Origin of the sequence: Methylobacterium sp. UNC378MF, assembly GCF_900103195.1 — a bacterium.
Classification (GTDB): Bacteria; Pseudomonadota; Alphaproteobacteria; order Rhizobiales; family Beijerinckiaceae; genus Methylobacterium.
Map to the genome: position 1 here is coordinate 221,556 of NZ_FMWU01000002.1, position 55,329 is coordinate 276,884.

At 68.5% G+C, this 55,329-nt stretch carries 59 protein-coding genes (2 of these 59 running past the window's edge); 42 read left to right on the plus strand and 17 right to left on the minus strand.

The features are described 5' to 3' along the window. Positions 1–303, minus strand: the 5' end (the start) of a protein-coding gene (locus BLT59_RS02925; protein ID WP_091776317.1) for a flagellar motor switch protein FliM. Its footprint begins 627 nt before the window's first position; the window shows 303 of its 930 coding nt (coding positions 1–303); it begins with the start codon at positions 301–303; the stop codon falls past the left edge of the window. A 2-nt stretch (positions 304–305) separates the two neighbouring features. Beyond that, a complete protein-coding gene (gene motA / locus BLT59_RS02930) occupies positions 306–1,193 on the minus strand; it encodes a flagellar motor stator protein MotA (RefSeq protein WP_091776319.1) in 888 nt (295 codons plus the stop codon). 174 nt (positions 1,194–1,367) lie between these two features. Here motA and BLT59_RS02935 point away from each other — a divergent pair, with 174 nt between their 5' ends. From BLT59_RS02935 to BLT59_RS03010, 16 genes are all read left to right on the plus strand, one after another. Then, positions 1,368–2,789, plus strand: coding sequence for a DUF1217 domain-containing protein (locus tag BLT59_RS02935; RefSeq protein ID WP_091776321.1), 1,422 nt, complete (start codon positions 1,368–1,370; stop codon positions 2,787–2,789). Between the two features lies 1 nt (position 2,790). Beyond that, positions 2,791–3,531: a flagellar basal-body rod protein FlgF gene (gene flgF / locus BLT59_RS02940; RefSeq protein WP_091776324.1), complete on the plus strand. Its 741-nt coding sequence runs from the start codon at positions 2,791–2,793 to the stop codon at positions 3,529–3,531. Positions 3,532–3,564: 33 nt separating this feature from the next. Beyond that, complete coding sequence (gene fliI, locus BLT59_RS02945) at positions 3,565–4,884, plus strand: flagellar protein export ATPase FliI (RefSeq protein WP_091776562.1); 1,320 nt, start codon at positions 3,565–3,567, stop codon at positions 4,882–4,884. A 141-nt stretch (positions 4,885–5,025) separates the two neighbouring features. Beyond that, positions 5,026–6,249, plus strand: coding sequence for a flagellar hook protein FlgE (locus BLT59_RS02950; protein WP_091776327.1), 1,224 nt, complete (start codon positions 5,026–5,028; stop codon positions 6,247–6,249). Positions 6,250–6,272: 23 nt separating this feature from the next. Continuing rightward, entirely contained in the window at positions 6,273–7,727 is a 1,455-nt protein-coding gene (flgK, locus tag BLT59_RS02955) for a flagellar hook-associated protein FlgK (RefSeq protein WP_091776330.1), read from the plus strand. A 4-nt stretch (positions 7,728–7,731) separates the two neighbouring features. Next, complete coding sequence (locus BLT59_RS02960; protein ID WP_091776333.1) at positions 7,732–8,784, plus strand: flagellar hook-associated family protein; 1,053 nt, start codon at positions 7,732–7,734, stop codon at positions 8,782–8,784. Between the two features lie 91 nt (positions 8,785–8,875). After that, the gene (gene flaF, locus BLT59_RS02965) at positions 8,876–9,223 is read left to right on the plus strand and encodes a flagellar biosynthesis regulator FlaF (RefSeq protein ID WP_091776336.1); all 348 of its coding nucleotides are present in this window, start codon (positions 8,876–8,878) and stop codon (positions 9,221–9,223) included. A gap of 8 nt (positions 9,224–9,231) precedes the next feature. Continuing rightward, a complete protein-coding gene (gene flbT, locus BLT59_RS02970; RefSeq protein WP_244513802.1) occupies positions 9,232–9,636 on the plus strand; it encodes a flagellar biosynthesis repressor FlbT in 405 nt (134 codons plus the stop codon). A gap of 45 nt (positions 9,637–9,681) precedes the next feature. After that, positions 9,682–10,098: a flagellar hook assembly protein FlgD gene (flgD, locus tag BLT59_RS02975; RefSeq protein ID WP_091776342.1), complete on the plus strand. Its 417-nt coding sequence runs from the start codon at positions 9,682–9,684 to the stop codon at positions 10,096–10,098. A gap of 347 nt (positions 10,099–10,445) precedes the next feature. Further along, the gene (fliQ, locus tag BLT59_RS02980; protein ID WP_091776564.1) at positions 10,446–10,712 is read left to right on the plus strand and encodes a flagellar biosynthesis protein FliQ; all 267 of its coding nucleotides are present in this window, start codon (positions 10,446–10,448) and stop codon (positions 10,710–10,712) included. 90 nt (positions 10,713–10,802) lie between these two features. Next, the gene (gene flhA, locus BLT59_RS02985) at positions 10,803–12,893 is read left to right on the plus strand and encodes a flagellar biosynthesis protein FlhA (RefSeq protein ID WP_091776345.1); all 2,091 of its coding nucleotides are present in this window, start codon (positions 10,803–10,805) and stop codon (positions 12,891–12,893) included. A 5-nt stretch (positions 12,894–12,898) separates the two neighbouring features. Further along, positions 12,899–13,645, plus strand: a complete 747-nt coding sequence (gene fliR / locus BLT59_RS02990) for a flagellar biosynthesis protein FliR (RefSeq protein WP_091776348.1) — start codon at positions 12,899–12,901, stop codon at positions 13,643–13,645. A gap of 1 nt (position 13,646) precedes the next feature. Next, positions 13,647–14,141, plus strand: a complete 495-nt coding sequence (locus BLT59_RS02995; protein WP_091776351.1) for a hypothetical protein — start codon at positions 13,647–13,649, stop codon at positions 14,139–14,141. Further along, complete coding sequence (locus BLT59_RS03000; protein ID WP_091776354.1) at positions 14,138–14,614, plus strand: rod-binding protein; 477 nt, start codon at positions 14,138–14,140, stop codon at positions 14,612–14,614. The genes BLT59_RS02995 and BLT59_RS03000 overlap by 4 nt, the downstream gene beginning before the upstream one ends. A gap of 44 nt (positions 14,615–14,658) precedes the next feature. Continuing rightward, on the plus strand, positions 14,659–14,994 hold the full coding sequence (locus tag BLT59_RS03005; RefSeq protein WP_091776357.1) for a flagellar protein FlgN: 336 nt from the start codon (positions 14,659–14,661) through the stop codon (positions 14,992–14,994). A 6-nt stretch (positions 14,995–15,000) separates the two neighbouring features. Continuing rightward, complete coding sequence (locus BLT59_RS03010; protein ID WP_091776360.1) at positions 15,001–15,450, plus strand: hypothetical protein; 450 nt, start codon at positions 15,001–15,003, stop codon at positions 15,448–15,450. Between the two features lie 143 nt (positions 15,451–15,593). Here BLT59_RS03010 and BLT59_RS03015 read toward each other — a convergent pair whose 3' ends face one another. Further along, positions 15,594–18,260, minus strand: a complete 2,667-nt coding sequence (locus BLT59_RS03015; protein WP_139173897.1) for a heparinase II/III family protein — start codon at positions 18,258–18,260, stop codon at positions 15,594–15,596. Between the two features lie 308 nt (positions 18,261–18,568). Here BLT59_RS03015 and BLT59_RS03020 point away from each other — a divergent pair, with 308 nt between their 5' ends. The 18 genes from BLT59_RS03020 to BLT59_RS03105 all read left to right on the plus strand — a co-directional run bounded on the left by BLT59_RS03020 (position 18,569) and on the right by BLT59_RS03105 (position 34,109). Beyond that, positions 18,569–19,252 (plus strand): response regulator transcription factor, encoded by a 684-nt coding sequence (locus BLT59_RS03020; protein ID WP_091776365.1) that lies wholly within the window; start codon positions 18,569–18,571, stop codon positions 19,250–19,252. Between the two features lie 275 nt (positions 19,253–19,527). Beyond that, complete coding sequence (gene flgB / locus BLT59_RS03025) at positions 19,528–19,914, plus strand: flagellar basal body rod protein FlgB (protein WP_091776367.1); 387 nt, start codon at positions 19,528–19,530, stop codon at positions 19,912–19,914. Further along, positions 19,911–20,327 carry a flagellar basal body rod protein FlgC gene (gene flgC / locus BLT59_RS03030; protein ID WP_091776370.1) on the plus strand — a complete coding sequence of 139 codons (417 nt, stop codon included), beginning with the start codon at positions 19,911–19,913 and terminating at the stop codon, positions 20,325–20,327. Before flgB ends, flgC begins: the two co-directional genes overlap by 4 nt. Then, the gene (locus BLT59_RS03035; protein ID WP_091776373.1) at positions 20,327–20,659 is read left to right on the plus strand and encodes a flagellar hook-basal body complex protein FliE; all 333 of its coding nucleotides are present in this window, start codon (positions 20,327–20,329) and stop codon (positions 20,657–20,659) included. Before flgC ends, BLT59_RS03035 begins: the two co-directional genes overlap by 1 nt. Positions 20,660–20,781: 122 nt before the next feature. Next, positions 20,782–21,570, plus strand: coding sequence for a flagellar basal-body rod protein FlgG (gene flgG, locus BLT59_RS03040; RefSeq protein WP_091776376.1), 789 nt, complete (start codon positions 20,782–20,784; stop codon positions 21,568–21,570). 52 nt (positions 21,571–21,622) lie between these two features. Further along, positions 21,623–22,066, plus strand: coding sequence for a flagellar basal body P-ring formation chaperone FlgA (gene flgA, locus BLT59_RS03045; RefSeq protein WP_244513803.1), 444 nt, complete (start codon positions 21,623–21,625; stop codon positions 22,064–22,066). Continuing rightward, on the plus strand, positions 22,063–23,166 hold the full coding sequence (gene flgI / locus BLT59_RS03050) for a flagellar basal body P-ring protein FlgI (RefSeq protein ID WP_091776381.1): 1,104 nt from the start codon (positions 22,063–22,065) through the stop codon (positions 23,164–23,166). Before flgA ends, flgI begins: the two co-directional genes overlap by 4 nt. Further along, complete coding sequence (locus BLT59_RS03055) at positions 23,163–23,786, plus strand: MotE family protein (protein WP_175543913.1); 624 nt, start codon at positions 23,163–23,165, stop codon at positions 23,784–23,786. The genes flgI and BLT59_RS03055 overlap by 4 nt, the downstream gene beginning before the upstream one ends. After that, entirely contained in the window at positions 23,783–24,481 is a 699-nt protein-coding gene (gene flgH, locus BLT59_RS03060; protein WP_091776385.1) for a flagellar basal body L-ring protein FlgH, read from the plus strand. Before BLT59_RS03055 ends, flgH begins: the two co-directional genes overlap by 4 nt. Positions 24,482–24,500: 19 nt before the next feature. Next, positions 24,501–24,983 carry a flagellar basal body-associated FliL family protein gene (locus BLT59_RS03065; protein ID WP_091776389.1) on the plus strand — a complete coding sequence of 161 codons (483 nt, stop codon included), beginning with the start codon at positions 24,501–24,503 and terminating at the stop codon, positions 24,981–24,983. A gap of 58 nt (positions 24,984–25,041) precedes the next feature. After that, entirely contained in the window at positions 25,042–25,779 is a 738-nt protein-coding gene (fliP, locus tag BLT59_RS03070) for a flagellar type III secretion system pore protein FliP (RefSeq protein WP_091776392.1), read from the plus strand. 279 nt (positions 25,780–26,058) lie between these two features. Further along, positions 26,059–27,252: a flagellin N-terminal helical domain-containing protein gene (locus tag BLT59_RS03075; RefSeq protein ID WP_175543914.1), complete on the plus strand. Its 1,194-nt coding sequence runs from the start codon at positions 26,059–26,061 to the stop codon at positions 27,250–27,252. Positions 27,253–27,422: 170 nt separating this feature from the next. Then, positions 27,423–29,072 (plus strand): flagellar basal-body MS-ring/collar protein FliF, encoded by a 1,650-nt coding sequence (gene fliF, locus BLT59_RS03080; protein ID WP_091776397.1) that lies wholly within the window; start codon positions 27,423–27,425, stop codon positions 29,070–29,072. Further along, positions 29,072–29,704 (plus strand): hypothetical protein, encoded by a 633-nt coding sequence (locus tag BLT59_RS03085; protein WP_091776401.1) that lies wholly within the window; start codon positions 29,072–29,074, stop codon positions 29,702–29,704. Before fliF ends, BLT59_RS03085 begins: the two co-directional genes overlap by 1 nt. 2 nt (positions 29,705–29,706) lie before the next feature. After that, a complete protein-coding gene (locus BLT59_RS03090) occupies positions 29,707–30,903 on the plus strand; it encodes a MotB family protein (protein WP_091776404.1) in 1,197 nt (398 codons plus the stop codon). Then, positions 30,900–32,177, plus strand: a complete 1,278-nt coding sequence (locus BLT59_RS03095) for a chemotaxis protein (RefSeq protein ID WP_091776407.1) — start codon at positions 30,900–30,902, stop codon at positions 32,175–32,177. Before BLT59_RS03090 ends, BLT59_RS03095 begins: the two co-directional genes overlap by 4 nt. Further along, on the plus strand, positions 32,174–33,604 hold the full coding sequence (locus BLT59_RS03100) for a flagellar hook-length control protein FliK (RefSeq protein WP_091776410.1): 1,431 nt from the start codon (positions 32,174–32,176) through the stop codon (positions 33,602–33,604). Before BLT59_RS03095 ends, BLT59_RS03100 begins: the two co-directional genes overlap by 4 nt. Then, entirely contained in the window at positions 33,564–34,109 is a 546-nt protein-coding gene (locus tag BLT59_RS03105; RefSeq protein ID WP_091776413.1) for a transglycosylase SLT domain-containing protein, read from the plus strand. Before BLT59_RS03100 ends, BLT59_RS03105 begins: the two co-directional genes overlap by 41 nt. A 329-nt stretch (positions 34,110–34,438) precedes the next feature. On the opposite strand, the gene BLT59_RS03110 is transcribed toward BLT59_RS03105, so the two are convergent. After that, positions 34,439–34,846 carry a hypothetical protein gene (locus BLT59_RS03110; RefSeq protein ID WP_091776416.1) on the minus strand — a complete coding sequence of 136 codons (408 nt, stop codon included), beginning with the start codon at positions 34,844–34,846 and terminating at the stop codon, positions 34,439–34,441. Between the two features lie 197 nt (positions 34,847–35,043). Next, on the minus strand, positions 35,044–35,235 hold the full coding sequence (locus BLT59_RS03115; protein WP_091776566.1) for a hypothetical protein: 192 nt from the start codon (positions 35,233–35,235) through the stop codon (positions 35,044–35,046). Between the two features lie 87 nt (positions 35,236–35,322). Here BLT59_RS03115 and BLT59_RS03120 point away from each other — a divergent pair, with 87 nt between their 5' ends. Continuing rightward, on the plus strand, positions 35,323–35,583 hold the full coding sequence (locus tag BLT59_RS03120; protein WP_091776419.1) for a hypothetical protein: 261 nt from the start codon (positions 35,323–35,325) through the stop codon (positions 35,581–35,583). A 58-nt stretch (positions 35,584–35,641) separates the two neighbouring features. Here BLT59_RS03120 and BLT59_RS03125 read toward each other — a convergent pair whose 3' ends face one another. Together BLT59_RS03125 and BLT59_RS03130 are read right to left on the minus strand one after the other, a co-directional pair. Further along, positions 35,642–36,268, minus strand: coding sequence for a cell wall hydrolase (locus BLT59_RS03125; protein ID WP_091776422.1), 627 nt, complete (start codon positions 36,266–36,268; stop codon positions 35,642–35,644). 142 nt (positions 36,269–36,410) lie between these two features. Continuing rightward, complete coding sequence (locus BLT59_RS03130) at positions 36,411–36,737, minus strand: DMT family transporter (protein WP_091776424.1); 327 nt, start codon at positions 36,735–36,737, stop codon at positions 36,411–36,413. 348 nt (positions 36,738–37,085) lie between these two features. On the opposite strand from BLT59_RS03130, the gene BLT59_RS03135 reads away from it, so the two are divergent. Beyond that, the gene (locus tag BLT59_RS03135; RefSeq protein ID WP_091776426.1) at positions 37,086–38,312 is read left to right on the plus strand and encodes a serine hydrolase domain-containing protein; all 1,227 of its coding nucleotides are present in this window, start codon (positions 37,086–37,088) and stop codon (positions 38,310–38,312) included. A gap of 25 nt (positions 38,313–38,337) precedes the next feature. Here the strand turns inward: BLT59_RS03135 and BLT59_RS03140 are convergent, their stop codons facing one another. After that, a complete protein-coding gene (locus tag BLT59_RS03140) occupies positions 38,338–39,750 on the minus strand; it encodes an HdeD family acid-resistance protein (protein ID WP_091776428.1) in 1,413 nt (470 codons plus the stop codon). Between the two features lie 627 nt (positions 39,751–40,377). Here BLT59_RS03140 and BLT59_RS03145 point away from each other — a divergent pair. Beyond that, a complete protein-coding gene (locus BLT59_RS03145; protein WP_091776430.1) occupies positions 40,378–40,806 on the plus strand; it encodes a Ros/MucR family transcriptional regulator in 429 nt (142 codons plus the stop codon). A gap of 215 nt (positions 40,807–41,021) precedes the next feature. Here the strand turns inward: BLT59_RS03145 and BLT59_RS03150 are convergent, their stop codons facing one another. Then, positions 41,022–41,975 (minus strand): PAS domain-containing protein, encoded by a 954-nt coding sequence (locus BLT59_RS03150; protein WP_244513804.1) that lies wholly within the window; start codon positions 41,973–41,975, stop codon positions 41,022–41,024. A gap of 795 nt (positions 41,976–42,770) precedes the next feature. Between BLT59_RS03150 and BLT59_RS03155 the strand changes: the two genes are divergently transcribed. Then, positions 42,771–43,706, plus strand: a complete 936-nt coding sequence (locus tag BLT59_RS03155) for a sugar kinase (RefSeq protein WP_091776434.1) — start codon at positions 42,771–42,773, stop codon at positions 43,704–43,706. Positions 43,707–43,824: 118 nt separating this feature from the next. Next, positions 43,825–44,619: a DUF502 domain-containing protein gene (locus BLT59_RS03160; RefSeq protein ID WP_173009277.1), complete on the plus strand. Its 795-nt coding sequence runs from the start codon at positions 43,825–43,827 to the stop codon at positions 44,617–44,619. Positions 44,620–44,832: 213 nt separating this feature from the next. On the opposite strand, the gene BLT59_RS03165 is transcribed toward BLT59_RS03160, so the two are convergent. Beyond that, positions 44,833–45,156 (minus strand): hypothetical protein, encoded by a 324-nt coding sequence (locus BLT59_RS03165; RefSeq protein WP_091776438.1) that lies wholly within the window; start codon positions 45,154–45,156, stop codon positions 44,833–44,835. A gap of 285 nt (positions 45,157–45,441) precedes the next feature. Continuing rightward, positions 45,442–47,649, minus strand: coding sequence for an ATP-dependent DNA helicase RecG (recG, locus tag BLT59_RS03170; RefSeq protein WP_244513805.1), 2,208 nt, complete (start codon positions 47,647–47,649; stop codon positions 45,442–45,444). Positions 47,650–47,747: 98 nt separating this feature from the next. On the opposite strand from recG, the gene BLT59_RS03175 reads away from it, so the two are divergent. Both BLT59_RS03175 and BLT59_RS03180 read left to right on the plus strand, forming a co-directional pair. After that, complete coding sequence (locus BLT59_RS03175; RefSeq protein WP_091776442.1) at positions 47,748–48,632, plus strand: alpha/beta fold hydrolase; 885 nt, start codon at positions 47,748–47,750, stop codon at positions 48,630–48,632. A 329-nt stretch (positions 48,633–48,961) separates the two neighbouring features. Beyond that, entirely contained in the window at positions 48,962–50,215 is a 1,254-nt protein-coding gene (locus BLT59_RS03180) for a UbiH/UbiF family hydroxylase (protein WP_091776568.1), read from the plus strand. Positions 50,216–50,373: 158 nt separating this feature from the next. On the opposite strand, the gene BLT59_RS03185 is transcribed toward BLT59_RS03180, so the two are convergent. Both BLT59_RS03185 and BLT59_RS03190 read right to left on the minus strand, forming a co-directional pair. Continuing rightward, positions 50,374–50,718, minus strand: coding sequence for a hypothetical protein (locus BLT59_RS03185; RefSeq protein WP_091776444.1), 345 nt, complete (start codon positions 50,716–50,718; stop codon positions 50,374–50,376). A gap of 161 nt (positions 50,719–50,879) precedes the next feature. After that, positions 50,880–52,166, minus strand: a complete 1,287-nt coding sequence (locus BLT59_RS03190; RefSeq protein WP_244513806.1) for a class I adenylate-forming enzyme family protein — start codon at positions 52,164–52,166, stop codon at positions 50,880–50,882. Between the two features lie 439 nt (positions 52,167–52,605). Here BLT59_RS03190 and BLT59_RS03195 point away from each other — a divergent pair, with 439 nt between their 5' ends. Further along, positions 52,606–53,391, plus strand: a complete 786-nt coding sequence (locus BLT59_RS03195) for an invasion associated locus B family protein (RefSeq protein WP_091776445.1) — start codon at positions 52,606–52,608, stop codon at positions 53,389–53,391. A 121-nt stretch (positions 53,392–53,512) separates the two neighbouring features. On the opposite strand, the gene BLT59_RS03200 is transcribed toward BLT59_RS03195, so the two are convergent. The 4 genes from BLT59_RS03200 to BLT59_RS03215 all read right to left on the minus strand — a co-directional run. Beyond that, complete coding sequence (locus tag BLT59_RS03200; protein WP_244513807.1) at positions 53,513–53,989, minus strand: DUF4424 family protein; 477 nt, start codon at positions 53,987–53,989, stop codon at positions 53,513–53,515. A 79-nt stretch (positions 53,990–54,068) separates the two neighbouring features. Beyond that, on the minus strand, positions 54,069–54,407 hold the full coding sequence (hspQ, locus tag BLT59_RS03205; RefSeq protein ID WP_091776447.1) for a heat shock protein HspQ: 339 nt from the start codon (positions 54,405–54,407) through the stop codon (positions 54,069–54,071). Positions 54,408–54,454: 47 nt separating this feature from the next. Beyond that, complete coding sequence (locus BLT59_RS03210; RefSeq protein WP_091776449.1) at positions 54,455–54,853, minus strand: nuclear transport factor 2 family protein; 399 nt, start codon at positions 54,851–54,853, stop codon at positions 54,455–54,457. A 10-nt stretch (positions 54,854–54,863) separates the two neighbouring features. After that, positions 54,864–55,329 carry the 3' portion of a DJ-1/PfpI family protein gene (locus BLT59_RS03215; RefSeq protein WP_091776451.1) on the minus strand. It continues 257 nt past the right edge of the window, so 466 of the gene's 723 nt are visible here — the last part of the coding sequence; its start codon lies off the right edge, out of view; its stop codon occupies positions 54,864–54,866.

The following is a 55,329-nucleotide window of genomic DNA, read 5'->3' on the forward strand; positions in this document are numbered from 1 at the left end:
CACCATGGTGAAGATGAAGTCCCGGTCGAAGCCGACCAGGATATGGCTGTCCCATTCCGGCGCCTGGAAGATGCCGGCGATCGCGTTCGACTCGTACGGTTCGAGGATGTCGCCGAAGCGCTGGCTCTCGACGTTGCTCAGGGAGAAGTAGACCGGGGAAGCCGCGAAGTGCCGGAGCTGATCGGCGCAGAAGGTCGCGACCCGGTCGAGGATCACGTGCAGCATCGGGAGACGATCGAGCGAGAGGCCCGCCGCGTCCAGCAGCCGGTCCCGGATATCGTTGACGACCTGTTGCCGATCCATGATCAGGCGGCCTCGCGCAGGGTGCTGTCGCCGCGGGGCGCGTTCACGGTCGTCGCGTCCTCGACTTCGTCGATCGTCGGCCGGTACGCCGCCGTGATCGCCTTGCGGCCGTGCTCAATGGCGATCTGCGGCAGCGCGCCGTTCATGTAGGCCAGGAGGGTCTGCTTCACGATGACGAAGACCCGGGCCTGCGCGTCGCGGGTTGCCCTGACCTTGTTGGCCAGGGGCGCGACCACCGTGTAGGAGGCGAAGATGCCCGTGAATGTGCCCACCAGGGCCGAGCCGATCAGGCTGCCCAGGAGGGCCGGCGACTGGTCGAGGGCGCCCATCGCCTTCACGATGCCGAGGATCGCCGCCACGATGCCGAGGGCGGGCAGCCCGTCGGCCATGTTCATCAGCGCGCTGTAGACCTTGAGCTTGTCGCCGCGATGGGTGGCGATCTCTTCCTCCATCAGCGCTTCGATCTCGTAGGACCGCGCGTTGCCGATCAGGATGAGACGCACGTAGTCGCAGATGAACAGAGTCAGCTCCGCGTTGCGCGCCACCCGCGGGTAGGCCCTGAAGATCTCGGACTGACCCGGATTGTCGAGGTGGCCCTCCACCTCGTTGCGCGGCTTGGAGCGCAGCTCCCGCGTCAGCGCGAACAAGAGGCCAAGCAGGGCGAGGTAATCGTCCCGCTGAGGCACTCGGGCGAGGGCGGCGTCCACGATCGCGCGGCCCGTGTCCAGAACCACCTTGGTCGAGTTGGCCACCACGTAGGCGCCGACGGCGGCGCCGCCGACGATGATGAATTCGAAGGGCTGCCAGATCACCGTGAGATGGCCGCCCATGGCCGAAAAGCCGCCCCCTATGCAGGCGACCGCAATCAACAAGCCGATGACAACACCCACGCGCGGCGTCCTTAACCCAAGCGATCTGCTCGACCGGCCTAGAGCGCCATGCTTGCGCCGAGCTTGAGACCTCTGAGAGAAAGACCAGACCCCGATCGCTGCTCGAGTCGACAAGATCCAGGCAAGTTTGACGCCGTATAGGTCGGATAAATTGGCCGATGAGGGATGCGCCCCATGATCTCGACCTTAGCGGATTACCGCTCGATCACCGCGAATATGGCCAAATCCCTCGGTCGCCAGGCCTCAAGCACCGATTCAAAGAAGGAAATAGAATATTTCGAGACTCACATCGGGCAGATCAACACGGTCGACGACTTCCTGAAGGACAACCGCCTGTACACATTCGCCATGAAGGCCTACGGCCTCGACGACATGATCTACGCGAAGGGCTTCATGAAGAAGATCCTGCTCGGCGAGCCCGACGCCTCGGGCCATGTTCTCGTCGACCGCGTGCAGGATTCCCGGTACCGGGACTTCGCCGCCGCCTTCAACTTCAAGGCGTTCGGCGATGATCCGAGCAAGCCGAAGCATTCGGACAATGCCGAGGTTCAGGACCTCCTCGACGCGCTGGCCTCCATCAAGAAGACGTCCCAGGAGCAGAAGGCCGATTACGACGATGAGACGGATCGAGGCATTCTGTATCTTCGCGATATATCCCAGTACATCACATCGACGGTCGACATCGAGAAGGATTCCAAGCTCTCGTCCATCGTCCGGCAGGCGGTCGGCCTTCCGCAGGCCTCGCCGGACGACGACGTCGACGTGCGTGCCATGCAGCTCGACGGCAAGGTGGATGCCGGGGCGTTCCAAGATCCGGAACGCCTGCGCCAGCTGATCGACCAGTACTTCGCAGCACGGCAGGAGGGGCGGAAGGCCATCGTCGACCCCTATTTCCGCCCCGCCGGAACCTATGCCGATTCCGACACCGAGATCGCGAAGCTGACGCAATATTTCAGGGCCAAGATCAAGAGTGTCACCTCCGCGAAGGACGTCGTCGCCGATCCGATCCTGAACGACGTCGTCCGGAGCACCCTGGGTCTTTCCGCGAGCGCGCAGCTCACGAACTGGGACGCACAGGCCAAGCAGATCGCGGACAAGCTCGACGTTACGACCCTGCGGAATCCGAAGACCCTCGATCAGTTCGTCGCCCGGTTCGAGGCGCGGCACGCCGCCGCCCGCACGGCGACGGTCGACGCGTATCTCCGGCAGAGGCTGGAGACGGAGGCCGGCACCGAGAACCCGGGTGTCAGGCTCGCCCTCTACTTCCGCCGCATGGCTCCGGGGGTGCGGTCCGCCTACGGGATCCTGGCTGACCCGGCCCTGACGCAGGTCGTCCGTACCGCACTCGGATTGCCGACCGAAGCCGCCAAGATCAGTGTCGAGGGCCAGGCCAAGCTGATCCAACGCAAGCTCGACATTGCGAGCCTCAGGGACCCCGACAAGCTCGACCAGTTCATCAAGCGCTTCTCGATCCTGTGGGATTCCCAGAACGGCGCCGCCTCGTCACCGGCGCTGTCGCTGCTCAGCGGCGGCGCCTCCAGCCTGGATCCGGACCTCCTGCTCAAGCTCCAGACGATCCGGCAGGGAGGCCACTGACATGCAGGCGTCACTCTACGTCACCCTGTCGGCCCAGATGGCCCTCGAGCAGCGCCTGAACACGGTGGCGACCAACGTCGCCAATCTCGGGACGGCGGGCTACCGGGCGGAAGAGGTCAAGTTCGCGACGATCCTGTCGCAGGCGGGCAGCCGCGAGGTCGCCTTCGCCACGCCGGGCGAGACGTTCCTGTCGCGCAAGGCCGGCCCGCTGACCAAGACCGATTCCCCCCTCGATGTCGGCGTCCAGGGCGACGGCTGGCTGGCGGTGCGGGGACCGCGCGGTCCGGTCTACACCCGGGACGGCCGGATGCAGATCACGGCGGCGGGCGATCTCCAGGATCTGAACGGACGTCCGGTCCTGGATCCCGGCGGATCGCCTCTGACGGTGGATCCCGAAGGGCCGCCGATCACCATCGGCCAGGACGGAATCATCAGCCAGGGTGTCAACCAGATCGGGGCGCTCGGCGTGTTCCGCCTCGATCCCGCAGCAACACTGACCCGGACCGCAGGCGGCGCGGTGGCGTCGGACATTCCGGGTCGCCCGATCCTCGATTTCAACCAGCGCGACGAGACGACGGTCCGGGTCCAGCAGGGATTCCAGGAAGGTGCCAACGTCAATCCGATCCTGGAGATGGCGCGGCTCATCGAGATCACGCGGACATTCCAGAGTGCGGCGGCCGCGGTGGCGGAATCTGAATCGTCGCTGCAGGACGCGATCCGCGGCCTCGGCCCGGCCAGCTAGGCGATGGCCGAACCCGAAGCACGGGCGATCCGCATGAACGCGCTCGACCGCCTCGCCGAAGGACTTCAGGACCGGGAGGATCAGCCACTGGTCCGGGTCGGCGGCTCCGTCCGGGAGATCGGATTCGGCCATTGCCGCATCCGCATCGCCACGCCCCTGCTGAGGCTCGGCGACCGGATGCGGGTGGAGACGACGGGCCGCCCCCTGGAGGGCGAGGTGGTGCGGATCGACGAGGCGGGGGTGATCCTCAAGCCGTTCGACGGCCGGATCGAGGCCGGCCTCGGCGCGCCCGCCTACCGTGTGCCCGCGGCCGCCCCGCGACCTTGCGAGGGCTGGAAGAACCGCGTCGTCAACGCCCTCGGCCAGCCCATTGACGGGAAGGGGGATCTACCCCGGGGCGACCGCGCCATGCCGCTGGATGCCGATCCGCCGCCGGCGATGCGCCGGTCGCGGGTGGAGCGCCCACTTCAGACCGGCGTGCGGGCGATGGACCTGTTCACCCCCCTCTGCGCCGCGCAGCGCATCGGCATCTTCGCGGGATCCGGCGTGGGCAAGACGACGCTGCTGTCGATGCTCGCGCGCTGCAGGGGCTTCGACGCCGTGGTCGTCGCCCTGGTGGGGGAACGCGGGCGCGAGGTGCGCGAGTTCCTGGAGGGACCGATCCAGGAGAGCCGATCCCGCGCCGTGGTGGTGGTCGCCACCGGCGACGAGAGCCCGATGATGCGCCGGCAGGCACCGAAGCTCGCCATGGCGATCGCCGAATCCTTCCGAGATCGGGGTCAGTCGGTCCTGCTGGTCCTCGATTCGGTCACCCGCTTCGCCCATGCGGCCCGGGAGGTGGCGCTGGCGGCGGGTGAGCCGCCGGTGGCGCGGGGTTACCCGCCGAGCGTGTTCGGCGACCTCCCGCGCCTTCTGGAGCGTGCCGGCCCGGGGCTGGAGGACGGGGGTACGATCACCGGGATCTTCTCGGTCCTGATCGACGGCGACGACCACAACGATCCCGTGGCCGACAGCATCCGCGGCACCCTCGACGGGCACATCGTCCTCGACCGGGCGATCGCCGACCAGGGCCGCTATCCGGCGATCAACCTGCTCGGCTCGATCTCACGCTTGGCCGATCTGGTCTGGAGCCCGCAGCAGCGGGAGCTGGTGCGCACGCTCAAGAGCATGATCGCCCGTTACGAGGATTCCCGCGACCTGCGGCTGATGGGTGGCTACCACGCGGGAACCGATCCCGAGCTGGATCAGGCGGTGGCTCTGGTCCCGAAGATCTACGCCGCCCTGCGGCAGGATCCGACGGAGCCGCAGAGTCAGGACGCCTTCCTGGATCTCGCCAACGCGCTGCGCGGCTGAGCCAGGCCGGGACGGCCCGATGCGGCCGCCCGGTTCACGCTTCCGGGGCCGGCGGACGAGCCGGCACCGATGTCGAAAGCCTCGCGCAAGCGAAGGCTGATCTGAGTAACGCAACGGTATTATCCAACAGGGAATCTCGCCATGGGTCTGTACGGCGTGCTGAACAGCGGCGTGTCCGGAATGAACGCGCAGTCGAACCGGCTTGGTACGGTGGCCGACAACATCCAGAACCAGAACACGACCGGCTACAAGCGCGCGGAGACCCAGTTCTCGTCGCTCCTGATCGATTCGAGCCCCGGCTCGTACAATGCGGGCTCGGTCGATACCGTGGTCCGGCACATGATCAGCGCCGAGGGCACCGGCACCGCCACCTCCTCGCCCACCGACCTCACCATCAAGGGCAACGGGTTCTTCGTCGTGCGGGACGCATCCGGGCGGTCCGCGCTCACCCGGGCCGGAAACTTCGTGGTCGACGGGCCGACGGGTGATCTCGTCAACGCCGCCGGCATGCGCCTCCAGGGCTACAGCCTCGCCTCCGGCGAGCCGAGCGTGTCGCTGAACAGCCTCGACGGGATGGTGAACGTCAACGTGGCGAAGCTGGCGATGAAGACCAGCCCGTCCACCGCCGGCACGATCGAGGGCAACCTCTACAGCGACACCCCGAACGTCACGACGCCTCCGGGTTACTCGGTGAAGACTTCGGCCACGACCTACGACAACCTAGGTCACGCTGTGAAAGTCGATCTGTACTTCTCCAAGACGGCCAACAACACGTGGCAGGCCTCGGCCTACGATTCCAGCGTGCCAGGCAACTATCCCGGCACGCCGCTCGCAGGCCCGACGACGCTGACATTCGACTCGTTCGGCCAGATCGTCGGTTCTCCGAAGCTCAACTTCACCGTGCCGAATGGCCAGCCCTTCACCCTGGATCTGTCCCCGATCTCGCAGGTGGCGGATGTCGCGAAGGTCACCGACCTCAAGGCGCGCTCCGTCAACGGCAATGCGCCGAGCGCGGTGGAGGGGGCCAAAGTCGGCGAGGACGGCACGGTCTACGCGATCTACAAGGACGGCTCGATGCGCGCGGCCTACCGGATCCCCGTGGCCAGCGTGGCGAGCCCGGACAATCTGACGCCTCGGTCCGGCAACGTCTTCGACGTGAGCCCCACGTCGGGACCGGCCCAGATCGGTTTCGCCAATGTCGGCGGCCGCGGCCACATCCAGTCGAACATGCTGGAGAACTCGAACGTCGATCTTGGCAATGAACTCGCCACGATGATCGAGTCGCAGACGAGCTACGGCGCGAACTCCAAGGTCTTCCAGACCGGCGCCGAGATGCTCGAACTGCTCGTCAACCTGAAGCGCTGATCGCGGATTAGAGGACGCTTGCCATGGGCCTCTCCGTTGCCCTGAACGCCGCGCGCGGATCGCTCCAGGCGAATGCGGTTCAGACGGATGTTGTGTCCCGCAACATCGCGGGTGTCGACGATTCTGCCTATTCGCGGAAGATCGCGTCGCTGGTCACCACCGAAGGGCCGGTCCGGGTCGTGGTCAACCGTGCCAGCGACACGGCCCTGTTCGACAAGATGATCGGCAGTACCTCGGAGCTGGCCGGCCGTGAGGCGATCCTGGACGGTCTCAAGCGCCTCGAAGAGACGGTCGGCGACACACAGGCCGATCAATCGATCGCGGCGAAGATCAGCGCGCTCAATGTGGCCCTCGGCAACGCCGCGAACCTGCCCAACGACAACAACCTGGCCAAGGCCGCCGTCGTGGCGGCGCAGGATCTGGCACGATCACTGAACCATGCCAGCGACACGGTCCAGTCGACCCGTGCGAACGCGGACGCGGAGATCGACAACTCCGTCAAGACGATCAACGACCTGCTCGCCCAGTTCGACACGGCCAACAAGGCCGTCGTGCTCGGAACCGCGCGTGGGGCCGACATCAGTGACGCCCTCGACACGCGCGACAAAATCCTCGCCCAGCTGTCCCGGGAGGTCGGCATCAGCACGATCGTCAGGGCCGGCAACGACATGGCGGTCTATGCCGATAACGGCTCGCCGCTCTACGAACGGGGCGCCCGCACGGTGACCTTCGAGACCACGCCGGATTTCGGGGCGGGGACGAGCGGCCACGCGGTCTTCATCGACGGCGTCAGTGTCACCGGCAAGGGCTCGGTGATGCCGCTTCAGGCCGGGCGGATCGTCGGGCAGATGACGGTGCGCGACGAGATCGGGGTCACCTACCAGAAGCAGTTCGACGCGATCGCCGGCGGCCTGATCAATGCCCTGGCCGAAACGGATCAGACCGCGTCGACCGGGCCTGCGCTGACGGGGCTGCTCACCTATCCTGGCGGTCCGGCGCTCCCGACGGCGACCACCGGGCTGGCGAGCGTGATCCGCATCAACCCTGCCGCCGACTTAGCGCAGGGCGGAAATCCGTTCACCCTGCGCGACGGCGGGATGAACACGGGCGCGCAGTACACCTACAACACCACCCACGCCGCCGCCTTCGCCGACCGCTTGCGTGCGCTGCGGTCCGCGCTCGGCACGGACCGCACCTTCGCGGCCGACTCGGAATTGCCGCTCTCGGCGTCACTGCAGGCGGCAGCGGAATCGTCGGCGAGCTGGCTGGAGGCGACCCGGAAGGTCGCTTCGGTGCAGGTCGACAGTGAATCGGCCCTGCTCAACCGGGCTTCGACGGCCCTCTCGAACGCCACGAGCGTCAATCGCGACGACGAGGTGGCAGCGATGCTTGAGCTTGAGAAATCCTACGCTGCCTCCGCCAAGCTCATCGCGACAATCCACGCGATGCTCCAATCCCTGCTCGACGCCGTGAGGTAGCCCGATGAAGACAAGTTTCATCTCGACGGCAACTCTGTTGAACGGTCCGCGCGCGACGATCGGGCGCCTCCAGGCGCAGATCGACAAAGCCGCGATCGAGACGGAGGGCCGCTACGCCGATGTCGGCCTGGAACTGGGTTACAAGACCGGGATCAGCCTCGATCTCCGACAGCATGTCGCCGCCATCGACGCCCAGCAGCAGCGGAATGGCCTGACCACTGTGCGGCTCGCCACCGCGCAGGGTGCGCTCAGCCGGATCCGCTCAGACGGAGAGGCCTTCCTCGCGCTCTTGGCGCCGGGGAAGCTGAGCGACAACAGCTCGACGGCCGTCGCGCAGACGGCCGCCTCCAATCTCTCGACCTTCATCGGGCAGATGAACGCCACCTCGGGCGGCCAATATCTGTTCGCCGGGATCAACACGGCACAGACGCCGCTCACCGATTATCAGGCGTCACCGCCCTCCGCCGCCAAGCAGGCGTTCACGCAGGCGTTCCGGACGGCCTTCGGGTTCGATCCCGGCACCCAGCCGGATTCCGGCAACATCACCGCGACGCAGATGCAGGCGTTCCTCGACGGTCCGTTCGCGGCCCTGTTCGCCGACCCGCAATGGGGGGCGAACTGGTCATCGGCGTCAAACGTGAACGTGCGCAGCGAGATTACGGACAATGAAACGGCTGAGACGTCCGTCAACGCCAATGTCCAGGCGGCCCGGGACATGGCGATGCTGTACACGCTCGCGACCGATATCGGGCTTTCCAGCCTGACCGGAACGACCCAGACGGCGGTCTACGACCGGCTCCGCAGCCTGGCCAGCAGCGCGACCCTGGGCTTCACGGCGATCCAGGCGGATCTGGGTGTCGTCCAGGCGCGCCTCGGGATCGTCGACCGGCAGCATGATGCGCAGAAGAACATCCTGAAGACTGGTTTCGGCTCCCTCGAGAATACCGACGAGGCCGAAGCCGCGGCGCGGGTCACCAAGCTCTCGAAGCAACTGGACATCGCGTATGCTCTGACCAATCAAGTCAGCAAGCTCAGCCTCATCGACTACGTCCGCTAAAATCGGCGCCCGGCCGATCTAGTCGGCGTCAGAGTCTTTTAAAAAATCGAATTCAGACACTTTACGGACCCACGGAAGAGGCACTTCTGCGATGTATGGCGCGTCTTACGCAGAAATCATGGACGAGTCGCCCGCCCTCGCCCGGGAACGGGAGCGGGCGGCCTTCGATCGCGCGATCGACCTCATGAAGCGCGCGGAGGCCGCCGATGCGCCGATCGCGCTGCGCCAGGAAGCGACAAGCTTCCTTCAGCGTCTCTGGAGCCTGCTTATCGACGATCTCTCCAATCCCCAGAACGGCCTCCCCACGCAGCTGCGCGCGGACCTGATCTCGATCGGCCTGTGGAACATGAGCCAGTCGGATCAGGTCCTCCGCGGCGACGTGCCCGGCTTCGACTCCCTGATCTACGTCAACACGCTGATCCGCGACGGTCTCCAATGAGCCGCTCGATGCATCTCTGCCTCCGGGGTCACGAGCGGATCTTCATCAACGGCGCGGTCCTCCGGGTCGACCGCAAGGTCACGATCGAGCTGCTCAACGACGCCACCTTTCTCTTGGAAGCGCATGTGCTGCAGGCGGAGCAGGCGACCACGCCGATCCGCCAGCTCTACTTCATCGCCCAGGCCATGCTGATCGATCCAGGCAACGCGGATCAGGTGCGATTGGCCTATGACGAGGTCGATGCCGCGATTTGCGCGCAGGATCCCGACCGCCGCATCGCCTCGGCCCTCGAGACCGCGCGGGGCCTCCTCGATGGCGGCCGGCCCTTCGAGGTTCTGCGGATCCTGCGCGGCCTGTTCGAGCCGACGGAACCGCGCTCCCAGCAACCCGCGCTCACCCCCCAGGTCGCCTGAAGGCCACGCGCGGAACGAACATCCGAACCGGATTGAGGCTGAACCATGTCCGTACCCGGCACCAACACGACGTATCAGAACCAGACGACACCCAATGCGTCGACGCGGAGTGCCACGGCCGCGAAGCAGACGACGCTCAATTACGACAATTTCCTCAAGCTCCTTCTGGCTCAGATGAAGAACCAGAACCCGACTGATCCCATGAAATCGACAGAGTATATGGGCCAGCTCGCGACGTTCTCGCAGGTCGAGCAGAGCGTCAACATGAACAGCAAGCTCGACGCGCTGCTCACAACTTCGACCCTGTCGCAGGCGGGAAGCCTGGTCGGCCACACCGTCACCTCGGCAGACAACACCGTCAGCGGGCGGGTGACTTCGGTTCAGGTGACCAGTGACGGCCCGGTCGCGCATCTTGAGAACGGCAAGGACCTCCCCTACGGCCCCGGTCTGACCATCTCGTAGGACCTTGCAGGTTTGGGGCAGTGCGGGCGCGGCCGGGAACGGTCACCCGCTCCCTCTCGGTCAGGTCGGCCCGCTGCGATGCGCCCGAGGGAGGAAGGCGGCGGGACCACCGGGATCGCGGGCATCGCGGTCACGGCGAAGGCGCCGGCAGAACGGTCTCCGGGATCCGGGTCTCGCCCGCATCTCGCGGGACCGGCTCCCAGGCGCCGTCCGGACCACACAGAGACCACGACCCCCCCTATCCGTCCGCCCGGGCGCCCCCGAGCGGACGATTCCCGGCGGCTCGGGAGGGCGACGGACGAATCCACCCGTGCCGCCACATGCTTCTCCCGCCTCTGGGCCGCCCCATGAACGAGATCGATGCCCTTGAACTGGTCCGCTCCGCCATCTGGACGATCATCGTCGCCTCCGGGCCTGCGGTCGGGGCCGCGATGGTGGTGGGGATCCTGATCGCGCTGTTCCAAGCGCTGACCCAGATCCAGGAAGTCACCCTGACCTTCGTCCCGAAGATCGTGGTCGTGTTGCTCGTGATGATCGTGACCGGCTCCTTCGTGGGCGGCCAGATCTACGCCTTCACCGAGATGGTCTACGGCCGGATCGTATCCGGGTTCTGAAGCGCTCCGATGGTGGGGCAGGGCGCCCACGCAATCCAGGCGCAAGCTTGGTGATCCAGAAGCAGCAGCGAGACGGAGAGGGTTGAGAGCGTGGCAGCGGCCGTACAAGCCCTCGCGTCGGACGGCAGAGTCCGGCGGGATGTCTGGTTTGCCATCGGGATCATCGCGATCCTGGCGGTGCTGTTCCTGCCAGTTCCCGCAGTTCTGATCGATATCGGGCTGGCGCTGTCGATCGCCCTGTCGGTGCTGATCCTGATGGTGGCGCTCTGGATCCAGAAGCCGCTCGAATTCTCGTCCTTTCCGACGATCCTGCTGATCGCGACGCTCCTGCGCCTCGCCCTCGGGATCGCGACGACGCGCCTCATCCTGTCCAATGGGGATGCGGGCATCGACGCCGCCGGCCACGTCATCCAGGGCTTCTCGCAATTCGTCATGAGCGGCGACTTCGTGATCGGCCTGGTGGTCTTCGCCATCCTGATCACGGTGAACTTCCTGGTGATCACCAAGGGCGCGACCCGCATCGCCGAGGTCGGCGCGCGCTTCACCCTGGACGCGATCCCCGGCAAGCAGATGGCCATCGATGCCGATCTCTCGGCAGGCCTGATCGACGACAAGGAGGCGCAGCGGCGTCGGCGCGAACTCGAGGAGGAGAGCGCCTTCTTCGGCTCGATGGACGGCGCTTCCAAATTCGTACGCGGCGAGGCGGTCGCCAGCCTGATCGTCATCGCGGTCAACATTTTCGGTGGGATCATCATCGGCGTGACGCGCCACAGCCTGCCGCTCGCCAAGGCGGCCGATGTCTTCACCAAACTGTCGGTGGGCGACGGCCTCGTCTCGCAGATTCCGGCCCTGATCGTCTCCTTGGCCGCCGGCCTCCTCGTCTCCAAGGGCGGGACGCGCGGTACGGCCGAGCAGGCGGTGCTCGGCCAGCTCGGCGCCTATCCGCGGGCGCTGTTCGTCGCCGCCGGGCTGATGCTGGTCTTCGCGGTCATGCCTGGGATGCCGTTCGTGCCCTTCGCGATCCTGAGCGCCCTGATGGGCGCGATCGCCTACCTGATCCCGCGCCGCATCGCCGAGGCCCAATCGAAGGTCGAAGCCGAGACCAAGGCCAAGGAGCGGCAGCTCCTCCTGGAGCGCCAGGAGAGCGAGGCCGTGAAGGAATCGCTGCGGACAGCCGAGATCGAGCTGCGCCTCGGCAAGCACCTCGCGGTGCAGATGCAGCCCGCGCAGCAGGAGCTGGCCCACCGGGTCGGCCGGATGCGCCGGAAGTTCGCGCAGCAATACGGGTTCGTGGTCCCCGAGATCCGGCTTGTCGAGGCGGCGGCCGTCCCGAGCAAGAGCTACGAGATCGCGATCCACGGGACCGTCCTCGCGGCGCAGCAGGTCCGCCCCGGCGAGATGATGATCGTCGTGGGCGACGGACCGCTACCGGGGATCTCCGGCGAGGAGGTGCGCGAGCCGGCCTTCGGCATGCGGGCCATCTGGGTCCCGGAGGCCTATGGGCCGGAAGCCCGCCGCGAGGGCTTCAGCCCCATCGACTGGCCCTCCGTGATGCTGACCCATGTCAGCGAGGTCATCCGCAATAACCTGCCCCAGCTCCTGTCCTACAAGGACATGAGGATGCTGATCGACCGCCTGGATGCGGAGTACAAGCGCCTGGTCGACGAGATCTGCCCGTCGCAGATCTCGTATTCGGGCCTGCAGGCCGTGCTCAAGCTGCTGCTCGCCGAACGGGTCTCGATCCGGAATCTGCACCTGATCATCGAGGCCATCGCCGAGATCGTCCCCCATGCCCGCCGGGCGGAGCAGATCGCCGAACATGTCCGGCTGCGGATCGCGCAGCAGATCTGCGGCGATCTCGCCGAGAACGGCGTCCTCAGCGTCCTGCGCCTCGGCAGCCGCTGGGACCTCACCTTCCATCAGGGACTCAAGCGCGACTCCAAGGGCGACGTGGTCGAGGTCGACGTCGATCCGCGGCTGATCGAGCAGTTCGGCGTCGAGGCCTCGGAGGCGATCCGCGCCCAGATGAAGACGGCCCACAAATTCGCCCTGGTCACCGCCCCGGAGGTCCGCAGCTACGTGCGGATGATCATCGAGCGGCTCTTCCCGACGGTCGCCGTGCTGTCGCATGTCGAGATCGCCCGGGGCGTAGAGATCAGATCCCTCGGCACGATCTCCTGACGCCGATGATTCCGGAGGCGATCCTCGGCGTGTTCGTGATCTTCTGCCGGGTCGGCGGCTGCCTGCTCGCCGCTCCGGGCCTGTCGAGCACGCGGGTGGCGCCGCGCATCCGCCTGTTCATCGCCGTGACGGTGACACTCGCCGTGGCGCCGCTGCTCCTGCCGAAATTCCAGGGCGCCCTGCGGGACGCCGCGCCCGCCGACACCCTGTGGTGGATCCTTTGCGAGACGCTCACCGGGCTCGCCATCGGCTTCTTCGGTCGGGCGTTCTTCTTCGCCCTCGAAACGATGGCCGGCGGTGTGGCAACGATGATCGGTCTCGGCGGTATCCCGGGCAACCCTGTCGCCGATACCGAGGCGGCCTCTCTGGTGGGCTCGGTGATCATGATGGCGGCGACCGTCCTGATCTTCACCCTGGATCTGCACTGGGAGCTGGTCCGCGGGCTGGTCGCCTCCTACGACCGCATCCCGGCCGGGACGCCATTCGGAGCGCGGCCGATGCTGGCGGGCTTGGTCGACCGGATGACCGCATCCTTCGCCATGGCCGTGCGGGTGACGAGCCCGTTCATCATCTATTCGGTGATAGTGAACCTCGCCCTGGGGCTCGCCAACAAGCTCACGCCGCAGATCCCGGTGTTCTTCATCGCGACGCCGTTCATCCTTCTGGGCGGGCTCCTCCTGCTGATGATCCTGTCCGGCGACATGCTCGGTCAGTTCATGCTCGCCTACGCCGATTGGCTCCGGAGAGGCTGACATGCGGACGCGGCTCAGCCGAGCGACGCGGCTCCTCAAGCTGCAGGAACGGCTGCATCAGCGCGCCGAGCAGGAACACGCCCTCCTCGAGCGCCGGGTCCAGATGGCCGATACGGCTCGGGAAGATCTGATCCGCGCGCTCAACGAAGCGTCGGCGTTTCACGAGCCGCTGCGTGCGACGGCAGTCCATCGCCTGAAGACCCTTGCGGTCGCGGCCCAGGAGCTGCGGGCGGAGCGAGACGCCTCCACGCAGCAGCTGCGCGCCCGGGCCACGCAGCACAGGCGGACCGAACTCTGGGTTGATCGCCTCGGAGCCGAGGTCCGGCACTGGGCGGAGAAGCGGGACTGGGCCGAACGTCTCGATCGCCTCACCGGCGCTACCGAGGAGGCAAGCCTCCGGTCAGCCAGGCCGGCTAACCCTGCATCGGAGCCCCGACTTCCCACGGCGGCGGCCGGGCCGGCCGGTCCCGTCCCTCCGGATACGAGCGCACAGTGAGCGTCCAACTCCCCTCCGATATCGTCCTCGACGTGGCGCGCGCCGCCGATCCGAGTCGCTATCAGGCGGCCGTCACGAAGCTGACGCAGGCTATGCCCGGGAGCTTCGCGGACGCCCTGGGCGCCGTCGCGGGAGCGCGAATGGGCGTGGCTGCGTCGCCGCAGCCGGATCCCCACGCTGTGCTGACGCGCTTCCGGACGGCTGCGACTCTTCCGGCCCCGCGGGCGAAGGGAACGGCGGCTCAGCAATTCGAAGCCTTCGCCCTGCAGACCTTCGTCGAATCGATGCTGCCCCGGGATGCCGGGGCCGTCTTCGGCAAGGGCAATGCCGGATCCATCTGGAAATCGATGCTGGCCGAGCAGCTCGGGGCCCAGCTCGCCGCTGCCGGTGGAATCGGCATCGCCCGGATGATCGACGCCGCGCACCCGGAGGCAACCTCCAAGACGCGGGACGCCCGGACGCCGACGGCCTGAGGCGCGGCCCGACACGGCGCGCCCCTCTATAACGGACATCGACCATGCTGCTGTCATCCTTGAGCCGCCTCGAAGCCACCATCGACGCGGAGACCGCCGCGCTCGCGGTGCACGACCTGCACGATCAGGACGACTTCAACCGCCGCAAGAGCCAGAGCCTCGTCGAACTCGCGCGGCTCGGCCGGACCATCGACGCGTCCCGGCTGAGCCCGCCGGAGATCGCCGGGCTGGAGCGTGTCCGCGCCAAGCTCCGGCGCAACCACGAATTACTGGGCATCCACCTGCGCGCCATGCAGGAGGTTTCCGACATCGTCGCGACCATGATCCAGAGCGCGGAATCGGACGGGACCTACTCGGCCACCTTGCGCCATCCGGAGTAAGAGCCCGTGACCCGAATCGTCATCACCGGTCTCTGGATCTGCGCCATCACGGTCCTGTCCAGCTACGCGGTGAGCGTCTGGATGCCGGCCCTGCCGAAGCCCAAGGCCGAGGAGTATCTGGACACGCTGACCTACCAGAAGCTGCGCCCGCTCAATATTCCAATTATCGCGGACGGCAGCGTCCAGGGCTACATCATCGCGACGATCGTCTTCACGGCCGATTCGCGGCTGATCAAGGGCATGGGCGTCACCCCGGCGCCATTCGTCATGGACGAGTCCTTCCGTCAGATCTACACCGACAGCGAACTCGATTTCCGCAAAATCAAGAAATACGACATCAACAAGCGCCTGGACGAGATCAAGCGGCGCGTCAACGAGCGGCTCGGTTCCGAGGTCGTCCGGGACGTCATGGTCGAGAACTTCAACTTCGTGACCAAGAAAGATATCCGGAGCTGAGGCCATCCGGAGCCAGAGGGGCCTCGACCGCGCGACGGCCGTTCGACGCAAGGCCGACGGCGTGGCGGAGAGCGCCCGCCGCCTATCCCTATCGCCGAGGCACCCGCAAGCGAGGCACCCGCAGGTCGAATGTGCGAGCCGGCTCACTCCGTGAGCCGTTGGCGGAACGCCTCGCCTTCGACCGTGCGCAGGAGCCGCCCGACGCCCTCCGCGGACGCGGCGATCAGCAGGCCGCCTGCCACGTGCTCCCGGCCCGACAGATCGTAGGTCAGGACCGTTCCGGCGGCAGGCTCCCGATCGGCGGCCTGCGGTGCGGCCCAGGCGCGGCTCACTCCGACATCGTTGACTCGGCCGGCGATCGCGACCGGTACGATGTGGAGCTGCCGCGCACCACGAAGGCCGAACACCCGCCGGGATGAGTCCAGGGCGACCGTTACCGCCGGATCGAGATGCAGGAAGCCCTGCACCGAGAGGGGGCGGCTCTCCGTCAGGAACCGGTCGAGGACGGCCACGCCGGATAAGTCCTCCAGCAGGACGAAGGCCCGGAGGTGCCGGTAATTGGGCCCGTGCACGGTCGTCGCGATGAGGTGGACGGTGGCATCGCCGAGGCCGAAGGAGGCTTGCGGGACGCCTGTTCCCGCCCCCGGCTCGCGCCCGTCCGGGATGGCGACGTTGTGAGCCCGTGCCGCTGGCTGCCGGCCGCCGCCTTCCGTGATCCACCGGAGGCCGCCGGTGCCGAAGGTGAACGACGTACAGTCGCGGTGGTCCTGGGGGTGAAGTTGAGGGCCGTAATCCGCCGTGAAGGCGGACCATCCCGTACCCGCGTCCTGCCGGCGGGCGAGCAGGGTTCCGGGCCGGGCCGCCGCCGGAAAAGCGGGGCCTGCATGCACGGCTCCGGGCCCCGGGGGCGGACCGGCTATCCAGGGCCGGATCCGAGAGGCCGCCAGCCGGTCCAGCCAGCGATTGCGGCCGCCGGGATCGGGTGCGTCGTCGAACGGCGGCAGGACACCGTCCGGCTCGAACAGGTCGACAAGGCTGACCCACGCGTTCGCGAGGCGCGGCTCGAGACTCGCGGCCAGGGAGGCCAGATCCGGCCTGGCTTCCAGAATCGGCAGCAGAGCCAGGGCGAGGGTGAGGATCTCGAGGCGGCGGTGATAGGAGGGCTCCGCGATGACGCCGTCGGGATCGATCAGCGCCTCGAAGCCGCTCTGGAGGGCGGCCAGCGCAAGGCCGGTCCAGTGTGGCGCCAGCGGGAAGGCGGGGAGGGCAAGACCCGTGGTCAGCAGCGCGGCCGCCACCTGAAGCTCCAGCATTGAGCCCGCCAGCGTGTTCTGGGCGAGGATCTCCGCCAGGGCGATGGCGTGCCGCACGATCTCGCCCCCCAGAATTGCCACGGCGCGCTCATCCGCGTCCCGCGCAGCGGCACCCAGGAGGGCCAGCATCGCCTCCAGGCGCTGGGCCATGCAGGTGGGATGCAGGTTCAGCACATCCGCCGGCTGCCCCCACGGATTCGCATCGGACCAGGACAGGGCGACGGCAACCGCGCGGCCTCGCATCGTCCGGTCCGGGCTCTCGGCCGCGCCCCAAATCCAGGCCAGGCTGTGAAATGCCAAGCGCCATGCATGCGACCGGAACGGATCGGCCGCCCAGTCGGGCGCCTCCGGGAGCGCCCAGGCCGGCTGGGACGCGAGACGCACGTTCCCCTCCGCCCAGCCGCAGGCATCAGGACCTTCCCGCAGGAGCGCGCAGCGACGCAGCGGCGCGGGCTGCCCCGACAGGCGGGCGGGATCGAGATAGGGATGGATCGTCTCCGCGGCGGCGCCCTCGGCCGCGGCGGCCGGAATTCGAGCGCCCCCGAGCCGACCGAGGAGCCGCGCCAGGAAAGCCGCGGCGCCCGGCATCGCATCATCCGCCAGGTTTGCCAGCCGCAGGTCATCGTCGAGGAACACGTCCGGCTCGGCCACGAGGGCGACCTCCGGATCCGATTCCCAGGTGGCGAACCCGATTTCCAGCGTCGCCGCACGTGCCGGCGGTGAGATCTTCAGGGTGAAACGGTAGGCCTGCCGGTGCACCGGGATATCCAGGAAGGCCGGAACCGCCAGCGTGGCCAGGGTATCGGGGTAGGGGGGCGGAATCAGGTCGCCGCCCACATCGTGGAAGGCCAAGCGGGCCAGCACGCCCTCCGTCGCCCCCTGGGCGATCACCTGTCCCTTGACGACGAGTCCGCGTCCCGGCACCAGCCCGTGCCGGAACCAAATGGGCTGCGGGCCGAGGCGGATCCGGCCATCCCGCGAGAGGCCGCTCCGGAGCAGGTCGATGCCATCGGCGCTCGCCGCATCGGGCTGGGCTGGGCGGATCGCGGGATCGAGGATGCGGAACGGTTGGTCGTTGCGCCAGCTGCGGATGATCACGGTTACTGCCGCGGCGGGCGTCGGCAGGTAGAAGCGGCGGCGGATGCGGATCGCCCGGGCCTCGCCGCCCTCCGCCGCCGGGCCGGCCAGCCAGTCCCCGTGCGCATCGATCGATGTCCGCCCCAGTCCGGCGACACGCGCGAAGTCGATCTCGGAGCGATCCTGCGCCCGGAAGGCAAATCCGAGCGCGGCGAAATCCTGAGCCGTCGACGCCGTCTCGTCCGCGGAACAGACCATGTATGCGTCGAACTCATACCAGCGCTCCGCCTCCAGCCCCTCGAATGTGAGACTCACCCGTGACCAGCGGTTGCGGTTGTCGACGACGTGATCCGCCCCGGGCGCGGAGACGGCCGCACCTTGCTGGGCCGGAACGGCGGAGCGGAGGGATCGATCGCTCATCGGCCCGGACGCGAGGCGCTGCAGCACGAGGGAACACGGTGAGCCGTCATCGGAGCGCGCGGCCTGGAGCCGCACAGACCCCGTCTTCCACGATAAAGGGACATATTTTCCGGTTCCGATTGGATAAAATTTTCGACAAGATTGTCTTTTTCAGATGCATTCAAGCATTTTTCTAGCGCGACCACTCCTTACGGCAGAGTTGACCGGCAACATCTCTTACGGCATGGAACAGAAGTCAGACAAAGATTTCTCGTCTTTGGTGAGAAAGACGTTTACTCGTGTTTATATAACGACGGAGTCTTGTGACAATGTACGTCATTGTCGATGAGCGACCGATGGTTACAGACGGATACGTTGCAAACTTTAGTAGAGAAGGCGTAACGTCCGTCGGATTATTGGCAAGCGATTTCGAGGACTGGCTTCAAACGGCCCCGGGAACGGATCTCGACGCCGTCCAGGGCTTCCTGCTGGGCGATTGTGAGCAGCGCTCTGATCTGCCGGAAATGATCCAGAGGCGCTCACCCGCACCGATCATCGCGATGATCGAGACGCGCTGCCTGACCGAAACCCTCGACCTCTTCGGGGCCGGCATCGACGACGTCGTCCGGAAGCCGGTTCATGTCCGGGAAATCCTGGCCCGGACCGAGGCCGTGTGGCGGCGTGCGCAGCGCGCATCAGCCAGGGACCCGGCGGTGTCGGACCGGACCGCGCGGATCAGAGTGTATTTCGACGGCCGTGATCCCGATATCGACGGGGAGAAGATGGCGCTGCCGCGCCGCGAGCGTCAGATCCTCGAGTTCCTTGTCCGCAACCGCGGCCGCCGGATGACCAAGGAGCAGGTCTTCAACGCGGTGTACGGCGCCTTCACGAGCGACGTGGACGAGAGCGTGATCGAGGGGCACATCAGCAAGCTTCGCAAGAAGCTCCGGAACAGGCTGAGCTTCGACCCGATCGAGGTTCGACGCTACCTGGGATACGCGTTCGTCACCTGACCGACCGCACAGAAGCGCATGGGCTCAGTCCCGGCGGCACTAGAAGTCACGGCACAGCAGCCCGCTCGGCGAGGGGTGGCCGTGCCGTTGCAAGCTTCGAGCGGCTGGCCGCGCGCCGCCGCAAGCTTCGGACAAGACAGCGCACGCAAAGATCCACCGTCAGGAAACAGCCACGCTGGAGCAGTCGGTCGAACCGACGTCTTCGGCTGGGCAATGTTCCCGGACAGGGCAACAACGCTGCCGCCGAACTTGCCACGCCGGAAAGCCGACAGGTCATGAACCCGATTTTTCTGTTCAACCTCGCATCGCGTCAGCTGCAACACCTTGCGGCGCGTCAGGCCGTGATCTCAGGAAACATCGCGAACGCGAACACCCCCGGGTACCGCGCCCGCGACCTGACCCCGTTCCGGGATCTGCTGGACAAGACGGTCCTGTCGATGGCGGCGAGTCAGCCCGGCCATCTCGAGATCGACGGTCCCGGCGCGCGGCCGGCCCGGGCGGCCTCCAAGGACGGTTGGGACATCGTCCATTCCGGCAACTCGGTCAGCATCGAGGAACAGCTGATGAAGTCCGGCGAGGTGAGCCGGGATCAGGCGCTCAACGGCGGCGTGGTCAAGGCCTTCAACCGGATGCTGGCCTTGAGCGTGAGGAATGCGCAATGATCGATCCCCTGGCCGCCTCCTCGCGGATCGCGGGCTCCGGCATGGAGGCACAATCCGAGCGCTTGCGCGTCATCGCGGAGAACATCGCCAACGCCCAGTCGACGGGTCTGTCCGCGGGCTCCGATCCCTATACCCGCAAGACGATCACGTTCCGCACGGCCCTCGATCGGGCCTCCGGGACCGCGGCGGTCGCGGTGCGCCAGATCGGACAGGACAAGGCGCCGTTCCGGATCGCGTACGATCCCGGCAACCCGGCCGCTGACGCCGACGGCAACGTCAAGCTGCCGAACGTGAACATGCTGATCGAGATGGCCGACATGCGGGAGGCCAACCGCTCGTACGAGGCCAATCTGCAGATGATCAAGCAGACCCGCTCGATGGTCGCCGGCCTCATCGAACTCCTGAGGCCGTGATGATCCAGACGCTTGCCGCCCTCACCAGCGTTACCGACAAGAACGGCGTCTTCGGTGCGACCGAACTCGGCCTGGCGATGCCGGGGGTCCGCCCGGCCTCGCCCGCTTCACCCGCGTCCAATTTCGGCGACCTCCTGACCCAGATCGCGGGCCAGATGCGGGACACCGTGAAGACTGGCGAGGCGACCGCGATCTCCGGGATCCAGGGTAAGGCCTCGACCCAGGCGGTGGTCGAGGCGGTGATGTCCGCCGAGCAGACCCTCCAGACGGCGGTGGCGATCCGCGACAAGGTCGTCGCCGCCTACCTGGAGATCGTCCGCATGGCGATCTGACACGGCGCTCTGACACGGCGCTCCAACATGGCGATCCGACGCGGCCCCGCGGCGACCCCGGAACGCGGCGCCGCCGGCCCCCGACCCGTCATCACCTTCCTCTCCGGCGCAAGGACCTGATCATGAGAGCGCTCGCCATCGCGGCCACGGGCATGAACGCCCAGCAGCTGAACGTCGAAGTCATCGCCAACAACATCTCGAACCTGAACACCACGGCGTTCAAGGCGGCCCGCGCCGAATTCAAGGACCTGATCTACCAGGCCGAGCGGCCCGCGGGCGTCCCGATCCAGGCCGGCGAATCGGCGATCCCCGAGGGCGCCATGCTCGGCCTCGGCGTGCGCAATACCGCGATCCGGAACCTGCACCGGCAGGGCCCGCTCACCAACACGACCAATCCCCTCGATCTCGCCCTCAACGGCCGGGGCTGGTTCCAGGTGACGATGCCGAACGGCGAGATCAACTACACGCGCGCCGGCTCCTTCAACAAGAATGCCGACGGCCGGCTGGTCACGGCGGAGGGCTACAGCGTCGATCCGGCGATCATCATCCCGCAGAACGCCGTCGATGTGGTGGTCAACGAGACCGGGCAAGTGATGGTCAAGGTCGACGGGCAGCAGCTGCCGCAGACGATCGGCCAGCTTCAGATCGCCAATTTCACCAACGATGCCGGGCTCGAGCCTCTGGGCAACGGCCTGTACCGCGAGACCGCGGCCTCAGGTCTTCCGGTGACCGGTTTCGCCGGCGACCCGGGCTTCGGCAAGATCCACCAGGGCTATCTGGAGACCTCCAACGTCGACCCGGTCCGGGAGATCACCAGCCTGATCTCGGCCCAACGGGCCTTCGAGATGAACTCGAAGGTGATCCAGGCCGCGGACGAGATGGCCGGCACGATCTCGAAGGGCATCCGCTAACATCATGACTCGACACGCTCGCCCCGGGGGGATCGCGGCGCGGACGGCCCGAATGCTGGCCACCGCCTGGGCGCTGGGCCTCGGGTCCGGTGCCGCCATCGCCGCAGAGCAGAGGCTGCCGGTACCGGTGGCGACGATCTACGCGGGCGACGTCATCAAGCCGATGATGCTGCGCGAGCAGGACTTTCCGGAGAGCTATCGGCCGCGCTTACCGGTGGTCGATACGGTGGCGCGGGCCATGGGCCGGATCGCACGGCGCACACTCCTGCCCGGCGAGACGATCCCGGTGATCGCCCTGGAGGAGGCCAAACTGGTGACCCGGGGCGGGCCGACCGTGATCGTATTCGAGGAGCATGGCGTCGTGATCACGACCCAGGGCACGGCCCTGGCGAACGCGGCGGTGAACGAGGCGGTCAGCGTCCGGAACAGCGCCACCGGGCGGATCGTCCCGGGCATCGTCCAGCCGGACGGGCGGGTGCGGACGGGGCAGCCATGATGCGCAGGCTGATCCTCCTCCTCATGGCCGGCCTCAGCCTGTGGCCGGCGCCCGCGGCGGCGACGCGGATCAAGGACATCGCCGCGCTCCAGGGCGTGCGCGACAACCAGATTGTCGGCTACGGGCTCGTGACTGGCCTGCAGAGCACCGGCGACACGCTGCGCAACGCGCAGTTCACGGAGCAATCCCTGCAGTCGATGCTCGATCGGCTGGGCATCAACGTCCGCGATCAGCGGCTGCGGACCCGGAACGTCGCGGCCGTGATGGTGACGGCCAACCTTCCGGCCTATGTCGAGCCGGGATCGCGGGTCGACGTCTCCGTGAATTCCATGGGCGATGCCACGTCGCTGCGCGGCGGCACCCTGCTGATGACGCCGCTCTCGGGTGGTGACGGGCAGGTCTACGCGGTCGCCCAGGGTGCCCTCGTGGTCTCGGGCTTCAGCGCCACGGGCCAAGCGGAATCGTTGGTCTCCGGGGTGGCGACGGCTGCGCGGGTCCCGAACGGCGCCCTGGTGGAGCGCGCGGTCGCCGGCACGTTCAGCGAGCTTCCGGGCATGGCCCTCGAGCTGAAGAACCCGGATTTCCACACCGCCGTCCTGATCGCCGACGCGATCAACGCCTACACGCTGCAAAAATACGGGCGGCGCGCGGCGAGCCCGCGCGACTTCCGGACCGTCGTCCTGTCCCGCCCCGGCCATGTCGGCCGGACGCGGTTCATGGCGGAGATCGGCGAGTTGCAGGTTCAGCCGGACATCCCCGCCAAGGTGGTGATCGACCAGCGGACCGGCACCGTCGTCATCGGCCGGAACGTGCAGGTTTCCACCGTGGCGGTGACGCACGGCGATCTCACGGTGCGCATCACAGAGACGCCGCAGGTATCCCAGCCCGCGCCGTTCTCCGACGGCCAGACGACCGTGGTGCCCCGCACCGATATCGAGGCGGGCGAGCAGATGGCCCGCCTGGCCATCGTTTCGGGGCCCGACCTCCAGACCCTGATCCGGGGCCTGAACAATGTCGGGATGAAGCCAACGGACGTGATCGCCATCCTCCAGGCGGTGAAGACGGCGGGCGCCCTCCAGGCGGAGCTCGTGATCCAATGATTTGTCCGGCCCGCGCGCGCCGCCTCGGCGTGAACAGCCCGAATCGCCGGCTTCGTCTCTCCCTCGCGGCGGCTGCCCTGCTGGCCGCGACCCAGGCGACGGCCGAGCCCAAACCCGGCGATGTCAGCAAGGCGGACGACGGACGACCGACGCAATATTGCGCCGGCATCGCCAATGCCGCGGCCGACGCCCGCCTCGCTTGGCAGAAGGAGACGCTCACGGCCTTATCCAAGGATATCGAGGTGCGGATCGGCCAGCTCGAGGCCAAGCGCGCCGAATACGAGGATTGGCTGAAGCGCCGGCAGGCCTTCCTGGCCAAGGCCGACGAGAGCGTCACGGCGATCTACGCCAAGATGCGGCCGGATTCCGCGGCGCAGCAGCTGACCGCCATGGAGAGCGAGGCGGCTGCCGCCATCCTGACCCGTCTCGACGCGCGCATCGCCAGCGCGATCATGAACGAGATGGAGCCCGGCCGGGCGGCGCGCCTGGCCAACGTCATCACCAACACGCCACCGAAGAACGTGGTGCCGCCCAGGCCCGACGCGGCCGTCAAAGCGCCGCCCGAGCCGCGATCGGACGCGGGCGGGCGCCGCCCGCAGGACAGCGAGACATCAGGATGAAGCGACTGGCCGCCATCGCGGCGCTCACGACTCTCGGGGCTTGCGCGACGCCCGTCCAAGAGATCGGCCGGGCGCCGGCCCTGACGCCCGTGGGATTCGGCATCGATCCGAATCACGATGCGGTGCCGCCGCTGGCGGTCGCGTCGCAGGCGCAGGGCTACCACTCGACCTGGGCCCAGCAGAGCGCCGACCTGTTCCAGGACCCCCGCGCCAAGAATGTCGGCGACGTCGTGACCGTTCTCATCGCGATGAACGACAAGGCGCAGTTCGACAACGCCACCGATCGGTCGCGCGACTCGCGGGCCAAGTCGAGCGTCGATCTCCAGTTCGACCTGTTCGGCCTCACGCCGGAATCGAAGAACCATTACGAGGTGAACGGCAATTCGTCGACGAAGGGGCAGGGCAGCATCGACCGCAAGGAGCAGCTCCGGCTCTCCGTGGCCGCCGTCGTTACCCACGTGTTCCCCAACGGCAACCTGCTGATCAGCGGCTCCCAGGAGGTTCGGGTCAACTTCGAGGTCCGGGTCCTCAACATCGCCGGCATCGTGCGGCCGCGGGACATCTCCCGGCGGAACACGATCGACTACGACAAGATCGCGGAGGCGCGGGTTTCCTATGGCGGACGAGGGCGCCTCATGGAGGTGCAGCAGCCCGCCGTGGTCCAGCAGGTCTATGACCTGGTCTCGCCGTTCTGAGCCGAAACGGACCTGATCCATGGCGTCCGACGCTGTCTCCCGCCGCGCGCAGCTCCGCTGGCTGCTGCTGCTCGCACTGCTCACCGCCCTGGCGGTCGGAGCCGGAGGCGTGAGCGGCCTCTACCTGATCGGTCAGGTCGAGAAGGCCGTGGACGAGCGGAAGCGGGCCGAGGAGGAGAACCTCCAGCGGGTGGTCACCTACGATACGGGTTCCACCGTCACCAGCCTCGGCACCATCGTGACGAATCTGGCGGGCCCCGGTGACGTCTGGGTCCGCCTCGAAGCCTCGGTCGTCGTGAAGACCGGGACCTTCGCGAATCCCCAGGCCATGGTCGCCGAGATCCGCCAGGACATCCTCGGCTATCTGCGCACCCTGACAGTGGCCCAGATCGAGGGGCCGAGCGGGCTGAGCCACCTGCGCGAGGACCTGACCGAGCGCGTCCAGGTCCGCAGCAAGGGCCAGGCCCGCGACTTCTTCATCGAAACGCTCGTCGTCCAGTAGGGCGCCGCCTCGGCCCTTCCCGCGGGCATGGCCGAAGAACATCAGGACCGGTCACGCCATGCTGCGTCGCGTCTTTCTGGCGAGCCCGCTGCTCCTCGTCGCCACGGCTGCGAGCGCCCAGAGCTTCGGCCTCGATCAGGTGCTGCCCCCCGGGAACGGATCCGTCAGCGGGCGGATGATCCAGCTCATCGCGCTGATGACCGTGCTGTCGATCGCGCCCGGCCTCCTCGTCATGGTGACCAGCTTCACGCGATTCGTGGTCGCGCTGTCGTTCCTGCGCTCGGGGCTCGGCCTGCAGAGCGCTCCGGCGAATCTGGTGCTCATCAGCCTGTCGCTGTTCATGACCTTCTACGTCATGGGGCCGACCTTCGACCGGGCATGGCAGGACGGGGTCCGCCCGCTCACCGAGAATCGGATCACCGAGGAGGAGGCCTTCGCCAAGGTGACGGCGCCGTTCCGGGAGTTCATGCTGGCCCATGTTCGCCCGAAGGACCTCGACACCTTTGCGGAGATCGCGGCAGCGAATCTCCCGCGGGCGCCGGACGGCGGCCGGACCGACCTCCGGGTGCTGATCCCGGCCTTCATGATCTCGGAGCTGCGTCGCGGGTTCGAGATCGGGTTCCTGATCGCGCTGCCGTTCCTCGTCATCGACATGGTTATCGCCGTGCTCGTCATGTCGATGGGTATGATGATGCTGCCGCCGACCGTGATCTCGCTACCATTCAAGATCCTCTTCTTCGTCCTGATCGATGGATGGAACCTACTTATCAGCGGCCTCGTCAGATCATATTTCTGACCTATTCCGTAAAATCCTTCCCATGAACACAAAAATAATCTTCTTACCGGGCAGGACAAGATAGGTGTTGACTTTCTTCCGGAGCTTGTCCATTTCAGTCTTGCTGCCGAGCAGATAGGCGATCTTGAAACTGAGATTTCAAGATCGTTGCCGGCGCTATTCATAGCAGATTGATCCGTCAAGCCTCGCCGCTCGGATCATAGACATGATGTCGCTCTGCTATGCCGGCGAAAACCCGGCATGTCCCACCACCGTGATTTTTTCCGAAGGGACATCTTTATGTCGAGCCTGTTGACCAACACCGCCGCGATGACGGCGCTCACCACCCTCAAGATCACGAATCAGGATCTGGAGAAGTCCAGCAACCGCGTCTCGACCGGCCTGAAGGTGGCGACCGCCGCTGACAACGCTGCCTACTGGTCGATCGCCACCACCATCCGCGCCGACAACGGCTCGCTCGGTGCCGTGAAGGACGCGATCGGCCTCGGTCTCGCCACCGTCAATTCTGCCATCAACGGCCTTGAGCAGGTCCGGACGACGTTCCTGGATCTCAAGAACAAGCTGACCTCGGCGCTGAGCCCGAGCGTGGATCGCAACAAGATCCAGTCGGAAATCAACGCGCGTCAGACCGACCTGCGGACCTCGGCCACCAGCGCGACCCTGAACGGCGAATCGTGGCTCTCCACCGATTCGGGCGCCGGCAACTATTCGGCCGACCGCAAGATCGTCGCCTCGTTCAGCCGCGTCCAGGGCCAGATCGCGGTCGGCACCGTCTCGGTGAATCTCGACGAGACCAAGCTCTACGACGCCAAGGTCTTCACGGGCGCGTCGGCGGGCACGACCGGTGTGACGGTGTCGGGCAGCGCGGCTGCGACCGCCGCCATCGCCACGCGCAACACGGCCCAGGCGACCTACGACGCTGCAATCGCCGCCTTCAACAACAGCGCCAAAGATGCGGCTGCCGTCGCGACCCGCGATGCGGCGACCGCCACCTACAATACGGCGATGGCGACTTACCAGAACACCGTCAAGACCACCAACGCGGGCGCAACCGCGGGTGTCGACAGCAAGGGTGGCCTCCTCGACAAGAAGTACGCCGTCGTGGGCGCCGACGAGAACGGCTTCAATCACGCCTATCTGCTGTCGGTCGACACGATCGACATCGCGGGCATCCAGAACAGCGATCTCTCCAAGCTGCGCGCCTACGTCAACATGGCCGACAAGGTTCTGACGGGCATCACCGACGTTGCCACCAAGCTCGGCGCCGTGCAGAGCCTCATCCAGTCTCAGTCGAACTATGTCGACACGCTCATCAAGAACAACGAGAAGAGCATCGGCATCCTGGTTGACGCCGACATGGAAGACGAATCGACCAAGCTGAAGGCCCTCCAGGTCCAGCAGCAGCTCGGCATCCAGTCGCTCACGATCGCCAACCAGAGCACGCAGCAGATCCTGAGCCTGTTCCGGTCGTAAGATCGGCCGCTCAGCAGCATCGGCATCCGCCCTACGGGCGGATCGGGGCCGCGCGTCTTCGGGCGTGCGGCCCTCTTCTTTGGGCCGGGTCGTGCATGACACCATCCCCGGGCAAGATTGATCGGCCAAGCCTAGGCCGAGCCACAGATGTGGAGGCCTGAGTCCCGCCGATGCCCGGTCGCGAGCACATTGAAAAACTGTGGCACAACATCCTGGAACTCGGTCCGCGGCGCCTGATCGCGCTCGGGCTGGTGGGACTCACCGTGTTCCTCGCGGTGGGGCTGGGGGCCTATTATCTCAGCCGCCCGCTCCGCGAGACCCTCTATTCCGGGCTGAGCCGGGACGACGTGAGCCGCATGGGCTCCGCGCTCAAGGAGGCCGGCATCCCGTTCGACGTCAGCGCGGACGGCACGGCCCTCCTGGTCAGCTACGGGCAGACCGCGCAGGCCCGGATGCTGCTTGCCGAGAAGGGCCTGCCCCAGAGCGGCAAGGCGGGCTACGAGCTGTTCAATGATCTCGGGTCCCTCGGCCTGACCTCCTTCATGCAGGACATCACCCGGGTGCGGGCCCTTGAGGGAGAGATCGCCCGCACCATCCAGACGCTCAAGGGCGTGAAGGCGGCGCGGGTCCACATCGTGATGCCCGATCCCGGCTCATTCCGCCGCGAGCAGCAGCCCGCCTCGGCCTCCGTCGTGGTGCGCACGGAGCCTGCCAACGATCCGACGGTGGCGCCCGCTATCCGCCAGCTCGTGGCCGCCGCGATCCCCGGCATGAAGCCCGACAAGGTCACCGTGCTCAATACGGACGGAACCGTCCTCCTCGCCGGGGACGACACGACCACGGCGCCGGCCGGCCGCTTGGCGAGTCTCGAGCAGGCCGTCAATCGGGAGATCCAGGACAACATCCGCCGGACGCTCACCCCCTATCTGGGGCCGAACAATTTCGAGGTCAGCGTGGTCACCCGGTTGAACACCGACAAGACCAAGACCGACGAGACGATCTTCAATCCGGACCAGAAGGTGGAGCGCTCGCTCCGAACCGTGAAGGAATCGGAGAATTCTCAGAACCGCACGCCGCAGAAGCCGACCACGGCCCAGCAGAACCTGCCCGACCAGCGCGTCCGCGCGGAGGGGAGCGAGAGTTCCAATTCCGAGAGCCAGCGCCGCGAGGAGCTGACCAATTTCGAGATCTCCTCCAAGACGGTCCAGACGGTCAGCGACGGCTATTCCGTCAAGAATCTGTCGGTCGCCGTGCTGGTGAACCGGTCCCGGCTTGAGACCCTGGCAGGAGGGGGCAAGGAGGCCGGAAAGGACGGGAACAAAGCCGAACTCGACCCGCAGATCGCGGAGATCGAGCAACTCGTGGCCTCGGCGGCCGGCTTCAACAAGGCGCGCGGCGACCAGATCAAGGTGGCCGCAGTGAGCTTCGTGAACGACGGGCAGCCTCTCGCTCCCGTCCCCGCCCTCGGCTTCGGCGAGGTGCTGATGCGCCAGTCCGGGACCCTGATCAACGCGGCCACGATCCTGATCGTGGGCTGCCTGCTCATCTGGTTCGGGCTGCGCCCGGCGGTCAACGCGATCCTGGCCCGACCGTCCGACGTCGGCACAGAACTGGCGCTTACCATGTCGGAAAGCGGGGAGGCGCTCGACATGCTCCCGGCAGAGCAGGCCGAGGGAGCCGCCGATCCCAACCTCATCGCCGACCTGACGGAGCAAATGGCGCGCTCGCCGATCCGCAAGCTGGAACAGCTGGTGGATCTCGACGAGGAGCAGGTCGCCAACATCCTGAAGCAATGGCTTACCCGTGACGAGGCCGCGTGATGGCGGATGCGTCCCAGATCTGGACCGTATTCTCGGGTGCGGGCCAGCGATCCTCCTCCACTTTCGCCGCGCTGGCCCCCAAGCGGGCGCAGACCGAATCACCAACACCGCCACCGCCGGATCTCGACGCCCTTGCTGCGGCGGCCCGGGCAGAGGGGCGACGCGAAGGCGAGGCACTCGCCCATCGGGCTGCCGAGGCCGCCGCCGTCGCGGAGCGGGAAGCCGCAGCCGTCGCACTCACGGCCGCGCGGGAGCGCTGGGTCGAAGCGGAATCAGCGGTTCTGGTCGAGACCTTCGCGGCCGAGATTCAGGCTCTGGAGACGCGCCTGGCCGCGAGCTTGGCGCGCGTCCTCCAGCCGTTTCTGACGGCCGCCCTGCAGCAGGAGGCCATCCGCGACCTGCACGCAACGCTCGCGGCGATCGCGGCGGACGATCAGTCGGGGACGCTGGCGGTAACCGGCCCGCCGGACCTAGTGGCGGCGCTCGCCCGGCGCCTCGACCTGTCGCCCGGCCAACTCGCCATCACCACCGAGGGCGGCCCCGACCTGCATATCCGGACGAACGGCACCGTGATCGAGACGCGGCTTCAGGCCTGGGGTGAGCGCGTCGCCGCCCTGGTCGAGGATTGCTGACCATGGCCAACAAGCAGTCCGAGATCATCATCGTCCGGCGGCCCGCCGAGGATGATGACACCCACCATGGCGGCGTCTGGAAGATCGCCCTGGCCGACTTCATGACCACGTTGATGGCGCTTTTCCTCGTCCTGTGGCTCACCAGGGCCACGAATGAGGAAACCCGCACCAGCATCGCCAACTACTTCAATCCGATCAACCTGTCGGAGGCCCTGCCGGTCCGGAAGGGATTGAGCGATCCGCAGCCGAGTTCGGCTGACCCGGCAACGGACAGCAGGATGGACGGATTCGCGACGGCGGGTCGTACGCAGGACAAGAGCAGACCGCTGCCACCGGGTTCGGCCGCCCGGGAGCGGGAGCTGTTCCAGGATCCCTATGCCGTCCTGGCCGGACTCGCGGCCGAGACCGAGGCGGATAAGCCGCAGAGCGCCACGGTCGGCGATCTCGGCGAGGCGGGACGGCGAGGCGGCGAAGTGGTGCGCGATCCGTTCGATCCGCTCTACTGGCAGGTGACCACGCTCGTCCCGGCGAGATCCGACCGCTCCGCGCCCGTCGGAATCACGCCGCCGCCGGCCGGGACCCGGCCCGATGCCCGCGGCGGCGCCGCCGTCGTTGGTCCGGAGGTCGGCCCCGGGATGGCTGAAAGCAAGCCGGTAGACAGCAAGACGATGGAGTCCAAGGACGGGCAGGCACGGCCCGAGGCGGCCATGGCGAACCCGTCGGCCCCGACGCCGACGGATCATGCTGCGGCGCTGAAGGCGGAGATCGCCGGGATCTTCTCAAGGCCCCCCGGTACGCCCGGTCCGCGCGTCGACGTCCAGGGCACTCCGGAGGGAATCCTGATCAACCTGACGGACGACCTGTCCTTCAGCATGTTCGCGGTGGGGTCCGCCGAACCGCGACCCGAGCTGGTACGGACGATGGAACGCCTCGCCAAGGCCATCGCCGCGCGGCCGGGCCGGATCATCATCCGCGGCCATACCGACAGCCGCCCGTTCCGCTCCGAGGTCTACGACAACTGGCGGCTGTCGACGGCGCGCGCCCACATGGCATCCTACATGCTGACCCGGGCCGGCCTTGATGAAGCACGGATCTGGCGGGTCGAGGGGGCGGCCGACCGGACGCCGCGCAATGCTGCGGATCCGAAGGCCCCCGAGAACCGTCGGATCGAGATCCTCCTGCAAGGATCTCCGGGATGAGGCGGATCGTGCGGGGCCTGATCGGCCTGATCGCCGCCGGGCTCGCGGTTCCGGGCGTCGCGCAACCTGTGCCTCCGCTGCTGGTGGCGCCGCAGGTGGAGCGTCAGCCGAATCCAGACCCCATCCCGTCCCAGCCGCCAGTCGTCGCACCACCGGCCGGAACGGGGGGACCGGTCGCCTGGGTGCGCACCTTGCAATTGCTGCAGGACCGTATCGCTGCGGGATCCCTGATCGCCCACGAAAGCCAGCCCCTGTTGATCGCGCGGATCAACGCGGATCTTTTGAACGCGGCACCGGACGTCTGGGCCGATCGGCACAATCTCCATGCGGCCGTGGCCTTCGCCCTGAGCGGCGGCGGCCCGGCCGTCCTGCAGCACCTGATCGCACGGGAGGATCTCGCCGAACCCGAGGCGTCGCTCGCCCGCGGGGCGCTCGCCTACATCGAAGGGCGGGCGAGCGAGGCGAGACGCCTCCTCGGGGAGATCGACACGGCGGGCCTGCCGCCGGCGCTGGCCGGCGCCGTCGGCCTGACGCAGGCTTCCCTCACCCTGACCGAGAACCCGGTCCGCGCCATCGATCTGCTCGATCGGGTTCGGCTGCTCCTGCCGGGAACCCTGGCTGAGGAGGGGGCTCTGCGCCGCGAGATCTTCACCCTCGGTCAGGTCGGCGACCTGAAGAAGTTCGAGTCCCTGGCCATCCAGTACCTGCGCCGCTACCCGCACTCGGTCTATGCCGGCAATTTCCGGCAACGCCTCGGCTTCCAGCTGACCCAGTTCAACGTCGCCGAGGACCCGGCGCGCCTCACGGCGATGAACCGGATCCTGAGCGAACTCGACCCCGAGAGCCGGCGGGACCTGTACCTGCTGATTGCCCGGACGGCGATCGGGCAGGGCAAGACGGCCGCGACCCTCCTGATCGCCGACAGGGCGCTGGCGCTCTGCGCGCCCGGGAGCCCGGAAGCGGCCCGGGCCCGACTATACCGGGCAGCGGCCGAGATCGTGAATCTGGCAACATTCAAGTCCGGGCTGCTGACGCTGAGGAACCTGGACCGGTCCAACCTGCCCGCCGGCGACCTGCCCCTTCTTGCGACGGCGCTCTCAACGGCCGAGGAGATCGGACGCGGTCTCGGGGGCAGATCACTTACTCCGGAGGCGGAGAGCGCATCCCCGCGGGACATGCGAGAGGCGTCCGCCGACAGGCCCGACAGCCTGATTCCCAAGGCCCAATCGACCATCGACCACGTCGATCTGCTGCTCAGCAAGGCGCGCCCGTGACCTCGATCACCGCCACGGTTCAGAAATCCATCCCGAAGCTCGATCGGGAAGTGGCATCGCCCAATCCAGAGGCCGATCCGCAGGCTGCGCCGGAGGCGTCGCCGAAGCGCGGTTTCGAAGCCGTCATGCGGGCGGCCGCCCGCGCCCCCTCAGCTGCCTCCGCCGATTGGGGTGCGGACGAGGCGGAGGGGACGGGCGAGCCCGACCCGAAGGCCGGACCCGGAACAGGGTCGGGGACCGTCCTGGCTGTGCCGGCGAGCGACGGTGCCGCAATCCTCGCCGGCATCCTGAGCGCGGCACGCGCGGCCGAAGCTCCGGCCCCGGCCGCACCAACCGAATCCGGGAATGGAATCCAAGGGCCAGCCGGAGCAGCACCGCCCGGTTCCGGGCTCTCCGCTGCAGCCGGGATCGCCGGCGGCCCGGCGGGGTCCGGGTCGGACTTCGATGGCGCCACCGATGCGGGGATCGGACGCGCACCGAAAGTCGCGGTGGTCGACCGCGCCATCCACTTCGCGCCCGTCCCGTCCCGCGCGATGCCGGCCGCTCCGGTACCCGCCGTCACCGCACCGGGTTCGAGCGGGCCGGCCATCGCCGCAGCGGCCGCAGCCGCCCCGACACACATCGATGCCGCAGCGGGTCCGGCCGTCCGGACCGGATTGCCCGACTCGGCCGCCGCAGCGGCGCCGAAACTCCCGCTCCTGGCCCGGATCGAGCCTGGCCTGCGGCTCGGAGATGGTACGGCCGAGTCGGACCGAGCGGACGTCCCTGAACCGGAGGACGGCCGCGCGATCGTCAGAATGACGGAACCCGGACATGCCAGGGATGTCCCGGCCTCAGCCGGCCGACACGCTCTGGCGGACTATCCCGCCTCCGGCCTCCGGGCCGGGGACCGGGCCGAGCCGGGCTCCCCCCTGCTTGGGCTACCGTCGATCGCGTCCGCGATCGCGGACGCGATCGACCCTGCGGCCGCCCAGAAGCCGGAAGCGCGGATCCACGCCGACCCGGCGGTCAGGCCACCTCCGGACGGGCCGCTGCGCATGCTCAGGATCCAGCTCAGGCCGGAGGAACTCGGAACGGTCACGGTGGAGCTGCGGCTCGCGGACGGCCAGCTCGAGACGCATCTGCGCGCCTCGCGACCGGAGACAGCGGCTCTCCTGCATCGGGACGCGGCGATCCTCACCGACCTGCTCAAGCAGGCCAATTACCAGGCTGCCGTAACCGTCGAACCGGCTCGACCGGCCGAGGCCGGGAGCTTTTCCGGAGGGGCCCCGCCACAGGGCCAATCCGCCTTGACGGATGGCGGTGCCCGACCGGGCGACGGTGGGGACAGGCAGCGGCAGGCTGACCAGCGGCCGGCGACCGACAGACGCGACGGGGAACGGATGGATGAGACGGTACGTCCTCGCGACGGCGGCGTTTATCTGTAGCGCCGTCCCGGCCACCGCGAATGTGTGCGAGGCCGAGATGGGCCGCGCCTCGGCCCGTTACGGTGTCCCCCTCGGCGTCCTCTATGCGGTCGGCCTCACGGAGACAGGCAAGCGCGGCTCGCTCCAACCCTATGCCATGAACATCGCCGGGGCGGCCTATTTCGCGACCGGGCCACAGGATGTGCTCGCCCACTTCACCGAGGCGCGCCGCAGGGGGGTGCGCCTGATCGATCTCGGCTGCATGCAGATCAATCACCACTATCACGGCGGCAAGTTCGGCTCGGTCGAGGCCATGATCGACCCGCACGCGAACGTAGATTACGCAACGCAATTCCTGCGGGATCTGAAGCAGCGCGAGGGCAGCTGGACCATGGCCGTGGCGCGCTACCATGCCGGTCCGCACAACAACGCCGCGCAGAAGATCTATATCTGCCGGGTCGTGGCGAACATGGTCGCGACGGGCTTCGGCCAGTGGACACCGGCCGCGGCGCGCTTCTGTCGGTGATGCTCCGGGGACGGCGGGAATGCGGACCGGCGCGGCCCAGGGAACCAACGGAAAGACCCGTGTCTTTCGGCAGAGGCGACCCGCCGCCTGCCGATCATCGAACCGGAAAGCGGTCTTCGTCCGTTTACCGGCCTGGAGAAGCCGCATGATCGTCGCCCCAGACCCGCCGGAGGGGCCATCCGGGAAGACAGCCCTGCTGATCGCCCTCACCCTCACGGCCGTTGCCGCCGCCGCCTACGTCCTGATCCACATGGACTAACCCGGCCGGCCACCGCGACGGCAGGCGTTCGGCACAGGAGAGGGCGGCGAATGGAGGCTCCGCGCCGCTCCTACAGGGTCCGACAGGTCCCGTAGCTGACCTTCACCTCTTGGCGCTCCTCGGGATTGAGCTGCGCCTCGACGAAGTTCATCCTGTTCAGATCGATCAGCAGGAAATAGACACCGTTCTGACATTTGATCGCGTTGCGCGGCGTGCGCTCATTCAGCCGCGGCGAGGCGGGCTGACACTCGTAATAATCGGAGCGTCCCGCCGAGATCACGGTGAGCAGACCGCCGCTGGAGACCACCGAGAACGTCCGGGCCTTGCGGGGCTGCGGCTTCGCCTCTTCAGAGGTGGCGGCATCGAGCCTGACCGACGCCTCCTCTGTGCACGTCATCGGACGGCGCAACTGGGAGATCGAGGGCGTGATGCTCAGCAGGAGGAGCGCACCAGCGAGCGCTACCCGTTTCGCGATCATCGGCGAAGGACCCGTGATTCGTGGGTAGTTTCTACCGACAAGCTAGGCCGTTAGCTCGCGGTGTAAATGCCGCTCGCTTAGATGGGTAGGCCGATCAACAGATTTGCGGCCCCTTCCATTGCACGGTTCCAATGATTACGGATCGATCCGGCTCCTCCGATGACCGGCAGCCCGGCTTCACGGCGGCGAAAAGGGCTCTATTCCTCCACCGCATCCGGATTGTCGTTGGCGGCCGTACCGGAGTCGCGTCGCGCCGCGATTTCCGTGCCGATCTCCATGAGCAGCAGCCGGGACAGGAGCCGCATCGTCGACGTACCATGCGCGGCCAAGAGCTGATGGGCCGCAATCGCCGCCTCCACCATGCGGTCAAAACCGTCGTCGTCGGACATGGCGGGGCAGTAACCTGGTTGAATGCCGAGCATACAACTTAAAGGCAAGGATCCGGTTCGACCGACGGCGCAGAAACAGGATTCCCCATGATCCCGACCGTCCAAGCCGACGCTCTGCTGGGGAGACTGGCCCAGGCACTCGGGAGGCCGGTCGATATATTCGTCCGGGAATCGGGGTCCGAATCCGGAGACGCATCCGGACTGGATTGCGACGTGCTGCCGGCCCTGGAACTGCTCCGCCTGTGGGATGCACTGCGGGAGCCGCGGAGCCGGCAACGGGTGCTGGCGGCGGCCCGGCAGGAGGCCCGGAACCCGCACGCGATCCGCGCGGAGGAGGCAGCCGGCTGATCGGAACGCGATCGCGCGGCCTCCCTCAAAGCGGGGCGATCAGATCACGCGTGCTCGATCAATGGCCGACAGCCAGCGGCGCGGGCACAGCCGCGAAGGTCAAGGCCGTCGCGGGGAGGGCGGGCGTGGCCGGCTTGTCCTGCTGACCCGGCTTCTCCTGCTTCTCCAGCTTGGCCGTTTGCCTGTCGCGCTTCTCATAGAAGGCGTTGCCGCCGGCGACGGCCACGTAGTGCATGTTTGTGTAGGGGAAGCGGTGGCCCGCGGTGTGGAAGTACATCGCCTTCCCGACCTTCGGGTGGCGCTCGCCGGCCAGGACGGCGTCGGCGGCATCGGCGACCTTCAGCAAGTCCTTCTCCTGCATCGGCTTGGTGAGCACGCCCGGCGCGAATTGTCCCGGCTGCCCGACCACCGCGCAGATGCCGCCCGGGAAGATCGCGTTCTCGAGCCGGTTCATGACCACCGTGCCGACGGCGATCAGCCCGTCGCTGTCGCTCCGATTCGATTCGAAGTACATGGCGCGGCCGAGACAATCGCGCTCGGCGTCGCTGACGGCCATCGGCGGCTTGCGGTCGGGGATCGATCCCGTCGTGAGCACCGGCGACGCGGTGTTGCAGGCCCCCAGGCCGCCGGTCGCCGCCAGAACGATCAGTGCAGAACCGACCTTCGTCCTCTCGCTACCCTGCATGCATCCGCGCTCCGTGCTCCTCCAGCCTGACCCGTCGGGCGGTGTTCCGCTCCGACCGGACGAAGGCCAAGCTTGACGGCACGTTCGCGGCGAGGATGTGGCGGGGGCGTCCCGTTTCGGGACCGGCCCGGCCCCGGGAGCCTCAGTGCTGCCCCTGGCCGGCGGCCAGGATGGTCACGCCCAGGGCGATCACCCCGATGCCCGCCAGCATCGTCGGGTTGATCGCCTCGCCGTACAGCCACGCACCGCCAAGCGCCGCGCCGATCATGCCGATTCCCGACCAGATCGCGTAGACGACGCCGATCGGCAGCATGTCCATGCTGGTCGACATCAGCCAAAGGGCGGTGCCGTATCCGAGGGCCACGATCACCGTCGGCCCCGGGCGGGTGAGACCCTCGGCGGCCTTCAATGCCAGGGTGGCGGTGACCTCCGCGCCGATGGCGAGCCCGAGGATCAGGTACGGATTCATGGCACGGCGAACTTTCAGGCTGCACAGGCTGGGTGAGGCGGGCGACCGAGGCGTGTAGAACGAAGTTCGAATCGGACGCCCGAGCAGACGGAGAGGCGTGGGCCGGCCCAACTCTGCTTCGAAGCGGCCGCAGGACATCGGCGGCCGCTGCCCGATACAAGGCCACAGATCCATGAACATTTCCGAACCGGCGCCCCGGACTTTCGCAGGCAGCGAACAAGGCGCGCTGCGACCGGACGCGGGGCACAGGAGGCTTTCGTTAATGCCTCCTGATCATGGTGGCGGCGCGCCGTCCCGCCGCGGGGTCGGCGGTGCGACAGCGACGATCCAGAGCGACACAGATCCAGTATGACCGCGTCCTCGGCGACCCCGGATTCTCCGGCCCGCACACGCCGGGGCCGCCGGTGGAGCGTGATTGCGGCAGCCGGCGGTGCCGCTGTGGCGGGCTGCGCCTGGACCGCCGCCGCGCTGATCAACGTCCCCGACCCCGTCACCCTGACGGCGCTCGCGGTCATCGAGCCGTCCTCGGTGGGCACGTGGTTCCCGAGCCGGATCGTCCAGGCCCCCGCACGGGCGAGCGACCTGCCGGCCCGGCCGCGCCCGATCGTCGACCGCGTCCCTTGGAAGGGAAAAGCGGTTCCGCTGATGACGGTGCTGGAGGCGACCCACACCAATGCCTTCCTGGTGGTGCAGGACGGCACCCTGATCCACGAATGGCAGCGCGCGGGCACCGGACCGGACACGCTGTTTCCGTCGTGGTCGGTGGCGAAGTCCATCGTCTCGCTGCTGGTCGGCGCCGCAGTGGCGCGGGGCCAGCTCGCCGAGACCGACCGCGTCTCGGCCCTCCTGCCCGACCTGAAGAACGGGGCCGTCTTCGGCCAGATCACCGTGCGCAATCTCCTCGACATGGCGAGCGGGATCGCGGTGCCGGAGAATTACGATCCCCGGCATCCCCTGACCGGCACCGCCGGGATGTACCTGACGCGCGACATCACGGCCTTCGTGCGCGACAACGCGCATCTGGCGTTCAAGCCCGGCAGCAAGGGCCGCTACCGCAGCATCGATACCGAGCTGCTCGGCCTGATCCTCGCCCGGGCCGAGGGCAAGCCGCTGGCCGACATCCTCTCGGAGCGGATCTGGAAACCGATGGGCGCCCAGGCCGACGCCACCTGGAACCTCGACCGGCCCGACGGCATCGAGAAGGCGTTCTGCTGCATCAACGCGACGGCCCGCGACTTCGCCCGTCTCGGCCTGCTGGTGGCGGATCAGGGCCGGTCGGGCGCCAACCGCATCATACCGGCCCGCTGGATCGAACGGATCATGACGCCGGCCCGGCGCGACGTCGACGGCTGGCAGTACTCGGCCCAATGGTGGCATGCGCCGGGCGGCGAGGACGACGACATCTCCGCAATCGGCGTCTACGGCCAGTACATCTACGTGAACCAGAAGACCGGCACGGTGATCGTGAAGCTCAGCGACCACGGCGCAGAGCAGGACGAGATCGACACGCTGACTGTGATGCAGACCATCGCGACCGATCTCGCCAGCGGTCGCACCGCCGGCAGGGACCGTTGAGCGGGAGGCCGCGACCGGGACTTGATCAGGCCTCCGTCGGGCCGCCCCCCGGCACGGAGGGCTCCCGGACGACCGGGGTCAGCGCCGTCAGGCCCCGTACCCGCCAGTTGCGCAGGAGCCGCCACCCGACCCGCTTCCACGCGATCGACGGCACCGGCGAGGCCGGATCGACGAGGGCGCTGAGCGCCCGCGTATAGTCGAGCACCAGGCCTGGGGTCCACGTCATGGAGCGGGCCCCGTTGCGCAGGAAGGCCGCAGCCCAGAATTCCGGCGTGGTCAGCGCCGCGGCGAGCTGCCGCCAGGGATGACCGCCCCGGCTGAACGCACCCTCGACGGCGATATCCAGCGCCCGGGCGACCGTGGTGGAGCAGTTGCGGCTGATGAAATTGTAGGTGGTATCGACGCTGTAACGCGCCCAGAACGCCCGCAGCCGGGCGGCGTCGATGCCGTTCAGGGTCACCGCCACGGTCGCCGGGCACCAATCCGCCACCTCCGCCGCGTGGGAGGGCAGGAAGCGCCCGGGCACGTCGTTCTCGGGACCGGCGCGCAGGCTCGAGCGCAGATTGGTGGGCGAGCGGTCGATCTCCACCGCGGGATAGTGGCTGATATAGAGGTCGTCGCCCTGCTGCAGGGCGGCGTGGCCGGTGGAGAACCGCCCGGCCTTGTCGACGGAGGCGACGTAGCGCCGGAGCAGCCGCTGGCCGGCCGGCGTGGTCGCCTGCCCGGTGGGGGTCCAGACATAGACCGTCAGGCTACCGGCCTCGGCGTCGCTGACGGACACGGCCGGCTCGGCGGTGCCCAGGCGGCGGGTGCGCAGGCCGACCAGAGCGAGGTTGGCCCCGTTCAGGATCAGGAACATCCCGATGCAGTAGCCCACCGTGCCGGCATACCAAGTCGGCCAGGGCTGGAGATGGAACAGGCCGAAGGCAATGCTGAGGCCGCCGAGGGCCACCGACATCCGCCAGCCGGAAAACTTCAGCAGGCTCGCGATCGTGATTCGGACCAGTCCGTCGGCCACGAAGGCGATGCCGAAGATCATGGCGAGCAGGAAGGTGCTGTGCCGCGTGGCCATCATGATCAGCACGGCCATGACCGACAGCAGCGCCCCCTTGGCGAGGCGCAGGCGGCGTGCGGCGCCGATTGCGGATGCACCGACGGCGAGGGAACTCATGCCCTCGGCAAGCAGGATCAGGCCGAACCACCGGTCCGGCACGTGGAGCGCACCGTCAAGGGAATCGATCACCACGAGGATGCCGAGCGACGACCACAGCAGCCCCATGGCGACGATGAGATGCCAGTGGCGGCGGACCGCGGACCGCCCGACGAGCAGCATCCAGAGGGGCGCCATCCGGCTGCCCGCCGCCTCCGCGCCGTCCGGTCCGGCCGCCTCAAGCGCCGAGAGCGCGCGCGGGATGGAGGTCGAACACGGTCCGGACATTTAGGGTCGCCCTCGAAAGCGTGCGCCGACGAGCCTCTCGCACAGATGCCGCCGTGCCGTCACGGCCGGAGGGAGGCTCCCGACAAGCGAGAGTATCGCGAAGCGCCCGGGCCGCACGATCCACGACTTGCCTGATGACTTTGTTAATCGTGGCCTTGGCCAGGCGCCAGCGCCGGCGCGCCGGCCGCGGATAACCTTGACGAGGCCCGGGATCCTGCCGCGCCCTGCCTCAGGAAAAGCCCGCAGGCCGCAGCGCAACCCTCTCGCGGCGGGGCAGCGTCCCTGATCGGCCCATATCTCCACGACTGATTCGCACGATCGCAGCCTGTCATCGCGCGTTCGTTCGAAGTCATCGCCGACAGGACGCCAAACCAAATCTCAACGCTGCACAATATTTGCGACGACATCGAAGCAGGGCAACCTCATGTTGCTTCAGAAGAACACAAAACGTTCAAATAACATCTTGAGATAAACTCTAGACAAATTGACCAGTCTTTGTATAGTTACGTGCCAATCTTGGCAGACTCGAAGCAGTTTGACGTATGATTGGGCGATAAATGCCGATCAAACTCTCGGCTTTATCGATGCGTCAATCACCGTGCCTCGACTCTCTGTATTGGGGGATTTATGAATACGATCGATTTGAATGAAAAGACTTCAGATCTGAATACAGACCTGATCAAGTGCACAGCATCACTGGTTGCGGCCTACGTGTCCCGCAATGTGGTGGGTGTGGGCGACCTTCCGGTTCTGATCGACCAGGTACACACGGCCATCTCGGTGCTTCAGGGAAGCGCCTCGGGATCCGGTCCGGGCTGGACCGGTCCAACCGCGGCACAGATCGAGTCCTCGATCCAGCAGGATGGCCTGATCAGCTTCATCGACGGCCGGTCCTACAAGACGCTGAAGCGTCACCTCACGGCACACGGCCTCACGCCAGAGCGTTACCGGGCCAAGTACGGCCTGCCCGCCGACTACCCGATGGTCGCCCCGGGCTACGCCGCCAAGCGCTCGGAGATCGCCAAGGCGATCCAGCTCGGCCACAAGGCGGCCTGAGGTGGAGCGGCCTGCCCCGCCCTCCGTCGGCGGCCCGTCCGGGGCGCCGTCGGAAGCGGGTGCGGGAGCGCATGACGGCGGATCGCCTGATCCGCCCGTCCCGGTCTCCGCGCTGGGGCTGGGGGGCCCTCACGGCGGCCCACGCGCGGAGTCGGGCTCCGGTGCGGCGCGACAGGACGGATCCCGCGCATTCGCCCGTCGGGTGCGGGTGTCGCTCAGATCCGGGCGACCGCCAGGGTCCCATCGTCGATGGCAACGAAGCGGACACCCGCCCGGCGCAGCGCCTCGACCGCCTGCAAGCGGGAGCGGCTTCCCCGATGCTCGCTGTCCTCCTCCAGACGCCGCACCGTGGAATGCGACAGGCCGCTGGCCTGGGCGAGATTCATCATCGACCAGTCGAGGAGAGCCCGCGCGGCCCGCAGGTGATGCCCCGCCACGGACTGCTCAAGGCCCTCCTGCAGGCCGGCAACGGACGGGACGTGGTTGCGGACAGGATATTTCAGTCCGCAGCGGCCCAGATAGGTCCCGTCCGGATCCCAGACCGGCATCGTCAGGATCCGGAAGTGCCAGAGATCGCCGTTGGCGAGGCGCTCGTGGGCCGTCCGCTGGAAGAAGACCCGGCGCTCGATCTGTTCCAGAGCCGCCGCCCGGAAGGCCTCGCGCTCTTCGGGAACGATCAGGAGATACGGATCGGCGCAGATCTCCTCGATGGGGAGGCCGTGGACCTGGGAGACGGCGATCGGGATGTCCCGGATGAGGTCGAGCCCCATCGAGAAGGTCGTGATATGCTCCGTGAGATAGAGCGCGCCCTGCCGGCGGCGCTCCTCGTGCCGCAGACGGGCCATCTGCTCGCGGTCGCTCACGTCGAGCGCCGTGCCATTGAGGGCGACAGGTCGCCCTTCCGCCGAGAACCGCACCTCCATCGTCAGGGAGAGGGTGCGCACCGTGCCGTTCGTTCGGATCACCCGGACGATGACCTCGCGCGGGACGTGTCCCTGCCGGATATCGGCCATCGCCGGCATCAGGTGCCGGTCCTCCGGATGGATCAGGCTCAGCAACAGGTCATAGCGCGCCTTCGCGGCATTCGGAGCGAGCCCGAGCAGCCGGTAGAACCCCGGAGACCAGACCTGCTCCCCGCCGGCGAAAACCCAGCTCCAGGCACCGCTCATTCCCCGACTCTCCGTGAGAGTCAGGAACTCTCCCGAAGAAAACGTCAGAGCACTCAAAGCACTATGGAACATCTCGGCACCGCATAATCCGTGTCATCATATTTTCTGATCGAGCACAAGAACTTTCCGCCATGAAATTCAAAATACGTTCAAACATGGCGCGCAAAGTCGGACGCATGTTTGCTCACATCATCGTTTCATGCGATGAATCACTGATATAATATCGGCGAATATTTTCTGGTTTCGTGCGCATACACTTTTCTGCCATACTCGACGACAAGGGTGGAGCGACGTCCCGGATCTCTCCCTGAAACTCGGGCGAGCGCGGCCGGACACCGCCCAGCAGCGGCGCGACCAACACCCGCTCGAAATCAGCCGCATGTGCGAACACCGCTTTCGCCGATCTCGTGTTTCACATTTATGATTGTCCACGAAATTTCTGAAGACCTCTAACACGACACGACTTCAGATTTCACGTTTTCGATTTCGATGATTCTGATATACTGCTGGTAATTAATATGGAATACCGCTTAATTGCAGAAATTTAACCAGCAAAAATCTATGATTATAACCGTTCGTGAGCGACATATTATTTCTCATTGCATTCCGCTCCCGAGCGCGCCTACCGGCTCACCAGATTGCCGGACGGCGCTGACAAGTGCGGATCCGCAATCCAGGCGCCCGCCTCAGACCCGCTCCTTGCCGGATCGACCTGGCGAGACCGGGACCGGCGGGCCGTTGACAGGTCGGGCCGAACAATGCGGGGAGACAGGGTCGCGCACCGGGAGGAACCGCATGAGGGTCGCCTGCATCGGCGAGTGCATGGTCGAACTGTCCGAGCGCCCGGACGGAAATCTGGTTCGTGGCTTCGGCGGCGACACGCTGAACACCGCGCTCTACCTCGCGCGCCTCGGCGTCGCGGTCGATTACGTGACGGCGCTGGGCGACGATATCTGGAGCGACGAGATGGCGGCCGCTTGGGCGCGCGAGGGCATCGGGCTCGACCAGGTCCGGCGGTTGCCAGGCCGGATGCCGGGTCTCTACATCATCCGCACGGATGCCAACGGCGAGCGCAGCTTCCACTATTGGCGCGACCGCGCCGCCGCCCGGGACCTCTTCACCGAACCGCGCGCCGCCGAGACCGCGGCGGAACTCGCACGCTACGACCTCGTCTACCTGTCCGGCATCAGCCTCTCGCTCTACGGCGAGGACGGGCGCGCCGCCCTGTTCGAGACCCTGTCACGCCTGCGGGACCGGGGCGGCCGGGTCGCCTTCGACACCAACTATCGCCCCCGTGGCTGGCCCGACCGGGACGAGGCCTGGGCGGCCTTCCGCACGGCCCTGGCTCTGGCCGACCTGATCTTCGCCTCGGCGGAGGATCTGGACTGGCTCTTCGGCCCGACAGGCGAGGACGAGGTCCTGCGCCACCGTGGCCGGGCCGAGATCGTGCTCAAGAGCTCGGACGGATCCGGCCCCGCCGCCCGGGTTCTGTACGACACAGGTGACACCTCCGTGCCGGCCGGGCGGGCGGCGCGGGTCGTCGACACGACGGCCGCGGGTGACAGTTTCGCTGCGGGCTACCTCGCCGCGCGCCTCGCCGGGCTGGCGCCGGAGGCCGCCGCCGCCGAGGCGCATCGCCTGGCCGGGGCGGTCATCGGGCATCGCGGTGCCGTGATTCCGCGGGAGGCGATGCCGGTTCCCGCCTTTCGGAAGCCCGGCCCAGGCGTCTGAGGGTCGCCGGGCCAGGGAAGCCCACCCTTGAGGCGGACAAGCGCAACCGCTACCTCTGCCAACGGGGGAGGATCCCCGCAGCTTCATCGCCGCGCGTGGTGCGGCCGAGAGGGCACCCGTGGCGCTGAGTCCCCCGCCGATCCAGGTCCCCGAGCCCGACGCCGCTGCGGCGGGCGGCGCCCCGAAAACGCGGGTCAGTGCACGCGGCCGGCTGCGCACCTACTTCCTCACCGGCATCATCGTGGCCGGCCCGCTGGCGATCACCGCCTACATCACGTGGTGGTTCATCGCGCTGATCGATTCCTTCGTGAAGCCGCTCGTGCCGACGAGCTACCTGCCGGACCATTACCTGCCGTTCTCGATCCCGGGGCTGGGCCTCGTCATCGCGTTCCTGGCGGTGACGCTGCTCGGCTTCCTCACAGCCAACCTCGTCGGTCGGTCGGTGATCGAGTTCGGCGAGGTCCTGCTGGCGCGGACGCCGGTGATCTCGGGCCTCTACAAGGGCCTGCGGCAGATCTTCGAGACGCTGTTCTCGGCCAACGGCACCTCGTTCCGCACGGTGGGGCTGGTGGAGTTCCCCGTGAAGGGCACGTGGTCGGTGGTGTTCCTGTCCGCCCCCGCGGCGCCGGACATCGAGGGCGCGCTGCGCGCCCGGGGCGCCGCCGCGGACGAACTCGTCGGCGTCTTCCTGCCCTGCGCACCCAATCCGACTACGGGTTTCTTCTTCTACCTGCCGCGGGCCGAGGTGGTGGAACTCCACATCAGCGTCGACGACGCGGCCAAGCTGGTGATGTCGGCGGGGGTGATCCAGCCGGAGGACCCGCAAGGGCGCCTCAACGCCATGGCGGCGTCCCTGCGGGCGGCTCATCAGGCGGGCGGCCCGGCACCGCGACGGGAGCCCCAGGACGCGTGAGGGCGTCCCGGCCGGAGACAACAGGCGGGCCTGTCCCATCCTCCAGCTCATCCGGACGCGCCGCGTTGCGGAGGCCTCCAGGATGAGGTCGCGGGTTGGACGAACGTTGTTCAAGCCGTTGCGTCCCGTGATCGGGAAGGACGATCGGCCATGAAAAAAGGTCGCCTCGCGCGAGCGAGGCGACCCTCAAGCCTTCAGACTGCCGGAAGCGGCTCAGCGCTGCAGCGAGGCCGTCTGCGGCGCGATGGTCGGCGGGGTTGCCTGCGCAACCGTCACGGCAGTGCGGGGCGCCGTCGGGCCCCAGCCTGCGGCGCATTGCAGGGTGAGCGCGAGGCCCAGCGCGATGCAGAGCCCGTTGGCGGCCAGCCAGAAGGGGCGGGCGGCCCGGCGCACGGCAGCCTGCAGCTCGTCCGCGGTCTTGCTCGCCGCCTCGGCGGCACCATCCGAGATCGGCAGAAGCCAGGGCTCGGTCGGCAGGGCGTGGGCACCGGCCATCTCGTGGGAGCCCGGCAGGCCTTGGAACAGTCCGTTCGACATGTCCGTCCTCCAGATTCGTCCGTGATGTCCCGGCTTACCGGGCCATTCGTTCATCTCCAGTTAAGGGAAGAATGTGGCTGATGCAAGGTCACGAGGCCTGTCCGGAGCCGGCCGGACCGCCCGCACGGCGCCGCCAAGCTTCAGAGACCCTAGGCTAAGCACCTGATCACATTCATCTTCTCAGGAAGCCTGTGACATTGCCGCATCGAACTACCGATCTGGCTGGTCGGGGACGATGCCGGGTCCAGCCATTCAGGAACGCCGGACTTTCCTGAACGACTCCGTTCATCCGGCCCCGATCAGCCGGATCGCAGCCTCCCGCTCGAACAGGTAGAGCAGGGCTCGCAGCGCCTGCCCCCGCGGGCTCTTCAGCCCGGGATCGCGCTCCACGATCATCCGCGCGTCGTCGCGGGCCGCCTCCAGAAGGGCGGCGTCGCTCTCCAGCCGCGCCAGCCGGAACGCGGCCATGCCGGATTGCCGCGTGCCGAGCACCTCGCCCTCGCCGCGCAGCTTCAGGTCGGCCTCGGCGATGCGGAAACCGTCCTCGCTCGCGCGCATCATCTCCAGCCGGGCCCTGGACACCTGCCCGAGTGGTCCCCGGTAGAGCAGCAGGCAGGAGGAGGCCTTGGAGCCGCGCCCGACCCGGCCGCGGAGCTGGTGCAACTGCGCCAGACCGAACCGCTCCGCATGCTCGATCACCATGATGGTGGCCTCGGGCACGTCGACCCCGACCTCCACCACCGTGGTCGAGACCAGGAGCTTGGTCTCACCGGCGGCGAACCGCGCCATGGCGGCGTCCTTCTCGGGACCCGGCATCTTGCCGTGGATCAGCCCGACGGCATCGCCGAAATGCTTCCGCAGGTCGTCGAAGCGCTCGGCCGCGGCGGCGAGGTCGACGAACTCCGATTCCTCGACCAGCGGGCAGATCCAGTAGACCCGCTCGCCCCCGGCGATCGCCCGGGCGAGGCCGGCCACGACCTCGTCGATCCGCTCGGTCGGCAGCGTGATCGTGCGGATCGGCTGCCGGCCGGCGGGCTTTTCGTCGAGGATCGACACGTCCATGTCGCCGAAGAAGGTCAGCGCCAGTGTGCGGGGGATCGGCGTCGCGGTCATGACCAGGAAGTCCACCGCCTCGCCCTTGGCGCCGAGCGCCAGACGCTGGTGGACGCCGAACCGGTGCTGCTCGTCCACCACCGCGAGGCCGAGATCGCGGAAGGTCACCGCCTCCTGGAAGAGGGCATGGGTGCCGACCAGGATGTCGATCTCGCCGGCGGCGAGGTCGGCGAGCGTCGCCTTGCGCTCCGCGGCGCGGTCGCGTCCGGTCATCAGGCGCAGGCGCAGGGACCCCGCCAGCGGCTTCAGCCGCTCGAAATGCTGCCGCGCCAGGATCTCGGTCGGCGCCATCAGGGCGGCCTGGCGCCCGGCCTCGACCGCCGAGGCCATGGCGAGCAGCGCCACCGCGGTCTTGCCCGAGCCGACATCGCCCTGGAGCAGGCGCAGCATCCGCCGGGGCGCGGCGAGGTCGGCGCGGATCTCCGCCACCGCCCGCGCCTGGGCGCCGGTCAGCGCGAAGGGGAGGGCGGATTCGAGGCGGGCGCTCAAGGCCCCGTCCCCGGCATTGACCCGGCCGGCCTTGCGCCGCTGGCGGGCGCGCAGGAGCGCCAGGGCCAGCTGCGAGGCGAGGAGTTCGTCGTAGGCGAGCCGCTTCCGGGACGGCGTCGCGGGCGGCGGCTGGAGCGGATCCTCGGCCTTCGGGGGCGCCTCCTCGGGGCGGTGCTCGAGGCGGAGCGCGTCCGCGAAGGTGGGCAGGCGGTTCCGCTCCAGCCAGGCCGGGTCCTGCCATTCCGGCAGGACCGGCAGCCGGTCGAGGGCCGCGACCGCGAGCTTGTTGATCGCCCGCGAGGTCAGCCCCTCGGTGGCGCCGTACACCGGCTCGACGGCGGGCAGCTCGGCGAGCCCCGCCTCGTCGACGATCCGCGACGGGTGGACCATCTGGCGGGTGCCGTCCCACAGGTCGATCCGGCCGGTAATGTAGCGATGCGCGCCGAGCGGCAGCATCTTCTCAACCCGGGCGCGGGGCATGCCGAAGAAGACCAGCGAGATGTCGCCGGAGGCATCCTCCACCTGCACCCGGTGCGGGCGCTTGCCCGATCCGATCTGGGCCGGGCGGTGCGCCACCACGGTGACGCCGATCGTCACCGGCTCGCCGGTCGGCGCCTCGCTGATCGAGCCCATGAGCTTCCGCGCCACGCCGCCCTGGGGCAGGTGGAAGAGGAGGTCCACGACCCGCGCCTCGCGCTCGGGGGTGCCGAGCAACTTCTCGATGAGTGGCGCCATCTTCGGCCCGATCCCCGGAAGGGCCCGGGCCGGCGCGAACAGCGGATCGAGGATGCTCGGCCGCAGGGCAGGCGCGGGGCCGGCCTCCCCGCCCGGCTCGTCGGCCGCGTCGGGGTCGTTCAAGGCCGGATCCTGAGGCGCGCGTGCATCTGTCATGACGGTTCGGCGGACATGGTGCCGGAGGCGCCTTATCATCCCGTGCATCCCGACGCGCCAGTGCGTCAGGATGGAGACCGACTCCGGAGATCGATCCCATGGCCCGCGACTTCCTGCCGGGTTTCGACCGGCACCGGATCGAGACCGCACCCGGCGTGACGATCAACGCCCGCTCGGCCGGATCCGGGCCGCCGGTGCTGCTGCTGCACGGGCATCCGCAGACCCTGTCGACGTGGCTCCACGTCGCGCCGCGCCTCGCGGAGCACCGCACGGTGGTGGCGATGGACCTGCGCGGCTACGGCGATTCGGCCAAGCCGCCGGGGGGCGAGCGCCACGCCGCCTATGCCAAGCGCGCCATGGCGGCGGACGCGGTGGCGGTGATGCGGACGCTCGGCCACGAGCGCTTCGCCGTCGTCGGCCATGACCGGGGCGGGCGCGTCGCCCACCGCCTCGCCCTTGACCACCGCCAAGCGGTCGAGCGGATCGCGGTGTTCGATATCGCGCCCACCGCGACCATGTATGCGCGCACCGACAAGGATTTCGCCACCCGCTATTTCTGGTGGTTCTTCTTCATCCAGCCCCATCCCCTGCCGGAGACGCTGATCGGGGCCGATCCGGAATACTTTCTGCGCCACCATGTCGAGGGCCAATCCAAGACCCCCGGCTCGACTCCGCCGGACCTCTTCGCCGAGTATCTGCGCTGCTATGCCGACCCGGCCTGCCGCCACGCGATCTGCGAGGATTACCGGGCGGCGGCCGGGATCGACCTCGAGCACGACGCCGCCGATTCGGAGACCCGGATCACGGCGCCGCTGCTGGCGCTCTGGGGAGCGAAGGGCGTGGTCGGCCAGACCTACGACGTGCTGGAGACGTGGCGCGAGAAGGCGGTCGATGTCTCGGGCCGGGCCCTTGATTGCGGCCACACCCTCCAGGAGGAGCGGCCGGACGCGGTTTTCTCGGAGCTGGCGGCGTTCCTGCGCTGAGGCGGCCGCCGGCCCGGAACAGGTCGACGGCGAGATGGGCCGTGATGGTCTCGCCCGGGGCTGCCGCGTCGACGGAACCTGGCCCCGCACAGCACTCGGCGGAGAGCCACTCGCTCAGGGAACAGTTCGGCGGCGATTGGCCGGCTGTAGCAGGTGCGCCACCGAGCTGCGGCGCTGTGGCCTTCGCGGATCGGGCTTGGCAGAGATACCCGAAAGCTCAGATACGGGCACGGGCCGCGCGGATGCCGGACCGCGAGCCCGGCCTGGTCGAGGGCCGCGGCGATGCGGGTCGGCGGCCCGACGAGCGGATGGAGAGCGTGCGGGGCAGCATGTCCGAAGGAGCCAAGTTCGAGGGGGCCGCAGGGACCGAGGCCGAAGCGGCCGGCACACCCTTCGCGGTCGCCGTCGTCGGGGCCGGGGCGGCGGGGCTCGCCGCCGCGCTGGCGGTCGCGCGCGAAGGAATCCCCACGGCGCTGGTCGGCCGCCACGCCCCGGTGGCGGACGGGCGGACCGTGGCGCTTCTCGACGGGTCGGTGCGCTTCCTGGGGGCGCTCGGCGCCTGGGCCGCGGTGGCGCCGCAGGCGAGCCCGCTCTGCGAGCTCCAGATCGTCGACGACACCGGCAGCCTGTTCCGGCCGCCGCCGGCGCGCTTCCGCGCCGCCGAGATCGGCCTCGACGCCTTCGGCTGGAATGTCGAGAGCGCCCGCCTGGTCGAGAGCCTGCGCGCCTGCGCCCGGGCGCAGGACAACCTCACCCTGGTCGAGGCGGACGCCGCCGGCGCCGTGCCCGGTGAGACGGCCGCGTGCATCGCGCTGGCAGATGGGGGCGCGGTCGAGGCCCGGTTGGTGGTGGGGGCCGACGGGGCGCACTCGCCGCTGCGGGCCGCCAGCGGCGTCCGCGTGCGCAGCTGGGCCTATCCACAGAGCGCGATCACCACGATCCTCGCCCATGAGCGCCCGCATCGCGACGTCTCCACCGAGTTCCACACCCGGTCGGGACCCTTCACCCTGGTGCCGCTCCCGGGCGGCCACCGGTCCAGCCTGGTCTGGGTGACCGGGGAGGGGGCGGCCCGGCGGCTCGCCGCCCTCGACGACGCGGCGCTGGGGCAGGCGGTGGAGCGGCAGGCCCGGGCGATGCTCGGTGCCATGCGGGTCGACGGTCCCCGGGGCCTCGTGCCCATGCGCGGTCTCGCGGTGGCGACCCCCGTGGCACCGCGGCTGGCGCTGATCGGGGAGGCGGCCCATGTCTTCCCTCCGATCGGCGCGCAGGGGCTCAATCTCGGCCTGCGCGACGCCGCGACCCTGCGCGACGCGGTGCTGGCCGCCGCTCGCGACCGCCGCGATCCCGGCTCCCGCGCCGTGCTCGACGGCTACGCGCGGGCGCGCCGCGTCGACACGGCGGCGCGCACCGCCGCGGTCGATCTCCTCAACCGCAGCCTGCTCACCGACCTGCTGCCGGTGGACGCGCTGCGCGGCCTCGGCCTGCTGGCGATGACGCAGCTCGGACCGCTGCGGCGCCTGGTGATGCGGGAGGGCGTGCTGCCCCGAATCGGCGCGCCGGAATTGATGCGCGCGGCGCGCTAGCGGAAACCGGCCGCAGGGCCGCCGTCCTTGCGAGCGGAGCGAAGCAATCCAGGCGGCGCTACGATGCCGGATGTCGCTGCGCCCGGCATTCCTTCGTTCGCGCGCAGAACCGAAGCGCCGTCAAGGCGGACGCTCTGCCGAGAACCGAAAGGAGAACGTCAGAGGTCCGGCTGGGCGGCCACGTAGGCGCCGAGGCGGGTCGCCAGATCGACCGGGCCGCCGGCCCTGGCCTCGCTCGAATCACCGATGAGAATCACCGGGATGCCGCGGTCGCGCAGATGACCGCGCAGGCGGGCGGCGCGGCGCGCATAGGCGGGATCGCGGCGGGTGGGCGCCTGCAGAAGCACTGCGGCCGGGCGGGCGATCACGGCAAGGACGTCGTCCGCCGCCTCCATCGAGGCGGTTACGCTCGCATATCCGAGGCTGGCCAGCTCGCCCGAAAGGGACCGGTCCACGGCGCGGACGCCGTCGTCGACCACGAGCACTTGTTGCAGCGCACCCATAAGCTTGAGCGGTACTCCATCCGGGCCGGCTTGGAAAGATAGCCGTCACGACAATCCGATGCAGAACCCGCGAACAGGCGGATCGGATCCGTCGGCCCGTGTGCAGATGCGAGATTATCTGCGCAGCCTGAGCGCCGGATGAACCGGCGGCCGGCCGCCGTTCAGGCTTCCGCAATGGACACGGCCGTTCCACCCGACAGGAGCGGCCTGTAGCCCGTGCTCCGCCACGCCAGTGGATCCGTCCGGGGGGTCTCGCCGCGGGGGAGCGCGGTCGCCGCGCAGGCAAGCCCGCGACAGGCGAGGTCGCCGTCCACCCCGCGCGCAAGGTCCAGAAGCTCGCGGGGCAGGAGGGCCTGCTCCGGATCGGCCAGGGTCGCGGCGACGTCGTTCAGACCGGGGCGCGTCAGCACCGCCGCCTCGCCCAGCACCAGGGAATCGAGGCGCTGCGGCCCCGCGAGCCCGATGGTCCGCAGGGTCAGCCGCGCGGGCGCACGGTGGACCACGTCGAGGACGCGGACAGTCCAGGGCAGCGGCAGGGTGGCGAGGGCCGATTCGAACAGGGCCGGAACCACGAGCCGGGTCGGCACCGGCCGCAGCAGGGCGGCACGGAACCCGGCCTCGTCGAAGGGCAGCACGCTCTCCAGGCCGGCGCCGGCCGCCAGGACGGCGCCGAGGCCGGTTACGAGGCCGCGCAGGTCGTGGCCGGGCAGGAGCGTCAGGACCCGCTCGTCCGCAGTCAGGGGCAGCGCGTCGAGATGGGCGGCGACCGCCGCCGCGAACGCCGCGGCGGTGCGGTAGACCGGCCGACCGGGGTCACCGCCCGCGAAGGTGACGAGCCCGCGGCTCGCCGCCGGCTCGACCACGCCCCGCTCCAGGGCCATGGCATCGAGGCTGATCACGCCGTCCGGGACGCTCGGACCGAAAGCCGCAAGGTAGCGCAGGCCGAAATGGCGCATGGCCGCGCGGGTGAGGTCCTCCGCGGGCCGGCGCGCGCCGCGGCGGCCCTCCGTCAGCACGGCCACGAGGCCTGCCGCCTCGATCCCGGCGGAGAGTTGCGCGCAGTCCCAGAGGGCGGGCATCGCACAGGGCAGATGGCCCGCCGCCTCGACGGCGAGGTGGGCGAGGGCCGATTCGGCGCCTCCGGAGAACCACAGGCCGATCCGGCTGCCGGCCGGAAGCCGCCATGCACCGATTCCGCGGGCGAGCCGCCCGACGATCTCGGCGGCGGCCGCGTAGGTCCAGGTGATGGACGGGCGCCCGCACCACGCGACGCGGTCGCCCGAATCACGCAGGATCGTGCGCTGCGGGCCCGCAAGCGCCGCCGCGAACAGGCCGGTCGCGAGACCGTCGGACAAGCCGCCGAACAGGCTCCCGGACGGCTTCCCGGATCGCGCGGGTGCGTCCGATGTGGCGTCGGCCGCCCACTCCGCCACCGCCAACGCGCTCACCCCGCCCCCGCCATCCTGCAGAACTCCCACCATGGTCGACCCGGCAGGGTTAACCGACCGCTAAGAGGGCCGCGGCCGGAGGGCGCCGACGGTGCGGTCCGATCACGCGCTCGTGCCTCGCGCCGGCACAACGTCGTGCTTGCGGCGGGGCGGATGGGGGCCTATCGGGGGCCGGGCGCGACCAGGACGGTTCTGACAGCCTCCTCGGCCGCGATGTCATGCCTTCGCCTCATTCGAGGGGAAAGGCAGGCCGCCCGGTCGCCGGGGTGAGGGATGCGCGCAGACGGGCGCCCGTCCCGCCCGATGGCCGGACCGATTCATCCGGAGTTCCGGGTGGCACGCCAACGCGGCGGGCATCCGGACGCTCCGGCGGACCTGCCGCCAGGCCGGATCCGCATCCTGCCAGCCACACCACGTCTCTTCCAAGGGGTCAGAGCCGATGTCCTTCACCCGCACCGCGACGCTCGCGCGCGCCGCCCTCCTCGGCCTCGCGGGCCTCGGCCTCGCGGCCGCGCCGGCCCTGGCGCAGCCGAAGAAGCCCGCCGCTCCCGCGCCGGCCGCCCCGGCGCCGACCGCCCCGGGTACCCCGGCGGCCAACACCCCGGCCGCCCAGACCGGCCCGCAGATCGTCGCCGTCAAGTCCGAGCCGAGCCAGGCCGACTGGACCAAGGTCTGCGGCAAGGATCAGGGTTCGGGCACCGACATCTGCTACACGACCCGCGACTTCGTGTCCGACCAGGGCCAGCCGGTGCTGGCCGTGGCGGTCTACGAGATGAAGAACGCCGCCCAGAAGCAGGAGGTGCGCGTGGTGCGTTACCTGCTGCCGCTGGGCCTGCTGCTGCAGCCGGGCATCCGCTTCAGCGTCGACGGCCAGGCGGCGACCGCCGGCCGCTTCGCCGTCTGCTTCCCGAACGGCTGCTTCGCCGAGGCCGGCGGCGTCGATGCCGGCGTGATCGCCGCGATGAAGAAGGGCACGACCCTCAACGTCTCGGTTCAGAACCAGACCCAGCGCGAGGTCACCTTCGCGGTGCCGCTGGCCGGCTTCGGCAAGGCCTTCGACGGCCCGGCCATCGACCCGAAGGTGCTCGAGGAGCAGCAGAAGAAGCTCCAGGCCGAGTTGGAGAAGCGCTCCGAGGATATGCGCAAGAAGCTCGAGCAGCAGGGTGGCGCCGCCGGCGCGGCTCCGGCCGCCGGCGGCGCGGCTCCCGCCCCGGCCGCCAAGTAAGCGCTTCGCGCCCGCGTTCCTCCGGGATCGCCATCGACCCGCCGCGCGGCGGGTCCGTATCCGGGGCCGGGCCGCGAGGTCCGGCCCTTCGCGTTTGATCCGCCCGGCGGGATCTACCGCTTCACCAAGGTTCCCGGATTCGGCTGGACGAACAGCACGCGCAGGTCGTGATCGGGGACGTAGTCCCGGGCCCCCAGCGGAACGTGGTCGGCCCGGTCTTCCGGATGTCCGCGCGGCAGAAGCTCACGACTGCCTCCGGACTGCCCCTGTCGACCATGAGGGTGGAGCCGGCGAAGCTCGGGCTGTCGGGCTGCGGCAGCGCGAGGGCCGAGAAGCTGAGTTCCCGCCCGTCGATCGGCAGCAACGGGAAGGCGATCCGGACCGTGCGCGGCTCCTCCACCTGATTGCGGAACAGGTACGTCACGCTGATCCGGTCGCTGGCGATCGACCGGTCCTCGCTCACCAGCACGATCCCAGGCTCGCGCCGCAGGACCAGGCCGCCAGCACCGAGTTCGGCAGCGCTGTCATTGGCGCGGGCCAGGCTCGTGAGCAGGCCGGCAGCCAGAAATGCGCCGGCGCAACGGGGCTTGGCGACCATCGAGCGGGCTCGTCGAGCGGCACCAGCCGCCTCGGCCTAGCGCACTGCGCTTGCCAGGATCTTGACGAGCCCGGCCCGCTCAGTTGGTGGCGCGGTCGCGCATCCGATAGGCGCCCGCGGCGTCGCGCTCGAACATCTCGGCGATGCCGGCGTGGCGCAGGGCCTCGCCCGACGTGTCGGGCAGAAGGTTCTGCTCCGACACGTAGGCGACGTATTCCGTCTCGGCGTTCTCGGCGAGCAGGTGATAGAACGGCTGATCCTTGCGCGGCCGGACTTCCTCGGGGATCGCCAGCCACCATTCCTCGGTGTTGTCGAAGACTGGGTCGACGTCGAACACGACCCCTCGGAACGGGTAGATCCGGTGGCGCACCACGGCGCCGATCGCGAATTTCGCGGTTCTGAGTGTTACGTCCGACATGGTTCAACCCGTCCAGATTGGACAGATAGGTCCGATGACGGATTGTGTCACCCGGTCGCCGCGGAAGTCGGCGCTTCCGCAGTGCGTGCCAGGCGGTCCCGGACGGCGATCGCCTCCGGCAGCGACCGCCACAGGACGGTCATCTCGGCGCTGCGCCCGGCCGCGTCGAGGCGCCAGTAATCCATCCCGTCGAGCCGGTGCGGGCCGGCTGTCACGCCGAAGAAGGCGGCCGCGTGCGCGGGGCCTTCCAGGATCTCGCGGATCTCGAAAGCGTCGACCGCCGCCAGCAGGGCGTCGACCACCGGCCGGATCACCGCCTTCCCGCGCACGGGCTCGACGGCGAGCGGGGTGTTGAGCACCACCCCCTCGGCCATCTGCGCCAGCATGGCGTCCCGGTCCTTCGCCGCCAGGGCGGCCGCGAAGCCGCGAACGTGGGTGAGGTCCATCGGAAGTCTCCTACGGGATCCGGATACCGAGCTCGGTCGCGATCGCCCGGGCGGTGGCCTCGCGCCGGACCGTGATGTCGGCCGCCGCCGCCCGCACCCGCGCCACGATGGCCGGGGAGGCCGTGCGCGGCGTGCCGCTGTCGAACGGGGGCTCGGGGGCGTACTGCATGCCGAGCTGGATGGTCCGGGCGGCCTCCTCGCCGCGCAGCGCGGCGGCGAGTTGCAGCGCCCCGTCGATGCCCGCGGTGACGCCGGCCGCGAACACCCAGGTGCGGTCGTCCGCGTCGCGGTCGATTACCACGCGTGCGTCCACCGGCTCGGCGCCGAAGAACGGGAGGAGGTGCACGGCGTTCCAGTAGGTCGTGGCCCGCCGCCCGACCAGCAGGCCGGCCGCGCCGAGGACGAGGGCGCCGGTGCAGACCGAGAGGACGTGGCCGGCCCCGGCCACCTGGTCGCGGATCCAGCCGAGCACGGCC

What these genes read in the sequence shown, in the direction of transcription:
- BLT59_RS02935 (WP_091776321.1), top strand. Translation starts at nt 1,368, where the DNA reads ATGATCTCGACCTTAGCGGATTACCGCTCGATCACCGCGAATATGGCC.
- flgF (WP_091776324.1), top strand. Translation starts at nt 2,791, where the DNA reads ATGCAGGCGTCACTCTACGTCACCCTGTCGGCCCAGATGGCCCTCGAG.
- fliI (WP_091776562.1), top strand. Translation starts at nt 3,565, where the DNA reads ATGAACGCGCTCGACCGCCTCGCCGAAGGACTTCAGGACCGGGAGGAT.
- BLT59_RS02950 (WP_091776327.1), top strand. Translation starts at nt 5,026, where the DNA reads ATGGGTCTGTACGGCGTGCTGAACAGCGGCGTGTCCGGAATGAACGCG.
- flgK (WP_091776330.1), top strand. Translation starts at nt 6,273, where the DNA reads ATGGGCCTCTCCGTTGCCCTGAACGCCGCGCGCGGATCGCTCCAGGCG.
- BLT59_RS02960 (WP_091776333.1), top strand. Translation starts at nt 7,732, where the DNA reads ATGAAGACAAGTTTCATCTCGACGGCAACTCTGTTGAACGGTCCGCGC.
- flaF (WP_091776336.1), top strand. Translation starts at nt 8,876, where the DNA reads ATGTATGGCGCGTCTTACGCAGAAATCATGGACGAGTCGCCCGCCCTC.
- flbT (WP_244513802.1), top strand. Translation starts at nt 9,232, where the DNA reads ATGCATCTCTGCCTCCGGGGTCACGAGCGGATCTTCATCAACGGCGCG.
- flgD (WP_091776342.1), top strand. Translation starts at nt 9,682, where the DNA reads ATGTCCGTACCCGGCACCAACACGACGTATCAGAACCAGACGACACCC.
- fliQ (WP_091776564.1), top strand. Translation starts at nt 10,446, where the DNA reads ATGAACGAGATCGATGCCCTTGAACTGGTCCGCTCCGCCATCTGGACG.
- fliR (WP_091776348.1), top strand. Translation starts at nt 12,899, where the DNA reads ATGATTCCGGAGGCGATCCTCGGCGTGTTCGTGATCTTCTGCCGGGTC.
- BLT59_RS02995 (WP_091776351.1), top strand. Translation starts at nt 13,647, where the DNA reads ATGCGGACGCGGCTCAGCCGAGCGACGCGGCTCCTCAAGCTGCAGGAA.
- BLT59_RS03005 (WP_091776357.1), top strand. Translation starts at nt 14,659, where the DNA reads ATGCTGCTGTCATCCTTGAGCCGCCTCGAAGCCACCATCGACGCGGAG.
- BLT59_RS03015 (WP_139173897.1), bottom strand. Translation starts at nt 18,260, where the DNA reads ATGAGCGATCGATCCCTCCGCTCCGCCGTTCCGGCCCAGCAAGGTGCG.
- BLT59_RS03020 (WP_091776365.1), top strand. Translation starts at nt 18,569, where the DNA reads ATGTACGTCATTGTCGATGAGCGACCGATGGTTACAGACGGATACGTT.
- flgB (WP_091776367.1), top strand. Translation starts at nt 19,528, where the DNA reads ATGAACCCGATTTTTCTGTTCAACCTCGCATCGCGTCAGCTGCAACAC.
- flgC (WP_091776370.1), top strand. Translation starts at nt 19,911, where the DNA reads ATGATCGATCCCCTGGCCGCCTCCTCGCGGATCGCGGGCTCCGGCATG.
- BLT59_RS03035 (WP_091776373.1), top strand. Translation starts at nt 20,327, where the DNA reads ATGATCCAGACGCTTGCCGCCCTCACCAGCGTTACCGACAAGAACGGC.
- flgG (WP_091776376.1), top strand. Translation starts at nt 20,782, where the DNA reads ATGAGAGCGCTCGCCATCGCGGCCACGGGCATGAACGCCCAGCAGCTG.
- flgA (WP_244513803.1), top strand. Translation starts at nt 21,623, where the DNA reads ATGCTGGCCACCGCCTGGGCGCTGGGCCTCGGGTCCGGTGCCGCCATC.
- flgI (WP_091776381.1), top strand. Translation starts at nt 22,063, where the DNA reads ATGATGCGCAGGCTGATCCTCCTCCTCATGGCCGGCCTCAGCCTGTGG.
- BLT59_RS03055 (WP_175543913.1), top strand. Translation starts at nt 23,163, where the DNA reads ATGATTTGTCCGGCCCGCGCGCGCCGCCTCGGCGTGAACAGCCCGAAT.
- flgH (WP_091776385.1), top strand. Translation starts at nt 23,783, where the DNA reads ATGAAGCGACTGGCCGCCATCGCGGCGCTCACGACTCTCGGGGCTTGC.
- BLT59_RS03065 (WP_091776389.1), top strand. Translation starts at nt 24,501, where the DNA reads ATGGCGTCCGACGCTGTCTCCCGCCGCGCGCAGCTCCGCTGGCTGCTG.
- fliP (WP_091776392.1), top strand. Translation starts at nt 25,042, where the DNA reads ATGCTGCGTCGCGTCTTTCTGGCGAGCCCGCTGCTCCTCGTCGCCACG.
- BLT59_RS03075 (WP_175543914.1), top strand. Translation starts at nt 26,059, where the DNA reads ATGTCGAGCCTGTTGACCAACACCGCCGCGATGACGGCGCTCACCACC.
- fliF (WP_091776397.1), top strand. Translation starts at nt 27,423, where the DNA reads ATGCCCGGTCGCGAGCACATTGAAAAACTGTGGCACAACATCCTGGAA.
- BLT59_RS03085 (WP_091776401.1), top strand. Translation starts at nt 29,072, where the DNA reads ATGGCGGATGCGTCCCAGATCTGGACCGTATTCTCGGGTGCGGGCCAG.
- BLT59_RS03090 (WP_091776404.1), top strand. Translation starts at nt 29,707, where the DNA reads ATGGCCAACAAGCAGTCCGAGATCATCATCGTCCGGCGGCCCGCCGAG.
- BLT59_RS03095 (WP_091776407.1), top strand. Translation starts at nt 30,900, where the DNA reads ATGAGGCGGATCGTGCGGGGCCTGATCGGCCTGATCGCCGCCGGGCTC.
- BLT59_RS03105 (WP_091776413.1), top strand. Translation starts at nt 33,564, where the DNA reads ATGAGACGGTACGTCCTCGCGACGGCGGCGTTTATCTGTAGCGCCGTC.
- BLT59_RS03110 (WP_091776416.1), bottom strand. Translation starts at nt 34,846, where the DNA reads ATGATCGCGAAACGGGTAGCGCTCGCTGGTGCGCTCCTCCTGCTGAGC.
- BLT59_RS03115 (WP_091776566.1), bottom strand. Translation starts at nt 35,235, where the DNA reads ATGTCCGACGACGACGGTTTTGACCGCATGGTGGAGGCGGCGATTGCG.
- BLT59_RS03120 (WP_091776419.1), top strand. Translation starts at nt 35,323, where the DNA reads ATGATCCCGACCGTCCAAGCCGACGCTCTGCTGGGGAGACTGGCCCAG.
- BLT59_RS03125 (WP_091776422.1), bottom strand. Translation starts at nt 36,268, where the DNA reads ATGCAGGGTAGCGAGAGGACGAAGGTCGGTTCTGCACTGATCGTTCTG.
- BLT59_RS03130 (WP_091776424.1), bottom strand. Translation starts at nt 36,737, where the DNA reads ATGAATCCGTACCTGATCCTCGGGCTCGCCATCGGCGCGGAGGTCACC.
- BLT59_RS03135 (WP_091776426.1), top strand. Translation starts at nt 37,086, where the DNA reads ATGACCGCGTCCTCGGCGACCCCGGATTCTCCGGCCCGCACACGCCGG.
- BLT59_RS03140 (WP_091776428.1), bottom strand. Translation starts at nt 39,750, where the DNA reads ATGTCCGGACCGTGTTCGACCTCCATCCCGCGCGCGCTCTCGGCGCTT.
- BLT59_RS03145 (WP_091776430.1), top strand. Translation starts at nt 40,378, where the DNA reads ATGAATACGATCGATTTGAATGAAAAGACTTCAGATCTGAATACAGAC.
- BLT59_RS03150 (WP_244513804.1), bottom strand. Translation starts at nt 41,975, where the DNA reads ATGAGCGGTGCCTGGAGCTGGGTTTTCGCCGGCGGGGAGCAGGTCTGG.
- BLT59_RS03155 (WP_091776434.1), top strand. Translation starts at nt 42,771, where the DNA reads ATGAGGGTCGCCTGCATCGGCGAGTGCATGGTCGAACTGTCCGAGCGC.
- BLT59_RS03165 (WP_091776438.1), bottom strand. Translation starts at nt 45,156, where the DNA reads ATGTCGAACGGACTGTTCCAAGGCCTGCCGGGCTCCCACGAGATGGCC.
- recG (WP_244513805.1), bottom strand. Translation starts at nt 47,649, where the DNA reads ATGACAGATGCACGCGCGCCTCAGGATCCGGCCTTGAACGACCCCGAC.
- BLT59_RS03175 (WP_091776442.1), top strand. Translation starts at nt 47,748, where the DNA reads ATGGCCCGCGACTTCCTGCCGGGTTTCGACCGGCACCGGATCGAGACC.
- BLT59_RS03180 (WP_091776568.1), top strand. Translation starts at nt 48,962, where the DNA reads ATGTCCGAAGGAGCCAAGTTCGAGGGGGCCGCAGGGACCGAGGCCGAA.
- BLT59_RS03185 (WP_091776444.1), bottom strand. Translation starts at nt 50,718, where the DNA reads ATGGGTGCGCTGCAACAAGTGCTCGTGGTCGACGACGGCGTCCGCGCC.
- BLT59_RS03195 (WP_091776445.1), top strand. Translation starts at nt 52,606, where the DNA reads ATGTCCTTCACCCGCACCGCGACGCTCGCGCGCGCCGCCCTCCTCGGC.
- BLT59_RS03200 (WP_244513807.1), bottom strand. Translation starts at nt 53,989, where the DNA reads ATGGTCGCCAAGCCCCGTTGCGCCGGCGCATTTCTGGCTGCCGGCCTG.
- hspQ (WP_091776447.1), bottom strand. Translation starts at nt 54,407, where the DNA reads ATGTCGGACGTAACACTCAGAACCGCGAAATTCGCGATCGGCGCCGTG.
- BLT59_RS03210 (WP_091776449.1), bottom strand. Translation starts at nt 54,853, where the DNA reads ATGGACCTCACCCACGTTCGCGGCTTCGCGGCCGCCCTGGCGGCGAAG.